The organism is Stenotrophomonas maltophilia group sp. Smal12 (genome assembly GCF_037079935.1).
GTDB classification, from domain to species: domain Bacteria; phylum Pseudomonadota; class Gammaproteobacteria; order Xanthomonadales; family Xanthomonadaceae; genus Stenotrophomonas; species Stenotrophomonas sepilia.
The window spans coordinates 1-56,543 of the sequence record NZ_JBAWUK010000005.1 but is presented as its reverse complement, the minus strand read 5'-3'; the positions used below and the strand labels follow the sequence as shown (position 1 = coordinate 56,543).

Here is a 56,543-nt window from a genome sequence, read left to right as displayed (position 1 = left end):
GCCGTCGCGGCCGCGATGCCCACGGTGGCCGAAGCACTCAGCGGCCTGCGCCTGTATGCGCTGGCCTTCGGTGGCACACTGGCCACCAGCGTGATCGGCATGACCCTGGCCGGACGCTGGGCCGACCGCCAGGGCCCGGCACGGCCGCTGTGGTACGGCCTGGCCTGCTTCGTGCTGGGCCTGCTGCTGGCCGGCTTCGCCGTGCGCATGGGCATGCTGGTGGCCGGGCGCCTGCTGCAGGGCCTGGGTGCGGGCGCGATTTCGGTCTCGCTGTACGTGATGGTCGGCCGCAGCTACCCCGAGCACCTGCGGCCGAAGGTGTTCGCGGCATTCTCGGCGGGTGGTGCCCTCGATGGTCGGCCCGGCGCTGAGCGGCCTGATCGTCCAGCATCTCGGCTGGCGCTGGGTGTTCCTGGCGGTGCCGCTGCTGGCAGTCCCTGCTGCCCTGTTGCTGCGGCCTGCGCTGGCGCGCATGCAACCCTCCGCCGACAGCAACGACGACGAGGGGCGCGGCAACGTCGTACGTTGGGCCAGTGGTGCATCGCTGGCGGCGCTGCTGCTGTACTTCGGCGGCCAGCAGCACGGTCCGACCGCCCTGCTCTGCATCAGCGTGGCGATGCTGGCGCAGCTGCTATGCGTGCATCGCCTGCTGCCGGCCGGAACGCTGATCCTGCGCAGGGGCCTGCCCAGCGTGATCGCACTGCGCGGCATCGCCGCCGCCGCATTCTTCGCCTGCGAAGCCTACCTGCCGCTGCTGCTTCAGCGCGAACGCGGGCTCCCGCCCAGCTGGGCCGGCGCGGTGCTCAGCCTCGGCGCACTCGGTTGGTTCGCTGGCTCCTGGCTGCAGGGTCACCAGCAGCGCGGCTGGTCACGCCAGCAGCTGCTGCGCGTCGGCACGGCGATGATGACGGTCGGCATCGCCGCAACGCTTGCGGTGTTGTTCAATGCAGTGCCATTGCCGGTGGCCCTGGTGGGCTGGACGGTCACCGGTTTCGGCATGGGCATGATCTACGCCAGCCTCTCGGTACTCACGCTTTCGCTGTCAGCAGCGCATGAGCAGGGTGCCAACACGTCGGCCCTGCAGCTGAGCGAGGCCCTGTCGGTGACCACCGCGCTGGCGGTCTCCGGTGCGTTGTTCGCGCTGTTCGTGGAAAGCGCGCCGCACACCGGCTACCTGCTGTGCCTGGCGATCACCTTCGGCCTGGCGGTGCTGGCCGCGGTGATCGCGCGGCGGGTGTAGCGTCGCCCGGTTTCGGCAGTGTCGGCCGCTGGCCGGCACCATCACGGGATTCCCGCGTGCGCGGAGAGTGCCGGCCAGCGGCCGGCACTACCGGGTCCCCGTCCCCACGTCATCGATATCCCGGTGCAGGATGCGCCGCACTTCCAGCACCGCTTGCGGGGTCTCCTGCACGCTGTGGCCGGAAATGATCACCTTCTCCGACTGTGCACCCGGCAGGTGCGCACTCCAGTACGGCACCAGTCCGTCATCGGACTTGTCCACCGGCAGCTCCGGCTTGCGCTGGGCGATGATCGAGTGGTACTTCAGTCCCGCTTCGATCGGCAGCTGCGCTGCGGCCTTGACGAACGGATCGCTGGCCTTGAGGTTGTCGATGCTGTTGGGAATCTTCGGCTTGGCCGTGCCATCGACCTGCTGCTCGGCCTGCGCCAGCGCCATGAACACGTCCTCGAACTTGCCGAGAATGGTCAGCGGCAGGCGCACCAGCCGGCCCAGCAGGCGCCCGACCTTGTTGCCGGCGATGTCCGTGCCCTGGTGGGGAGCGGCGATGAAGATCGCACGCTCCACGTTCGGCTGTGCCTTGAAATGCAGCAACGGCCCCAGCTTGTTCTGCACGCGCTTCAGACGCTCGCCCTTCAGGTCATAGTTGGCCAGCAGGTCGTTCCACAGCACGTCACCGGAATCGCTCACCAGCAGCCGCGCGAGCACGCCGCCCATGCTGTGGCCGATGTAGACCATGTCCTTCGATGCACGAGTGCTGCCATTGGGATCGAAGTGCTTCAGCGTGTCGTTGAACGCGTTGGCGATCTCGTAGCGGTTCAGCGCGATCGGTGCGTTGGTCGGGTAATAGACCTGCCACACCTGGAACTGCTGGCGCAGTTCGGGGTCGCCCATGATCTCGTTGGCCAGGTTCACCCAGGCTTCCGGGCTGCTGGCCAGGCCGTGCAGCATGAAGATGATGCGGCGGTTCGGGTCCCACGGTTGCATCAGGTAGATGTGTGGCTCGCCGATGCCCTCGCTCATGCCGAACAGGGTGCGCAGTGACTGCCGGGCGAAGCCGCTCTGGGCAAGCCACAGGCCGTAGGCTGCGGTGAAATTGCCGGCCAGCGGCACCTGCTCGCCGTGCAGGGTGATGCGCTCGGTGGCTTCCGGCGAATAGGCATCCAGTTCAACCCGGCGCGTCCGCATCACATCGTCCAGGCTGCTGCCTTCGAAACGCAGCAACGCGGTGACGTTGATCGAGGACATCTCGCTGAACTCGGGCACCGAATCGTCATGCCGGTGGCGACGGCCACGGCGTGCGCCCTCTTCGTCATCCTGCGGTGTCTCGGCCTTCGGGCCCTCAGGCGCGATCACCGGTGCGACCAGCTTCGGCGGGTCCATCACCATCACCAGCTCGGCACCGAAGCCATCACGGCGATAAGTACTGCGCAGCCCGACGAAGCTGACCGTGCCGGCCGGCACCAGCTGTGCGGGAATGCTCTTCAGGTTCAGCTGCTGGTAGTTGGAGGCCAGCGACCAGCTGCCAACCGCGATCGGCTTCGTGTAGTCCTCGCCAGCCAACGCAGCGGTGCGCGCGCGGACGAACAGCACCACCGCTGCCTTCTCGGCGGCGTAGTTGTAGTAGTCGCGCACCTGTGTCTGCCGGTCCTCGAAGGCACGGTCGGACGGCGATCGGCCGCTGTAGAACAGGTAGGCATAGGCGTAGCGCGCGGCTTCCAGCCAGGCGTCCAGCGCTGCGTCGCTCATCGGCGGATCACCGGCTGCGGTCTTCTTCGGCGTCAGCGCCAGCGCGGCCTTCACCCACAGTTCGGACAGCGCCGACAGCCGCTGCTCGACATTGAGATCGTCGGTCATCAGCAGCGTGCTGCGGCAGACCAGGAAGTCCTTCTCGCACTGCGATTCGTCCAGGCCTGCCGCGCTGAGCGTCTCGCGCGCGGCGGGGCTGAGCTTGCCGGTATTGAGCACGTCGGCACGCTTGTTGACCAGCGAATCGCTGGATTTGACCTGCTTGACGGTGACCATCGCGCAACCGCTGCTGCCCAGCAGCAGGAAGGCGGCGAACAACACCGGCAGCGCACGCTGCCAGCGGATCAGGAGGAGTCGAGTCATTACTGCGGGTCCTGCTCGGTGCCAGGCACGCCCTGGCGGATCACGGTGGAGAAGTGTTCGCCGCTGCCCAGGTCCAACGCACGCTGGGTGATGCGGCCCTTGTCGTGCAGCTCGGCGTACGGCACACCCGGGGTCAACGCACCCACTTCCTGTGCGTACTCGGCCAGGTACCCGGACAGCAGCAGGCGGTAGTCCAGCGGCAGGCGCGGCGCGATATGGCGGGCCAGGTCGAAGACGATGGTGGTGCAGTTGCTGGTGAGCGTGTTGTAGAAGCCCGGCTTGGCATCCAGTTCGCGTGCCTGTGCGATGTACGCGGCAAACAGCTCCTTCAACTGCGCGCGGTCCATGCCATGCAGGCGGTACAGGTAGACGTCCTCACCGCGCGCATTGGTGCGGGTGCGGATGATGTCGGTTTCCTCCGCGGCCACCAGGGTCATCTCGAACCTGCGGAAGAAGCCGCCCAGTGCCGAGAACGATTCGCCGCGCTCCTTGCGGATCTCCAGCGAGAACACCACGTGGCGCCCATCCTCGAAGCCAAACGAGATGAGGGTGTGGGCGATCGCCGGGCCCATCCAGTACGACAGCACCAGGTCGGCCGAGCGCAGCTGGTCAAGATCGTACGCGCGGCGCACCCAGTGCGCGTCGTAGTCGGTTTCGCTGCGCCAGGTGAAATCACGCACGCTGTCGAACACCACGTGGCGCCCGTCGAAGGACACCACATGCAGGCGCTGGGCCACGTCGTCGGCCCATACGCGGTCCTGGCGCGGGGTCAGCAGCAGCCACCAGAGGCCAGCCAGCGCCAGCGAAGCGCCGAACGCCAGGCCCAGGCGACGGCTGCTGCGGCCACGCGCGACCCGCCACGAGGCCCACAGCGCAGCCAGCAGCCACAGCACGGCAATACCGTTCGCCAGCCAGCCCGGCCCGGGCATCTGGTAAGCCAGCAGCCCGGTCACCCACAACGCTGCCAGCGCCATGGCACTTCCTGTCATCCAACGTCCTGCGGCTCTCACTGGCATCCTGTCGCGGTCCCGAAGCCGCATAGTTAGCCACAAGCGGGTTCACCGTGGCATCTACGGCCCGTTCAGGCACGCCGGCGCACCGTCTGCGGCGGCCCCGCGGCCAGATGAATCACACAGGAGCAACGATGGGCATCACTTCCGTGGCCGGCGTTCCGGTCCAACCCCGGCACCGCGCAACCTGTCACTGCGGCACGGTCGAGCTGCTGCTGGACCTGCCGGACGGGATCGTCGATCCCCGCCGCTGCGACTGCTCGATGTGCCGCCGCCGTGGCGCCATCGCCGCCAGCGTCCCCCGTCAGGGCCTGCAGGTGGTGCGCGGGCAGCATCACCTGCAGAAGTACCAGTTCAACACCCATGTGGCGGAGCACTACTTCTGCGGCGTGTGCGGCATCTACACCCATCACCGGCGCCGCTCCAACCCGGACGAGTACGGCTACAACGTGGCCTGCCTGGAAGGCATCGACCCGTTCGCGCTGGGGGTCATTCCGGTCAGCGACGGGATCAATCACCCGTCAGACCGCAGCGACTAGTGGCGCGTGCGCCGCGGCGGCGTGGCGATCTTCTGCCAGGGCGCCATGCCGCTGCGCCCCGCCCGCGCGGGTCGTTTCAGCCAAGGCCGGCGTGGCGGCGCCTGCGGCGCATCCGCGACTGGGGGAGGAAGCGGTCGACGGCTGGGCCAGAGATGGTCGAGCAGCCACATGGCGGGTCTCCGTGGGGGACGGGGACGATCGACATTAGACCTGGGTGGGCATGGGCGGTGTGAGCGGAAGACGACAACGGGATGACGGCGGAGGGGGCGATGAGCCTGCTACGCCGTATGCTCGGCCAACATGCCTTTGCGTTTCCGCAGCAACAGGTGCAACAACACAGCACACACAGCCGTCAGCAGCGCCAGTACACGCAGCAGTGTTGCCAGCGCCTTGGCGCTGACCTGCTGCAGCTGCTCAGCGCTCATCGCCGGCAGCAGTGCCGCCGCCTGGTCGCGGGACCCGCTCGCCAGATAGGCACCGGCACGCGCCAACGACGCGGGCGATGCCCCATGCAGCTGCTGGTCGACCACCATCGCCAGCAGCGCCGTCACTGCGGCCAGGGCGATACCTTCGCCTGCTACCCGCACGGTTCCGAAGATGCCGGCGGCCATGCCCGCACGCTGTACAGGCACCACGCTCACCGACAGCCCATCCATCAGCCCCCACGGCAAGGCCGTGCCTGCACCGACCCACATCAGCAACGGCACCCACTGCGAGGGCGACGGATGCGTCGCATGGCGCGACAGCAGGTACAGGCCAGAGGCGCACACCAGCAGCCCCAGCGTGCACAGCCGTGCGCTTCCAACGCGCTCCGCCCAACGCGCGGCCAGCATCGGCAGCATCAGCATCGGCGCGGACAGCGCCAGCATCTGCAGTCCCACCAGCGTCGTGCTCTGGCCATGCACGCCCAGCAGTTGCAGAGGCAACACGACCAGCAGCACCACGTAGCCCAGGCAGGTCGCCACCGGCAGCAGCTGGACGCCGAGAAACGCCGGTTGCCAGAACAGTGAGAGGTCCAGCAACGGGGAAGGATGCAGCCGTTCGGTACAGACGAACGCGCCGCCCAACAGCAGCGTCGTCAACAGCGCCAGCTGCACGCGACCGGCGTGCAGGCCGTACTCTCCCAGCCACAGCAGGGCCAGGGTCAATGCCGCCAGCATCAGGCTGAAGCCCAGCATGCCGGCGATGTCCAGCCGTCCGCGCTCGCCCCGGCTTTCGGGCAACGCGCGCGCGGCCAGTGCGAACGCCGCCAACGTCAGCACACCGCCCGCAGCGAACACGCTGCGCCAGCCCAGCGCCTGCAGCAGCAGGCCCGCGAGCAGCGGCCCCAGCGCCAGGCCCGCACCGAATGTCGTGCCCAGCAGGGCGAAGACACGGGCACGCCTCGGTCCCTGCCAGCCCTGCGCCAGCGCAGCGGTGCCCGAGGCCAGCGCTGCGGCGGCGGCAACGCCCTGCAGGCCGCGCGCCAGATCCAGCCACAGCAGCGTAGGCGACAGGCATACAGCGGCCGCCGCGACGGTGAAGCCGGCCGTGCCCAGCAGGAACATCCGCCGTCGGCCATGGCGATCAGCCAGGCCACCGGCAGCGAGCAGCAGGCTGCCGAAGGTGAGCATGAAGGCGTTGGTCACCCAGGCCAGCGCAGTGGGCGATGCCACTGCGGAGCGGGCCAGCACCGGCACCGCGACGGCGCCGGCGGTGAAGGACAACGGCAGCGCCAGCGCGGCCAGGCAAACCGCAAGCAGCGTCCAGCGTTGCGGCGTCTGGGCAGGTACAGGGAGCATCGAAACCGGGGCCATGCGGGCCTCCATCCATCAGGGGCATTGATGATGAGCGGGCCGTTATTCCTGAAAAACAGGCTCTATGGACGTTGATTGCGGCCATATGTTCCGCAATCATGTCGGTCATGGACTCCATCTCTGCTCTGCTCGCCTTCGTCCGAACCGCAGAGGCGGGCAGCATCGTCGGCGCCGCCCGCGTACTCGGCCTGTCCGCCTCGGCGGTAGGCAAGCGCATCGCCCGCCTTGAACAGAACCTGGGCACCCGTTTGTTCCAGCGCACCACCCGCCGCGTGCACCTCACCGACGAAGGCGAACTGCTGCTGCAGCGCTGCCGCCGCGCACTGGATGAACTTTCCGAAGCGCAGGCGGACCTGGCGCAACGACAGCACGCTCCCAGTGGGCTGCTGCGCATCGGCCTGCCCACCATCGGCTACCGCTTCCTGCTGCCGGTGTTGCCCGGCTTCCAGCAACGCTATCCGCAGGTGCAATTGGAACTGGAGTTCAATGACCGCATCGTCGATGTGGTCAGCGAAGGGCTGGACGCGGTGATACGCAGCGGCGAGCTGGCCGATTCCAGCCTGACCGCACGGCGACTGGGCGACTTTCGTTTCATCCTCTGTGCGGCACCGGGGTATCTGAAGGCGCACGGCATTCCCGGCGATGTAGGCGACCTGCGCCTGCACACCGCGCTGCGCTTCCGTTACCCCACCACCGGAAAACTGCATCCGTGGCAGCTGCCGGGCATCGAAGGCGACGCCGGGGCGCGCCTTTCCACGGCGATGACCTGCAACAACATGGAAGCCGTGCTGGCCGCTGCGATCGGTTGCATGGGCCTGGCCTGGATGCCCGACTTCCTCGCCGCCGACGCGCTGGCCGATGGCCGCCTGCAACAGGTGTTGCCCACACTACCTACGCGCCAGGGGCAGTTCTCGCTGCTATGGCCCGGTGGGCGCCATCCCAGTGCACGCCTGCGGGTGTTCATCGACTATGCCGTCGCGAACCTGTTCCAGAACGCCTCATAGAAAGGGGACGGAGGGGATTAAGTCGTAATCGGCCCTGCTGTGCCCGAAACGACTTAATCCCCTCCGTCGCCTTTTTCCCTGGGCGCTGGCGCTGCGTTGAGCTGGTAATGCGCGACCAGCGCATCCACCACCGCGCGCACGCCCGGCAACTGTCCACGACGATGCGGCAGCAGCACGCTGGTGGTCACTTCGCCGGCATGCCACGCCGGCAGGACCTGCTGCAGGCGGCCGGCCGCAATCGCTGCGGCACACAGGCTGTGCGGCAACACCGTGATGCCAAGGCCCGCTTCGGCCGCCGCGACCAGAAGCTGCGACTCATTGCCGACCAGCGCCACCTGCGGCTCCACCTGCACGGTGCGGGCGTCGGTGCCGTGCAGTGTCCAGCGCGTTGCGTGGCGCGCCGTCAGCAGGCCGGCATGCGCGCTTAGCTGCTGGGGCGTATCCACTGCTGGCGCGGCTGCCAGATAGCCAGGCGACGCCACCAGCACGATGCGTTCTCTACTCAGCGAGCGCTGCACCAGACCGGAATCCGGCAGCGGACCGAAGTGGCTGCGCAAGGCAATGTCGATGCCTTCCTGCGCCAGGTCGACGAAACGATCACTCACTTCAACTTCGATGCGCAGCCGCGGATAGCGGCGGGCCAACGGGGGCAGGCACACGGCGAGCTCGCCCTGCACCACCGGAATCGAAGCGCTGATGCGCACGGTGCCACTCGGTTCGGCCTGGCGGTCACGGACGATGGCCTCGGCGGACTCCACCTCGGACAACGCCGCGCGTGCGCGATCAAAGAACGCCTGGCCGACTTCGGTCAGCGCGAAGCGGCGCGAACTGCGTTGCAGCAGCCGTACCTCGAGGTGTTCTTCCAGCAGCGCCACGCGCTTGCTCAACGTCGAGCGCGGCAGGCCCAGATGGCGTCCGCCTGCTGCAAAACCGCCCTGCTCCACTGCGGCCACGAACAGGGCCAGATCGTTGAGGTTGAGCATGCGCAACGTCCACAGGTATGGACTTCAGGATGCCATTCGAACCGCTTCCGGGGCAATGTCCACGCAGGCACGCTTTCCTCACCCGCCGCATCGCGGCTTGAACCGGAAACCAGCCATGACCCCGATCCTCTTCTACGGCGTGCCCTCGGGCTGCTCGTTCGGCTCCATCGTCGCGCTGGAATGGTTGCGCCAGCCGTATCACCTGTGCCGTATCGACATGCCCGGCCAGGTGCAGGGCGAAGACTATCGCCGCCTCAATCCACTGGGCGAAACCCCCACTCTGCGCACCGCGCAGGGCGAACTGCTCAGCGAGAGCCTGGCCATCCTCAACCACCTGGCCGCCAAGGGCGTCGCGCAGGGGCTGGGCTTCGCACAGGGCACCTCCGGCTTCGACCGCCTCAACCACCGGCTGGCCTATCTCAACACCAGCTTCTTCGGTGCCTACGCCCCGCTCTGGCACGCGCTGGAACACGCCGAGGGCGATGACGGCAAGGCGCTGCGTGCCTATGGCACCACCAAGGTGCGCCAAGCCCACCAGGCGCTGGAGCAGATGCTCAGCACAGGCCCGTGGCTGCTGGGCGAGCAGCGCAGCTTCGCCGACGCCTACTTCGCCGGCATCGCCCGCTGGAACGATTACCACCAGGTGGTCGACCGCCGCGAGTTCCCCAGGGTGCAGCAGCTGTTCGAGCGCCTGCAGGACGACGCCGGCGTGCAGTTCGCCCACGCCGTCGAAGCACAGCGGCCGGCTACCAGCAGCGGTGGCTTCCTCGGCGAGGTGCGGCTGGAAGACGTGCTTGAGGCCGCGGCGGCCTGAGTCCTGCCCTGCCTGTGCGGCAGCGGCGCGCAATGCCTCTTGCGCGCCGCGCTACAGTGGTATGTCCCCTGCTGCAGGAATCCGCGCATGTCCACGTTCTCCGATCCGCAGGCGGTGGCCCGCTATGCCGAAGCACCGCTGCGCCAGGTGCCCGGTTTCCTCGCCCTGCAGCAGATGAGCCGCCTGCTGCTGGCCGAACGCGTTCCCGCGCAGGGCCGCGTGCTGGTACTCGGTGCCGGAGGTGGGCTGGAGCTGAAGGCCTTTGCCGAGGCGCAACCGGGCTGGCAGCTGCTGGGCGTGGATCCGGCCGCGCCGATGCTCGCGCTGGCCGAGCAGACACTGGGCCCGTTGAACGCACGCGTTGAGCTGCTGGAAGGCTACATCGACGATGCCCCGGACGTGCGCTTCGATGGTGCCAGCTGCCTGCTGACCCTGCACTTCCTCGATGCCGCGCAGCGCCTGCACACGCTGCGCGAGCTGCACAGGCGCCTGCAGCCCGGCGCACCGCTGGTGGTGGCCCACCACAGCGTGCCGCAGGATCCGGACGGCAAGCTGCGCTGGTTGCAGCGCTACGCCGCGTTCGCCGAAGCCTCGGGTGTTGCCCACGCCGATGCACAGCGCGCGATCGACGCCATTGCCGAGCGACTGCCACTGCTGGCGCCCGAACAGGAAGTGGCGCTGCTGCAGGAGGCCGGCTTCGACGGCGTGGAGCTGTTCTATGCAGGCTTCAGCTTCAGGGGCTGGGTGGCGTACGCCGGGTGAAGCCTACGGCACCACGGTGATGCCGATGCGCTGCATCAACAGCGCCACCTGCTGCAGATCCAGCGTGGCGCCACGCAGGTTGGTGCTGCGCAGGTCCAGCTCACCCAGCTCCGAGTGGTCAGGTCACAGCCGGTGAAGTTGGCGCTGTTCCAGTCGATGCCCTCGAACTGGCCGCCGGACAGGTCCGAGCCGGCGAAGCTGGCGCCGCTGACGTTCGCACCATCCCAGCGGTTTTCCCACAGTTCGCATTTCTCCAGCGTCACCCGCGAGAAATTGGCATAGCGCAGGTTCGACTTCTTGATGAAGGCGCTGCAGAACCCGCTGCGCGGGGTGATCTGGTTCATGAAGCTGGCGCCGCTGAAATCCGCGCCCTGCGCGCGGCACTCGCTGATTTCCAGGCCCAATGCCTTGACGAAATTGAAGTGGCACATGCTGATGTCGCAGCTGCGGAAGCTGGCTTCCTTCAGCGTGGCGCCATTGAAGCGGCAGCCGGTACGGCTGTCGGCATCGTAGAAACTGCAGTTGATGAACTCGGTGCCGGTCAGGTCCACGCCGGAAAAATCGCACTCGTGGAACTGCTGATCGACCACTTTCTGGCCGGTGTACTGGTCCGCGCCGATGCGCAGCTTGCGGTGAACGGTGTAGGACATCAGGGATTCCATGCCAGGAGTCCCGCCATCATGCCGCGCCGCGAGGGCGATCCATAGACGTGGGCGCGGGCGGATTCACCGGCAGTCCAGCCGCCCCGTGCCCCCCAATACCGGATGCACGGTGTTGCACGTTACTGCACGAACGTGCAGACTTATGGCATGAGCTCAGACCCCAGCCCCCTCCCCGCCCAGCGCACCCGGCAGATCCTTGAGGAGCTGCGCCAGCAGGGGCGCGTGGTCGCTGCCGAACTGGCGCGCCGCTATGCCGTCTCCGAAGATTCGATCCGCCGCGACCTGCGCGAGCTGGCCGCACAGGGCCTGTGCCAGCGTGTCTACGGCGGCGCCGTGCTGCCGCCGCCCAAGGAACGCCCGCTGCGCGAGCGCCTGACCCGCGACCGCGGCGACAAGGCCGAGCTGGCCGCACGCGTGTGCGCGTTGCTGCAACCCAATCAGGTTGTACTGCTCGATGCCGGTTCAACCAACCTGGCGATCGCCCAGCAGCTGCCGCCCGCTCTCGGGCTGACGGTGATCACCAATGCCCCGCAGATCGCCACCGCCGCCAGCGCGCTTGAAGGCACCCTGGTGCAGCTGATCGGCGGCCGCTTGGCCAGCGGCGGCGGTGCGGTCGGCGCAGAAGCACTGGGCCAGGTGCAGCGCCTGCGCGCCGACGTGTACCTGCCCGGCCCCTGCGCGGTGGACGGCGATACTGGTGTATGGGCAATGGATGCAGAAGAGGCCACGCTGAAGCGCGCGATGGTCGCGTGCAGCAGCCGCGTCATCGTCGCCGCCACTACTGAAAAGCTCGGTGCCCGCGGCCACTGGCAGATCGCCAGCCTCGACGAGATCGACGACCTGGTGCTGACCACCACCGCACCGCCCGCATTGGCGGCACGCTTCCGCGCCGCCGGCATCGCGGTACACCCCACTCCGCCCTGACCGTACCGCTCATGTCCGTTGCCAACCGCGCGCGTGCCGAACAGCACGCGACCCGCGCTGCGTTCTTCATTCCCGGCTTCGCCAACGCGCTGTGGGCCACCCTGGTGCCGTTCGCCAAGGCACGCACCGGGATCAACGACGCCACGCTGGGGCTGGCGCTGCTGTGCCTGGGTGCTGGTTCGCTGCTGGCGATGCCGTTGTCCGGCGTGCTCGCCGCGCGCCTCGGTTGCCGGCGGGTGATGGTGGCCAGCAGCCTGCTGATCTGCCTGACCGTGCCCGGCCTGGCCCTGGCCGGCTCGGCCTGGAAACTGGGGCTGGTGCTGTTCGTGTTCGGCGCCGCCGTGGGCGCGATGGACTGCACGATAAACGTACAGGCCGTCATCGTCGAGCGCGAAGCACGGCGCGTAATGATGTCCGGCTTCCATGCCTTCTTCAGCATCGGCGGCTTCCTCGGCGCGGCCACCATGACCGTGCTGCTGTCCGCACAGCTGCCGCCCTTGGCATCGGTGCTGGTCGGCGTTGGTGCCATGCTGCTGCTGATGCTGCTGTCAGCGGCGTACTGGCACAGCGAACGCATGCCGCATGACACGCCCATGCTGGTCCTGCCGCACGGCATCGTGCTGTTCATCGGCGTGCTGGCGTTCGTCGCCTTCCTCGGCGAAGGTGCGATGCTCGACTGGAGCGCGGTGTTTCTCAGCGACGTGCGCCGCGTCGATGCCAGCCTCGCCGGCATCGGCTATGTGACCTTCACCCTGACGATGACCGTCGCGCGCCTGTTCGGCGATGCACTGGTGGCACGCGTGGGCCGCCAGCGCGCGATCGTGTTCGGCGCGTTGCTCGCCGCCGCGGGCGTACTGGTGCTGACCCTGGTCACGCCGTGGCAGGCGTCGCTGGCGGGCTATGTGCTGGTCGGCCTCGGTTGCGCCAACATCGCCCCCGCACTGTTCTCGCTGGCCGGCCACCAGACCCGCATGCCCGGCGCACTGGCAATCACTGCCGTGTCCACGCTCGGCTTTGCCGGCATCCTTGCCGGGCCGGCGCTGATCGGCTTCGCCGCAGATCATTTCGGACTGATCGCCGCGTTCATCGGCGTGGCCACGGCCTTGTTGCTGGTGGCCGTGTCCACGCGTTGGCTGCAGGTGTAGCGCGGCGCATCAACGCCGCCTGCGGCGCAGCTTCATCCGCACGCGCCGGTAGCCGATCACCGTCGCCGTGGCGCACAGCGCGGTGCCAGCAGCGCTCAGCAGCAGCAACACCGCCAACCGGACACCTTCCTGGCGCAGCATCGCAGGCAGATCCCAGCTGTGCAGGAAGTAGAACAACCAGCGCCCCACCCGCTCGCGATGACCCATCGTCAGCAACGGATCGCCCGTAGCCAGGTCGAGATAGACGCGCGTCGCCTCGGCATCACCGAAGTCCACCACGGCCACCGGGAAGCGGCGTACCGCTGCACCATTCATGGCCTCGGGCGCACGCGGATAGAAGTACGCATCCGCTGCATGCTGCACCACGAAGACCTGCATCGGTGCATCGGACAACGCACGCACCTTCTGCTGCAGCCAAGCTGCCGGCAGCAACCGCGTAACCTGCAGATGCCCATTGCTGCCGGACACGATGCGAGTTTCACCCCGGCCGTCCAGCAGTACCGCGAACAGTTCACCACTGATCCGTCGCCACTGAATCTCCACCGGCTGGAAGCGCGCGGCTTCGGCCACTGCCAGAAGCGTGTCAGGATCACCCAGCGCACCGTCCACCGCCACCGCGCCGCCACGGTAGTGCTCAACATCGATCGCCCCCCGCGTGCTGCTGAAGACGCCCAATGGATTCATCGACATCAGGCCGCTGAAGATCCAGGTGAACACGAAGGCCGCAGCACACAATCCGATCAGATGGTGCCAGCGCATCCACGACTCCACGTACGGCGTCTTCGCACCGGAACGATAGTGCCCACGGAAACGCCAGCGCCACACTCCCACCACGATGCCGCTGATCACCGCCACCGTGCACATTGCGGACAGCACGATCACCACCCACGTCCACACCGGGTCGACCGACTGCATGCGCAGGAAGTACAGCCAGTGCAGCCAGGCGCCCACATAGTTCCAGCGCTGCTGCACATGCGGGGCGTCCAGCAGCACTTCGCCGGTACGCGACGACACATACAGGTCGCCCGGTTGCTCACCGCCCACCTCCACCCGGTACAGCGGCCGATGCGCATCCAGAGCGCGCGAATGCGTCCAGCGGTCCTCGTCCACGCGCATCGCTCCCACGAAGGCCGGGCCTACGGCGAACTGTGCAGCGGATGCTTCGGCGCGCTGTGCCGACACCGGCAGCAGCGCCTGACCGGTGTATGCAGACCAGGCCCCCACGTGGCGGCCACCACGCACCACATAGGCGGGCTCGCCACGCAGCGTGGTCAGCGCCACGGCCTCCGGCTCGGCCTGCAGAGCAGCCGGCAGTACAGACAGCCCCTGCAGGTCGCGGGCCTCGCCCAGCACTGGCAATGCCGCCAGCCGCTCACCGGGTGTCAGCTTCGGGTAACCAATGAACAGCATCACCATGCCGCTGACGAACCACAGCAGCATCAGCAGGCATCCGCCGATGCCCAGCCAACGATGCACCAGGTAGGTCCAGCGCTTGGCGGTGGATCGCAGCGACATCGCCAGCGCCCTCAGAAGCGATGGTCGACGGTGAATTCGACGCGCCGGTCCGCCCCCAGCAGCCACTGGGTGCTGGTGTAGTACGCGGTGGCGTAGTACGCCTTGTCGAACACGTTGAACAGCCGGGCGGACAGCCGCGTGCGCGGTGCCGCCTGCCAGGTCAACGCCAGGTCGGTGGTACTGTAGCCGGGCAGCTCCAGCGTGTTGGCGTTATCGGCGTAGCGCTTGCCGACGTAGCGCACGCCACCCGCCGCACTCCAGTCCGGTGCGAATTGCCAGCTGAGCCACGCACTGGCCAGGCGCTCGGCTACGTTCGGCGGCACGTTGCCATCACGCGAGACCAGCATCGGCGGCGAACCCGTGGTTTCCAGGAATTCCTCGAACTCGGCCTTCAGCACCGTCGCATTGGCATCGAGCGACCACCGCGGCGCGAACGCCCAGTTCAACGATGCCTCGATGCCGCGTGACGTCTGCGCGCCCACCTGCACCCGGCGATCCGGCACCAGCGGATCACGGCTGAGCAGCCCGGTCTTGCGGATGCGGTACGCCGCCAGCGTCCACTCGCCACCGTCGAAGGCCTGCTTCAGGCCCACCTCGATCTGCCGCCCCTTGGCCAGATCGAACGCTCCATTGGCCGGGCTGATCATCAGCAGCCCGCTGACCGGATCTGCCGCCTGCGAGTACTGCGCATACAGGCTCAGCGTCGGCTGCAGCGCAAATACCGTGCCGGCGCGCCAGCCGGTGCTGCTGTAGGTTTTCGAGAACGCGTTCTGGCCACTGATCAGATCGGTGCGATCGATGCGCGCGCGATCGTGGCGCAGGCCAGCCAGCACCGACCAGCGCTCGCTCAGCGCCAACCGGTCTTCCACGAACAGCGCGTACTGCTCGGCACGGTTGCGATAGCGCGGCAGGTTCGGCGCATCGCTGGCGAACTGCCCCGGGACAGGATCGAACGGATCGACCGGGCCCGAGCTGCCGGCATAGGTGTTATTGGTGTGCTTGAAGTGCGCGCGGTTGGCGTCCAGGCCCACCGCGAAGCTGTTCGCCCAAGCGCCCACATTGCCCTGCGCGCGCAGCGTCGAGGTCAGCCCCGTCTGGTCCTGGTTGTGGGTGATCTGGGTGTTACCCGAGCGGTCGACCAACCCGGTTCGCGGGTTGTAGACATAGGCCTCGGCGTTGCGCCAATCGCGCTGGCTGTCGATCTGGTAGAGGCGCGTGCGCCAGTCAACGTTCGCGTTCGGCGTCCACTGCGCATCGAGCTGCGTCCAGCGGTCGCGGAAGCGGATTTCGCTGTCGTCCACGTTGTAGTTGCGGTGGCGCAGCGCCTCCAGCTGGCGGCCCTCGACCAGCGGCGTGCCGAAGTAGCGCATCGGTTGCTGGTAGCCCTGCGCATGGGTGAGCGTCAGCTGCAGGTCCGGGCGAGCCTGCCACAGCAACGCACCGGAGAACGTCGCATCGTTGTTGCGGCCACGGTCGACCCAGCCACCGCTGTAGTTGCCACTCACATCCAGCCGGCAGGCCAGCCCGGACGCCAGCGCGCCACCACTGCCGAAGCCCAGCCGCGCGGTGTCCTCGCTGCCCACGGTCACGCTGATCTCGTTCTCGATGGCACCGCGCGAGGGCTTCTTCGGCACGATGTTGATCACCCCGCCGATCGCACCATCGCCATGGATCACCGAGGCCGGTCCGCGCAGCACTTCGATGCGCTCGATCGACCAGGTATCGAACGGGAAGGTGATGCCCACGCCGCCGTACTGGCGCAGCCCGTCGTACAGCCGCATCACCGAAGCACCGTCGGTGAAGCCACGGCTGGAAAGCGCGCTCAAGCCGTTGCCCGGGTGCGGCATGGCACTGATCGCACCCGCCCGGCTGATCGCATCGTTGAGGTTGCTGTCGCCGCGCTGCTCCAGTTGTTCGCGCGAAATCACCGTCAGGCTGGCAGGTGTCTGCAGCACGCTCAGGCCCAATGCAGAGCCGGCGCTGGCGGTGGAGGACAGCTCGCCTCTGCGGGTATCGATCACGCGTACGGCATCCAGCGTGGTCGGGGGTGCCACGTCGGCAGCAAGGGCAGAAGCGGAGTGCAGCAGCAGCGCGCAAGCGACAGGCAGCGTCGCCCGGCGCAGGCGCGCGGAGTTGGGGTTCGTTTTCATTTGTTCACGGCATGCAAGGCCACCCCGCAATGGCAGGGCAGCAATCAGAAAGGGACAAACACGCGCGTGCGGGCACCGGCCGTGGCCGGCAACCTCATGGAAGAACGTTCAATGCAGCGCGCGTGCGGCTCAGGCAGCCATCAGTGCCGGCGGCCCACGCGCGCCCAATGTGCCGCTGATCCGTTGCGGCAACGCCTGCACGGCACCGCGCAACGCGCGGCACACCGGTGACATCGGCGCCAACAGCAGCACGGCCGCCACCAGCAGGGCGATCAGCCGTGCAGCGATCAGGCAGTAATCGCAGTCCACGCCCATCTCATGATCGGCATGCGGATCGGCGGGCGGCTTCTTTGCGGTCTCGCCGTGCGACATCGCCATCGCGTGATGGTCGTGATGGCCTTCCATCGCGTGCTGCGCATGCTCTGCGTGCATTGCGTGGTCCATGGCTGCCACCGGTGCCGCGGCAGCCACGTGACCATGCGCCAGCCAGCGGCTCACCAGCGGGGCGAGCAGCACCAGCAGCATGGCAAGCCAAGCCAGGGCCTGGAACCGGCGGTGGAGGACAGAATGACGCACGCCGCCATTCTACGGGGCCACGGTCAACCTTGGACCGCGTTCAGGGTTTGCCCCCTGCGACACGGTGACGCAGGGGCTCGCCTCGCGCGGCGACATGTGAATGGACCGCACCGCGGTCTCTGCGCTTGCGGGCTCTGCCTCGCCAACGTTAGGGTTCAATTGGCCACGGCAAGGAGCCAGAGGAATCCGCATGACCACCCGCATCAAGCACCGGCAGCGCATCTGCCTGCTCGGCCTGACCGCGCTGCTTGCCGCCTGCGCCGACAACGGGCCGCCCCCACCGCCAGAGCCGCTGGAACTCTCACAACCCATCGCCGTGGACGCGCCTGGCCAGCAGGTGCAGTTCGAGTTCGAAACCACGGCGCGCAATTTTGCCAGCTACCGTACATATGCGGTGGAGCTGGATCTGCAGCACGTCTCCCCGTCGCCAGATGCTGCTTCTCCGCGCGACCTGCACATTCCTTTACGCGTTGGACTTCAGCAATGGTCCGGCGGCACGTGGCAGTCGCTGGCAAGCCCCGACGCCTACCAGATCGCACAGTCGCAATCTGGCCAGCCACTGCCAGACTGGCACCGCGATGCGGGACTGAACTACGCTCAGACCCAACGAGGCAGCGACGGGGCCTATCGACTCCATGTCGCGTTGCTGCCGTTGCAGGCGCGTAGCCGCTATCGGGTCCAGATCAGCACGGTTGAAGACATCGCACCGCTTCGTGGCGCAAGCGCCAGGATACTGATTCACGAATCGCGTCCGCTCGCCAAGTAGCGCGGCGCCTTCGTACACCTTCCAGGAGGATCACACGCACATGGACAAGCCACGCTACATCGTCGATATCGTCATTGCGGCGCCGGGAACACCGCTTCTCGACCCGGTAACGCAGCAGCCGCTGCGTAATCCGGATGGTTCCCCGCAGACATCCGGGCCGGGACACATGTTCTACGTCCTGCGAGCACCGGGAAAAGATCCGGCGAGCTACGGCTTTGCACCGATCGAGCACGGCAGCATGAACGGACCGGGCGACATCGTGGACAGCGATGCAAAGACCTACAAGAACCCGCATTACACGCGCTCTCTGGAAATCACCGAAGCCCAGTACAACAAGCTCAAGGCGTTCGGCGACGATCCAGTGGCGCACGGCTTCAGCAAGCACTATGCCGACGTGCGCCACAACTGTGTGGACTTCGCCTGGGGCGCATTGAATCATGCCGGCATCCAGCGCAAGCACAGCCTGGACGTGAACAGCATCGGCGGCCCTGTTGGCCAATTGCTGCCAGACGTCCGCATTCCGCTGGGCGTCCAGTCACAGGGCAAGGACGGCTATCGTCCGCTGCGCAACATCCATGGCGTGGACAGCATTGAGCCGCCTTTCCCCAACAGCGAACTCAACCGCACCACCACTCATCCCCTGCCCGAGCGCAGCTTGAAGCAGCGTCTGCTCAGCGAAACCGATGGCATTGATGGCCCCTTGGACGAGCGTCTGGCTGCGGACGCGCGCGCACCGGGGCACAGCCTTCATGCCTTGGACCAGAAAGTGCGTACCGCACTCGCCCAGGCCAGCGAACAGCAGGGACTGCCCCCCGGACAGGAGCACGAACGACTGGCCGGCCATCTGACCCACGCGGCGGTGCAGGCCGGCTTCAGCGAAAAGGACACGCTGCAGGTGGCATTCAGTTCAAACAGCACCGCCGAGGCACCCGGCTACGTATTCCTGCATCGCAGCGGCGACACCGCCTCGCCGGACCCAGCCGCCAATCGCCAGCGCCTGTCCCTGCTCGATACGCAGCAGGGCGACGCGGATACGCTGTATCAGCAGGCCAATGTGCAGCAGCAATCCCGCGACGCAAGTCGGCTGGCGCAGGACGAGCAACAGGCACAACAGCAGGCGTCGCCGCGCATGGCCTGACCCAGCCGCATCAGGCGCTGACACCGTTCCCGCATCAACTCACGTACTGCGCCTGACCGTTCCCGAACGACCAGTTCTCCTTCTTCACTTCCACCAGATTGATGAACACATCCTCGCGGCGGATGCCCACCGCCGCATACAGTCCATCGGCGATGCCGGCGTACAACGCCTTTTTCTGCTCGAGCGTGCGCCCTTCGTTCCAGGTGATCTGGATGCAGATGAAGTCGTCGGTGCGATCCACGCCCAAGTAGCCGGGGTCGTAGATCAGCGTGCCGGGCGCGTGTTCCTGGAAGATCTGGAAGCGGTCGTTTTCCGGAACGCCCACCGCGCGCATGGCCTGGTAGATGGTTTCGCCGACGCGTTGCAGGTAGTCGGCGGATTTACCTTTGCGGAGATCGATGCGGGCAAGCGGCATGGTGGCACTCCAGAGTGGATGGGTACGACGACAGGCTGAGACTACGCCTGCCCGGGGCCGCGGGACAGCGCAGGGATGGAACCCTCTGGCTCCATGCGTGGCATGTTCCCGCCTCCGCCGCGCGGGGTGACGCGATTGCCATGGCGGCGCCGCTCTGGAGTCGTCTTGTGCACGGTCGGTAGGGGCGGCGATGCGCGCCATCAGTGATGGGCCGCACTACTCGCGCGTGTCGAACGACACACATCGGAGAACGTCTGGCCTGCCTAGGGACAGTTGAGAATTTTCCTTACAGACCGATGTGATTGCCCGGCTTGAAGATCCCCGCGCCGAGGCAAGACGCCTTGGCCGGGATTGGCGTCTCGAATAAACGAATGAACACCCATCGCTGCGGTTTACGTCGCAGCAGAGAGAATGCACCGATTGCCTTCAATGGCGGCCGGTGCGTGGGGATCGACAGATCCGCCAGGCCTTCTTCTCGATGGGAGTTCGTTTGCCTTGGTACGCCAACCCGCACCGTCCGCCACCTTCACTCGGGAAGGTGGCTTTGCGCCAGTGAGGGTTTCACCATGACCAACCGCACCGCCGTCCATCCCCGCCTGCACGCGCTTATCGGCGACGTCGCAGCCGACGTGCCCGGGGACCTCGCACGCGAGATCGAGTGCGCCCTGAACGAACAGAACCTGCCGACGCAGTCGGCCACGTTCTTCGCCCGACTCAATGCGATCAACCAGGCCGACGGTGATGACGGACAGCCGTGCATCAGCCTCACCCTCGGCGCCAGCAATCACGCTTCATTGCGCCGCTCACTGTCTGGGCTCGGCGCATTGCTCGACCTGCTGCAGGCCGCCGACCATGCGCGCAACGAAGGTGGCCCGGACGAACAGTTGGGCGCCTTCCATATCGACGGACTGATCGTGGCCGCCCGACAACTGGTGCGCGAGGCACATCATTGCCTCTCCGGCGGCGACGCCTGACCGGCCCGGATACGCTCCCGCTACAATCGCGCAGTGAGCGCAGGAGACCGCAATGGACGCCGAACACCTGGAATACTTCAAGGCCGCACTGGAAGGCCGCGCAACCGTGGGCTGGAACGTCTGGTTCGCCGCCAACCAGCACGCGCTGGCACAACAGCTGAGCCGCCCTGCACTGCTGCGCTTGAAGTTCAGCACACTGGATGAAGCCGAACGCCTGCTGGCCGAAGCCGGCATCGTGCCCCGCAGCACAGCGGGCAAGCGCTACGAAATGTACTGCGCGCAGTTCTCGCCGGACGTGGTGGACGCGAACGGTCGCCCGCTACCGGCCCTCTGGCGCGCGGCGCACGGCGGTGCCATCGGCCTGCTGGCCGACGGTGAGCAGGAGGCCGGCCAGGCGAAGCTGCTCGCGGAGTTCCGCCGCGTCCGCAAGCGCGGGCTGCAGCAGGCCCATGAATGGTTGGCCGATCTGTGCTTTGAGGGCGAGATGGAACTGACCAGCGGCAATGCCGAGGTGGGCCGTAGCCTATTGGCGGTGGTGGTGCAGGCGGGTAGCGGCCATGACCTGCTGGATGCCACGGCGATGATCGCGCGCGAGCTGCTGGAGCGGCACGGCTGAAAGGGCGTGTGCTTCCAGCTGATCCTGCTGGATCGCTGGTAACAAAAAAGCCCCCATTTCTGGAGGCTTCTTTCGTTCTGCAACATGGTGGGCGGTACAGGGATCGAACCTGTGACCCTTGCCGTGTGAAGGCAATGCTCTACCGCTGAGCTAACCGCCCGGTGTGTTGCTGAGCCGCTCATTATAGGGGCTTTTCAGAGGCCGTCAACACTTTTTCACATTCGTGTTCACGGGTGTCTCGGGATGTGCAGCCGAGCATGGCTCGGCTCTACAGAACAGCGGGGTACGCGTGTTTCGGTGGTTCCGCCGAGCATGGCCCGGCGCTACCGGAATCACATCGTATGGGTCGGCTTGTCCGAGCCGGTAAGCCCGGCCAGCAGGGTCTCGATCTTGTGGCGCACGCCCTCGCCTTCGGCACCATCGGCCAGCTGCACGCCGATGCCGGCGGTGCGGTTGCCCTGCGCGCCTGCCGGGGTCACCCAGATCACCTTGCCGGCCACCGGCAGGCGCTCGCTGGAATCGGGCAGGGTCAGCAGCAGGAACACCTCGTCGCCCAGGAAGTAGCGCTTGGGCGTGGGCACGAAGATGCCGCCATTCTTCACGAACGGCATGTACGCGCTGTACAGCGCGGCTTTGTCCTTCACGGCCAGGGACAGGATGCCCTGGCGGGCGTTGCTGGCACTCATCGATTTCCCCTTGCGGCAGGCCGCTCGTTCACCTTGTTCCAGGCCAGCAGCAACTCGACCACCGCAAGGTCTGCACGCACCGTGGTGCGCAGCAGGTCGCGGGTGCGGTTGGCCGCATCGAACCAGGCTGCAAGCTTGTGCAATCGCTCCGGCGTGGTCAAGGCATCGGTGCTGACCTGGGCCAGTGCCAGGTCGGCGGCAAAGCGCAGGCGCAGCGCCGCGTTGTCGTCACCGCACCACTTCTGCGCCAGCTCCACCGCGCCGGTCTTGCCGGTGACCAGCTGTTCCAGATCTCGACCGACTTCGCGGCGCAGGCTCAGGCCGTCTTCGCGCAGCCAGTTGTCGGCCTGGCCGGGATGGCCGCGGGCGGCGTCCAGCGCTTCGCGCGCCGATGCCTCGCTATGGCCCTGCTGCTGCAGCCAGGCCAGTGCTTCGTGCGGCGGCGGCAACTTGAATTCCAGGCGCTGGCAGCGGCTGCGGATGGTCTGCGGCAAGCGTGCCGGGTCGCTGCTGATCAGCCACAGGTAGCGGCCGGGCTGCGGCTCTTCCAGCGTCTTCAGCAGTGCGTTGGCCGCCGAGCGGTTGATCGCATCGGCCGGGTCGACGATCACCACCTGCGCCACGCCGTACTGTGGGGTCAGCGCCAGCTTGTCGGTGATCTCGCGCACCTGCTCGATCACGATCTCGGTGCGCAGCTTGTCGCCGCTCTTGTTCGGAATGAAGCTGACCAGCTGCAGGTCCGGGTGTGTACCCGCTGCGATCAGCTGGCGCGTGCGCGTGGCGTGGGCTGCATCGCCCTGCGCCAGCACGTGGTCGGCCAACGCCAGCGCCACCTCATGCTTGCCCAGCCCGGCCGGACCGCAGATCAGCAGGCCATGACCGAGGCGACCGGCGTCGAGCGCGGCCACCGTCTGCTCGAACGCGCGCTGCTGCCACGGTGAAAAGGTACTCATGCGCCCTCCCCGCCCTGCAGCCAGCGCTCGACACGCGCGACCACGTCGGCGGCCACGCGTTCCTGCACCTGGCCGGCGTCGATCAACGCAAAGCGCTGCGGGTCCTGCTGTGCGCGGCTGCGGAACACTTCGCGCACGCGCTGGAAGAAATCGTCCTGCTCGCTCTCGATGCGGTCCGGCCACAGGTCACGGCCGTTGGCGCGCGCGCGGCCTATGGCCACGTCCACGTCCAGCAGCAGGGTCAGCCCCGGCAACAGGCCGACCGCGCGACGCTCCAGATCGGCAATCCACTGCGGATCCAGGCCACGGCCACCGCCCTGGTAGGCATAGCTGGAATCGGTGAAACGATCGCTCAGCACATAGGCGCCGCGCTGCAGTGCTGGCTGGATCACCTGGCGCACGTGCTGCGCGCGCGCGGCGAATACCAGCAGCAGCTCGGCTTCGGCGCTGAGCGGTTCGGCGGCGATCTCGGCATCGGGTTTCAGCACCAGGCCGCGGATGCGCTCGGCCAGTGGCGTGCCGCCGGGTTCACGGGTCAGCACCACCTCGTGGCCGTGGCCGCGCAGGCACTCACGGATGGCATTGATGGCGGTGGTCTTGCCCGCGCCCTCGCCGCCTTCCAGGCTGACGAAACGCGGGTGGCGAAGCAGCGCGGGACTCATTGCGCCGGGGTCTCCTGGGTACGTTGCTGGCGCAGCTGCTGCAGGTAGCGCGCCACGGCGGCGTTGTGCTGGTCCAGGCTGGGCGAGAACACGTGCGCGCCGCTGCCATCGCCCACGGCGACGAAGTACAGCGCGTCGCCCGGCGCCGGCTGTGCGGCCGCCATCAGCGCGTCACGGCTGGGCATGGCGATCGGGGTCGGGGTCAGGCCGGCACGGGTGTAGGTGTTGTAAGGGGTGTCGGTGGTCAGGTCGCGACGGCGGATGTTGCCGTCATACGCAGCACCGAGGCCGTAGATCACGGTCGGGTCGGTCTGCAGGCGCATGCCGATCTTCAGGCGGCGCATGAACACCCCGGCAATCTGCGGGCGCTCGCTGGCCAGCGCGGTTTCCTTTTCGATGATCGAGGCCAGCGTCAGCAGTTCGTAGGGCGTGTTGATCGGCAGGTCCGGCGCGCGGCTTTCCCAGGCCTCGTCCAGCGCCTTTGCCATTGCGGCGTGGGCGCGCTTGAGCACGTCCAGATCGCTGTCGCCGCGCTGGTAGACGTAGGTCTCCGGCAGGAAGCGGCCTTCCGGATGCTGGCCACCGAAGCCGAGGCGCTGCATCAACGCGGCGTCATCAAGCGTGTCGGTGGTGTGCAGCAGCGGTTCGGCGCGCTTGAGTGCGGCACGCAGCTGGCGGATGTTCCAGCCCTCGACAATCGTGACGCGGTGCTGCAGCACCTTGCCGGCGCGCATGCGCAGCAGCAGTTCGCGCGGGGTCAGGTCATCACTCAGCGCGTACTCGCCCACCTTCAGCTTGCCGGCGGCATCGAGCTGGCGCGCCAGCAGCTGCCACTGGGTGTCCTGGCCCTCGTCCACGCCGGCTTCGCGCAGCTTGCGCAGCACGCTGTTCATGCCATCGCCGCTGGCGATGACCACGCTCTCGGCGGCCGGGGTGATCGGGGCATCGGCGAAGCGGGTCTGCTGGTAGAAGAACCACGCGCCCGCGCCGGCCACGACGGCGGCCAGCACCACCACCAGCGTTACCACGAACAGACACCCGCGCTTGGCTCCCGCCATGGACTACCTCTGAACTCGATTCCGTCGTGCAGGATACCGTGCCGGTGGATTGGGGTCATGACCGGGGTGGCGCAGGCACCCTGTAGTGCCGGCCGCTGGCCGGCAATCGCGCGGATCGTGGACGAATGAGGTTGCCGGCCAGCGCCCGGCACTACCCCTGCTGGCCGAGCGCGCGCAGCAGGCCGCGGGCCTTCGCGCGGGTCTCGTCCAGTTCCTTGTCCGGGTCCGAATCAACCACGATGCCGGCACCGGTGCGGAAGCTCACCTCGTGGCCATCCACTTCGGCGGTACGGATCAGGATGTTCAGGTCCAGGTCGCCATCGCGGTTCAGCCAGCCGAACGCGCCGGTGTAGGCACCGCGCGGCACCTGCTCCAGCTCGCTGATGATCTGCATGCAGCGCACCTTGGGGCAGCCGGTGATGGTGCCGCCCGGGAACGTTGCGGCGATCACCTCGCCGGGCGTGACCTCCGGGCGCAGGTGGCCGCTGACGTTGCTGACGATGTGGTGCACATGCGCGTAGCTCTCCACGGTCATCAGCTCATCGACAACCACGGTGCCGGGCAGACAGATACGGCCCAGGTCGTTGCGCTCCAGGTCGATCAGCATCACGTGCTCGGCACGCTCCTTCGGGTGGCCGACCAGCTCCTGGATGCGCGCGGCATCATCGTCGCCCTCGAAGCGCGGACGCGTGCCGGCAATCGGACGCGTCTGCGCGTGGCCGGCATGCACCGACACCAGCCGCTCCGGCGAGGAGCTGACCACGTGGCGGCCGTGCGCGCTGAACAAGCCGGCGAACGGTGCCGGGTTGGCACGGCGCAGCTGCGCGTACAGCGCCTGCGGGCTGACCGGCGCAGCGAACTGCGCGCTCCAGCGCCGCGACAGGTTCACCTGGAACACATCGCCGGCACGCAGGTAGTCGATCACCCGGCGCACGCCGTCGGTGAAGCGCTGCGGCGCATCCTCGCCCACCGACTGCGGCGGCTGCCAGCCCTGCCCGGCCTCCGGCAGCGCCTGCGACGCCAAGGTCACCAGCGCCTCCAGCAGGGCCTGCTCACCGGCTTCGGCGATGATGAAACTGGCGTCGTTGTGATGGTCATGCAGCACGGCGGCCGGGCAGCGCAGCGCCAGCGCGGTCGAGCGGCCGTCCTCGCGCGCGCGCGCCGGCAGCACCGGTTCGATCTGGCTGGCCACTTCGTAGTCCAGCATCAACGCCCAGCCGCCGCGGAACGGCAGGCTGTGGCTGCCGTCGTGCGGCAGGCGTTCGTGCTGCCAGGCGCGATCCAGCGCCTGCAGGAACGTGCCGGGCTGCACGGCACCCTGCAGGTCGCGCACCTGGCCATCGGCATCCAGCCGCAGGCAATCGCCCTGCGCGGCCAGCAGCAGGCTCCAGCGGCCCTGGGCGGTGCCCGAGGCGGTGGATTCCATCAGCAGCGGGAAGCGTGCCGGGTCGTGCTGCTGCAGGGCCAGCAGATCGATCGGGTGCGGCAGCGGGTGGATCAGCGGTGCGTGGGTCATGATGGCCAGTTCAGGGATTCAGATGCACGGAAGCCGCCTTGCGGCGGCCTCCTCGTGCGTAATGCACGTTCAGTCGAGCATGGCCCGACGCTACAACCCGGTCAGACGCGCTTGAAGATCAGCGTGCCGTTGGTGCCGCCGAAGCCGAAGCCATTGGACATCACCACGTCAACCTTGGCCTGGCGTGCTTCGTTGGGCACGTAGTCCAGGTCGCAGCCTTCGCCCGGCTGCTGCAGGTTGATGGTCGGCGGAATGACGTTGTCCTGCAGCGCCATCACCGAGAAGATCGCTTCCACGCCGCCGGCCGCGCCCAGCAGGTGGCCGGTCATCGACTTGGTGGAGCTGACCATCATCTTGTAGGCGTGGTCGCCGAAAGCGGTCTTCATCGCCATGGTCTCGCCCAGGTCACCCAGCGGCGTGGACGTGCCATGCGCGTTGAGGTAACCCACCTGTTCGGGGGTCACGCCGGCGTCCTTCATCGCCATGACCATGCAGCGCGCGGCACCTTCGCCGTTCTCGCTCGGCGCAGTCATGTGGTACGCGTCGGAGCTGGCGCCGAAGCCGGCCAGTTCGCAGTAGATCTTCGCGCCACGGGCCTTGGCGTGCTCGTACTCTTCCAGGATCAGGATGCCGGCGCCGTCGCCCAGCACGAAGCCGTCACGGTCCTTGTCCCACGGGCGCGAGGCCTGTTCCGGGGCGTCGTTGCGGGTGCTCATCGCCTTCATCGCGCAGAAGCCCCCCACGGCGGTCGGCGACGAGCCACGTTCGGCACCACCCACCACCATCACGTCGGCGTCGCCGTACTGGATCATACGCATCGCGGTGCCGATCGAATGGTTCGAGGTCGCGCACGCCGACACCGCCGAGAACGACGGCCCCTTCAGGCCGGCGATGATGCTCAGCTGGCCCGGCAGCATGTTGATGATGGTCTTGGGCACGTAGAAGGGCGAGATCTTCTTGCCCTCATGGAACTCGATGGTCTGCTCTTCGATACCGAGCAGGCCGCCGATGCCGGCGCCGACAATGGCGCCGATGCGCTCGGCATTGGCGTCGGTGATCTCCAGGCCCGAGTCGTGCAGGGCCATGAACGAGGCACCGAGGCCGTAATGGATGAACGGGTCCATCTTCTTGGCATCCTTGCCGCTGACCCGGTACTTGCCGAACAGTTCGTTGTCGGCGGTGATGTCAAAGCCCTTGACCTCACCTGCAATCTTGGTGGTGAACCGGTCCAGGTAGGCATCAGAAATGTTGGTCAGCGGACCGATGCCCGAACGACCCTGGGTGATGCCTTCCCAGCTGCTGGCCAGATCATTGCCCAACGGCGAGACGATACCCAGGCCGGTTACGACGACGCGACGCTTCATTGCTGATTCTCCTGACCCGAAGGTTCAATCGGGTAACACGGTTTGCTTCGGTGTGATGCTCAAACACACGGGGCCGCAACTGCGGCCCCATGGGGTGCGGTGCGCGGCGAGCGGAGACCCGCGCGCACTGCCGTCTGACATCAGGCCTTGACGTGGGCCGTGATGTAGTCGATGGCGGCCTGCACGGTGCTGATCTTCTCGGCTTCTTCGTCCGGGATCTCGCACTCGAATTCTTCTTCCAGGGCCATCACCAGCTCGACGGTGTCCAGCGAGTCAGCGCCCAGGTCATCGACGAACGATGCGCTGTTGGTGACTTCATCTTCCTTGACGCCAAGCTGTTCGACGACGATTTTCTTGACGCGTTCTTCGATGGTGCTCATGGGATCTCGCTCCAGATGGAGTTGTGGTTCAAAAGTGGTCGCCATCAAGGGCGATGGCCGTGGGATAGTGTAGTGGAAACCGGCGCGGCCTTGCATTGCAGCAAAAACCTCCGCAGATCAACCACTTGCGGCGCAATCCCTGCGCCCCTTGCTTACGGCATGTACATGCCGCCGTTCACATGGAGGGTTTCGCCGGTGATGTAACCGGCAGCCGGGCTGGCCAGGAACGCCACCGCATGGGCGATGTCCTCCGGCGAACCCAGGCGTTCGAGGGCGATGTCGTTGATCAGCGCGGTACGCGCTTCTTCCGGCAACGCCTTGGTCATGTCGGTGTCGATGAAGCCGGGTGCGACAACATTGACGGTGACGCCGCGCGAGCCGATTTCCTTGGCCAGCGACTTGCTGAAGCCGATGATGCCGGCCTTGGCGGCCGCGTAGTTGGCCTGGCCGGCATTGCCGGTCACGCCCACCACCGATGCGATGTTGATGATGCGGCCCTTGCGCGCCTTCATCATGCCGCGCATCACCGCCTTGCTGGTACGGAACACGCTGGTCAGGTTGGTGTCGATGATCGACGCCCAGTCCTCGTCCTTCATGCGCATCAGCAGGTTGTCGCGGGTGATGCCGGCATTGTTGACCAGGATCGAGATCGGGCCGAATTCCTTGGCGATGCCATCGAGCACGCTGTCCAGCGCGGCGGCGTCGGTGACGTTCAGCGCGCGGCCGTGACCGCCGTGGGCGGCCAGGCGCTCACCGATCGCGGCGGCGCCGGATTCGGTGGTGGCGGTGCCGATGACGGTGGCGCCCTGGGCGGCCAGCAGATCGGCGATGGCGGCGCCAATGCCACGGCTGGCACCGGTGACCAGTGCGATTTCACCCTGCAGGGGCTTGCTCATGATGTTTTCCTCAGACGGGAGCGGCCGCCGCACCGTGCCGCTTGCAGCGGCCACCGGTACGGTCGGCAGGAACAGGGAAGGTCAGGCCGACCATGCCTCGCGGGCGGCTTCGAAGTCGCCCGGCGTGGCCAACGGACGGCCGTCGATGGCCTTGTCGATGCGCTTGACCAGGCCGGTCAGCACCTTGCCTGGGCCGCACTCGGCGATCTGGGTGATGCCGCGGGCGGCCAACGCCTGCACGCAACCGGTCCACTGCACCGGCTGGTACAGCTGCTGGACCAGCGCAGTGCGGATGGCGTCCACGCCGTCGTGCACCTGGGCATCGACGTTCTGCACCACCGGCAGCTGCGGCGCCTGCCAGGACAGGCCGGCCATCACTTCGGCCAGGCGGTTGGCGGCTTCGCGCATCAACGGGGTGTGCGAGGGCACGCTGACGGCCAGCTTGACCGCCTTGCGCACGCCCTTCTCGGCCAGCAATGCCAGCGCACGGTCGACCGCATCGGCGTCGCCACCGATCACGATCTGGCCCGGCGAATTGAAGTTGGCCGGCACCACTACCTGGCTGCCTGCGGCTTCGGCGCAGACATCCAGCACCAGCTGGTCTTCGGCACCGAGCACGGCGGCCATGGCGCCGACACCGGCCGGCGCCGCTTCCTGCATCAGCTGGCCACGCAGGCGCACCAGGTGCGCACCGTCATGCAGGCTCAGCGCGCCGGCGGCAACCAGGGCGGTGTACTCGCCCAGGCTGTGGCCGGACAGCACCGACGGGCGCGGACCGCCCACGGCGTTCCAGGCACGCCACACGCCGATACTCGCGGCCAGCAGGGCCGGCTGCGTGTATTCGGTACGGTTGAGCATTTCCTCCGGGCCGCCCTGGGACAGCGCCCACAGGTCGACGCCGGCACCATCGGATGCCTCGGTGAAGGCTTCACGCACCTGCGGGTGCAGTTCGGCCAGCTCGGCCACCATGCCCACAGACTGCGAGCCCTGGCCGGGGAAGACAAAAGCGAGGGTGGATACGGTCACGCGGTCATCCGCTTGTTGCAATCGAAGCGGGCCATGATAAGGGGGAATCCGCTGTGTCGTCTGTACGTGCGCGTATGCAGGCGTATGGAGCAATGACAGGGTCAGATCCCTTTTCCACGGGAAATGGGATCTGAGCCCGGCCAACGATCAGCAGAACAGCTGCAGCACGTCCAGATCGCCGTCGGCGAGGAAATCCACGCACAGGCCCACCAGCATCAGCACGCCAGCAGTGCTGGCACCGTGGGTGATGAAGATCGAATGGGCCAGCGCGCGCGCTGAGCGGCCCAGCTTCATGCAGACCCTGGCCAGGCTGCGCAGGCGGCCACTGACCGCATGCACGTGCTCGCGCACCGGCGCCTGGGCCTCGCCCATCGCCTCGGCCATCATCGCCTGCAGATGTTCGGGGCGATCAGCGTAGTACTTGGCCACGCCATAGCCGAACATCAGCCAGTCGCGGGCCTGCGCTTCGGACAGGTCCATCACTTCCAGCGGATCTTCCTCGAAATCGATGAAGCCGACCTGCTGCCCATCCCAGGTGAGATTGCGCGGCAGCGGCTGGCCAAAATAGGCGCCGCGCGCATGCGCTTGGGCAATGGCCTGCATCGCCGCCATCACCAGCCGATCACGACCTGCTTCGTCGGCTTCGCGCAGGCAGGTATTGAACGAGCTGCCGTTGTCGCCGATTACCAGCGCGGCATGGCCGGTGCCCAGCACGTTCGGCACGTTCACGCCTTGGGCCTGCAGCTCTGCAAGGCGGCGGGCCTCGGTTTCGCGCGCGGCGTCGCCGCCACGGTGCGGAGGAGGACGAAGGGCGTCGAGATGGAAACGACGGGCAACAAAATTGAGCAGGCCCAGGGCCAGCGCCCGGCTTCCCTTGCCGTACTGCTTCAGCCAGGCACGTTGCCCTTCGATGACGATGGGCTCAACCATGACAGGTCCTCCTTAAACGCGTTACGGCCCCGAAGGGCCGTAACGACAAGACTTCACATTGTCGTAACTTGCACTATCAATAGCGCAGCAGGGCCGAACCCCAGGTGAAGCCGCCACCAAAGGCTTCCAGCAGCAGCAGCTGGCCGCGCTCGACCCTGCCCGAACGCACGGCGGCGTCCAGCGCCAGCGGCACCGAACCGGACGAGGTGTTGCCGTGCTTGTCGACGGTCACCACGACCTGGTCCATCGACATGTCCAGGCGCTTGGCGGTGGCTTCGATGATGCGCAGGTTGGCCTGGTGCGGGATCAGCCAATCCAGGTCGGACTTGTCCAGGCCGTTGGCGGCCAGGGTCTCGTCCACGACCGAGTCCAGCGCCTTGACGGCGTACTTGAACACGTCGTTGCCCTTCATGTTGATGGTGCCGCCACCATTGGCGCCATCCTTGAAGCCGGTCGAAACGCCGACCGGGTTCCACAGCAGTTCCTTCTTGCTGCCATCGGCATGCAGGTGGGTGCTGAGGATGCCGGTCTCTTCGTCGGCCTTGAGCACGACGGCGCCGGCGCCATCACCGAACAGCACGCAGGTGGTGCGATCGTTCCAGTCGACCATGCGGGTCAACGTTTCGGTGCCGATCACCAGCACGTGCTTGCAGTCGCCGGAGCGGATGAATTTGTCGGCCACGCCCAGCGCGAACACGAATCCGGAACAGGCTGCGTTGACGTCGAAGGCGGGGCACCCGGCCACACCGAGCTTGGCCTGGATCAGGCACGCGGTGGACGGGAAAATAAGGTCAGGCGTGGTCGTGCCGACCACGATCATGTCGAGCTGCGAGGCATCGATGCCTGCGGCTTCAAGCGCGCGCAGGGCGGCGTTGTAGCCAAGGTCGCTGGTGGTCTCGCCTTCGGCCGCGATGTGCCGTTCACGAATTCCGGTGCGCGACTGGATCCACTCATCCGAGGTTTCGACCATTTTTTCCAGGTCGGCGTTGGTCAGGACTTTCTCCGGCAAATAGCTACCGGTGCCCGCGATCCTCGAATAGATCCGCTTGCTCATCATGTTTCCTGTTGCGCGGGCCGCCGATCACCGGCACGCCCGGGAAAGAAGGCAAAGGCCGCTGCCCGGAGGCAGCGGCCTTCCCGGCACATCAATCTTCTTCGACGGCCGAGGTCTTGGTCTGGATGACCTTCTTGCCGCGGTAGAAACCGTCAGCAGTGATGTGGTGACGCAGGTGCACTTCGCCGGTGGTCGGGTCGGTCGACAGCTGCTTGGCGCTCAGGGCGTCATGCGAACGGCGCTGGCCGCGGCGGGACGGGGTAACACGGGATTTCTGGACAGCCATGGGATTGCTCCAAACTCGGTTCGTTTTGCTTCGTCGTTTCGTCGCACAGGACGCCAGCGCCCAGCACACTTTTCGCTTTCGCCGCAGCCGCCGACGACAACCGGCTGCTATTGTTTCTTCAATGCCGCCAACGCCGCAAACGGGTTGGCCTTCTTTGTTTCTTCTTCGCTCGGTGCCCAGTCCTTGTCGACTGCTTCACCGTCGGGCGACAGCGGCACCACAGGCACCGCCAGCACCAGCTCGTCCTCGACCAGGTCCAGCGGACGCAGCTGGCCGTCTTCCGGCACCAGCAACGCCTCGTATTCCTCCGGCAGGGACGATTCCTCGTCCTCGTCGCGGATCAGACCAAGCCTCTGGGTCACCTTCACCGGCAACAGGAATCGCTGCATGCTGCGCTGACAGGTCAGCGGCAACGCGGTGTCGATGGTCAGTTCCACATAGGATACCCGCAAGACGTCGTCGCGACCGAATTCAAGCGAGTAGACACACTCGCCGTCGGTATCTGCGACCAACCCCTGCAGGCGGGTCAATTCAGCCAGGGAGACCTGACCGTCGAAGCGCCTTCGCGCTACAACCATCCGCCAGGCATCCAGCGTTTCGGGCACGTTCGCGGACATAAGCCGCTGAATACTAAGGATCGCACCGCCCGCTGTCAAATGCCCGCCATACAGGACTTGCTGCTGGCGTTGCCGGCGGGCCAGACTGCCGCACCCTGCCCCGGTATTCTCGCATGTCACTGGTCCTGGCCTCCACCTCCCGCTACCGTCGCGAACTGCTGCAACGGCTGGGCCTGCCCTTCGACTGCGCACGCCCGGAGGTGGATGAAACGCCGTTGAACGGCGAGGGGCCGCTGGCCCTGGCCACGCGCCTGGCCGCCGCCAAGGCGGCCGATGTCGCCACGCGCCATCCGGGTGCCTGGGTGATCGGCTCGGACCAGGTCGCCGACCTGAACGGCCAGCCGCTGGGCAAGCCGGGCACGGTCGAGGCGGCCTGTGCGCAGCTGGTGGCGATGTCCGGGCAGACGGTACGCTTTCACACGGCAATCAGTCTCAGGCGGGATGGAGAATCCCTCGCCGCCCTGGATCTGACCGAAGTGCACTTCCGCGCGCTGGACTCGCGGGAGATCGCCCGCTACGTCGCCACCGAGCAACCCCTGGACTGCGCCGGCAGCTTCAAGTGCGAGGGCCTGGGCATCAGCCTGTTTGAGGCGATCGACAACCGCGACCCGACCGCGCTGGTCGGCCTGCCACTGATCGCGCTGTGCGGCCTGCTGCGCAGAGCCGGATTCGCGGTGCCCTGAACGGTAGAGCCGAGCCCATGCCCGGCTGCCTTTTTCGAGGCTGCCTGCCATCTGATTCGGAAGCAGCCAAGCATCGGCTCCGCTCCACAGGACCAGAGGACCTCAACGAACCTCGAACGGTTGCTCCTGCCACGCCTCCACGCTGCCATCGCGCCCGTGCAGGCGCAGGCCGAGCCAGTGCCGGCCCGGCGCCAGCGTGGTGGTGTCCAGCGACGCGTCGAAGCCCACCGCCGGATGCTGCGGATCGGTACTGTCCGGCCAGGCGGGGCGAACGTCGAACACGCGCCCGTAACGCGCGTCACCGATCGAGCGGCCATCAACCAGCACTTCAACCCGCGCCAGCCCGACCCCATCCTTGAATGCCCAGCCCTTGATGGCGAGCGTTCCGGAGACCTTCTCACCGTTGGACGGCGCATCCAGCCAGGCCATCGCGGGTGTTACGCAGGGCCCCTGTGCACGCTTGGCCGGCAGCCGGAACAGCAGGAACCGCTGGAAACCATGATCGCTGCTGACCACCCGCGGCGCAGGCAGCGGCCCCACCTGCTCGCAGATGGTGTGATAGCGCGCCAGCAGGTCGCGGTAGCGCTGGTCACTGGGTGAAAGCACCAGCAGCATCGGCACACTGCGCGGGCTTTCGTGCAGCAGGTCCCACTGCGCCAGCTGTGCGGTGCGCCCATGCTTGTCGTTGAGCGGATGTGGCAGCACCTCGATATCGCCATTGCCCAGCTGGAAGCCCAGTTCGGCACCGACCTTGAAGTTGCCCGCCAGGACACGCGTACCCGGTGGCATCTGCCGCAGTTCGTCACGCACCGCCACGGCCAGTGGCTGCCAGCCGGCAAAGTTGCGCGGGTAGTACTTGCTGCCGGCCATCTGCTCGCGCAGTGCCGGCGTGGACGCCATCAGGTAGTAGCCGAACGCCAGCACGGTACCTGCAGCGGCCAGCCACCAGCCGGTACGGCGCAACCAGCGCGGCCAACCGTTGAGGACCACCGGCACGGCCACCAGCAACGCCAGGTAGCCTGGCAAGGGCCAGTGGAAACTGATCCGCTCGACATCGGTGAAGAAGCCCAGCAGGAAGATGCCCAGCGTCGACACCCCGCCCACCAGGCCGAAATAGCGCCACTGCACCCGCGCCCCACCGCCACTGCGGGTACCCGCCAGGGCGACCTTCCACATCGCGATGCACAGGATCGGCGTCACCAGCATCGGCTGGATCACCAGGAACCACAGCCCCTCCCACTCGAACGCCCACGGGTGGCGCTCGACCACCTGGAACTTCAGGCCGGCATCGTGGTTGTCGGCATTCCACGCCAGCAACGGCAGCCAGGCCAGCACGCCCACCGCCAGCGCCACCCATACGCGCGGATCGGCCAGCATGCGACGGCCCTGCGGCAACGCCAGCAGCGCAATGAAGCCGACACCGATGACACCAATGAAACGGTAGTGGCTGAGCGCACCGATCAGCAGGCCCAGCGCCAGCTTCATCGCCGAGGACGCATCCACGCTGTGCAGCAGGCGCGCGCCGGCGTGCAGGCAGATCACCGCCGCCAGCGCCATCGGTACGTCCGGCACGGCCAGCAGGCCCAGCGTGGCCGACAACGGCATCAGCAGGGTCAGGCTGCCCGCCTGCCACCCGGCCACGTTGCCAAACCAGCGCGTGGCGATGCGCACCACCAGCATCGGCAGCAGCGCGCCGATGGCCAGGAACGGCAGGCGCAATGCGAGTACGTGATGGCCACCGATCTCCACGCCCAGGCGTGCAAGCCAGGCGGTCAGCCCCGGCAGGTCGGAATAGGCAGCGGCCAGGTGCTGGCCTTCCTGCCAATAGAACGCCTCATCGACGAACAGCGGCAGGCGCGCGGCCACCACCAGCTTGGCCGCTGTGATCAGCGTCCACAACCAGAGAAAAATCGCCCGCGCGCGCTGTTCGCCTTGCATTGCTCTATGGATAATCGAATGGATTCCAGACCTGAGACGATCATGCCAGCCTCGTCCCCCAATCCCAGCATGCTAACCGATCAACTGCGCCAGGCCCTGCGGGAGGCACAGGATCAGGTGAACGCACTGGTGCTGGGCAAGGTGCCGGAAGTCAGGCTGGCCTTTGTCGCCCTGCTTTCTGGCGGCCACCTGCTCATCGAGGATCTGCCCGGGCTGGGCAAGACCACGTTGGCGCACGCATTGGCCAGCAGCCTCGGTCTCAGCTTCCAGCGCGTGCAGTTCACCTCCGACCTGTTGCCGGCGGACGTACTTGGCGTTTCGGTGTACGAGGCCGGCAGCCGCCAGTTCCAGTTCCATCCCGGCCCGGTGTTCACCCACGTGCTGCTGGCCGATGAGATCAACCGTGCACCGCCGCGGACACAGAGTGCGCTGCTGGAAGCGATGGCCGAGCAGCAGGTCACACTGGATGGACAGACACATCCACTGCCCGACCCGTTCTTCGTGATCGCCACGCAGAACCCGGTCGACCTGTCCGGCACCTTCCCGTTGCCGGATTCGCAGCTGGATCGTTTCCTGCTGCGGCTGGCGATGGGCTACCCCAGCGCGCAGGCCGAGCGCGAGCTGCTGCGCGGCAGTGATCGCCGCGACCTGATCGCACGCGCGGTGCCAAAGCTGGACGACACCCAGGTGCGTGCATTGCGTGAAGCGGTTGGCCAGGTGCATGCCAGCGACGCGCTGATCGACTATGTGCAGGCGCTGCTGACCCGCAGCCGACACCATGCCGGCGTGCGCGTAGGCCTGTCACCGCGCGCGGGACTGGCCCTGCTGCGTGCCGCCAGGGCACATGCGCTGCTGCTTGGCCGCGGGCATGTGGTGCCCGAAGACGTGCAGACCCTGTTCGTGGCGGTGGCCGGCCATCGCCTGGTGGCCGAAGCCGAATCCAGCTCCGGGCCGGCGCTGGCGCGGGCGATCCTGCAGACCGTCGCGGTGGACTGAAGGTGGCCACACGCTGGGCACGCATGCAGCTGCTGGCGCGCCCCCGCAGGCCCGAAGCCCTGCCGCAGCGACTGGACCGCCATCGCATCTACGTGCTACCGACACGCTTCGGCCTGTTCGTCGCCACCCTGCTGTCGGCGATGCTGCTGGGCGCATTGAACTACAACAACAACCCGGCCCTGCTGCTGGCGCTGCTGCTGGCCGCGGCAGCGATCGCCAGCGCCATCGCCGCGCACCTGCAACTGTCCGGCATACAGATCGATGCAATCTCCGCCGAACCAGTACCGGCCGGGCATCCCCTGCGCCTGCGCGTGGACCTTTCGTTGCGCGACCCGCGCGCGCGCCACGGGCTGCACCTGCAGCTGGGCGCAAGCGAGGCCTGGGTCGCACTGCCTGCACACGGTCGCGGCGAAGTGGAGCTGGATGTTCCCAGCGAGCGCCGCGGCTGGCTGGAACTGCCCCGCATCCGCCTGTCGAGCACGCAGCCGCTGGGACTGGTGCGGGCATGGTCGTGGGTGTGGCCGGAGCAACCGCTGCTGGTCTACCCGCTGGCCGAGGCCCAGGCACCGCCCCTCCCTGAAAGTGGCAGCGATCCCCTGCACACCCGCGCCCACGCCACGGGCGAAGAGCTGCATCAGCTGCGCCCCTATCGTGCCGGCGATGCTCCGCGCAGCATTGCCTGGAAACACTCGGCGCGCCGCGACAGCCTGCTGGTACGCGAGTACGAGAAGCCGATCGGCATCGAAGTGGTGCTGGATTGGCGCACGCTGGCAGCGCTGGGCCATGAAGCGCGCATCGCACGCCTGGCACGCTGGGTCGACATGGCCGAACGCGAAGGCCGTCGCTATACGCTGCTGCTTCCGGCCCATCCGCCGTTGGGGCCCGGCCAGGGTGCCAGCCACCACCACCTGTGCCTGCGCGCACTGGCATTGATGCCCCATGACTGAGCCTGCCGTCCTGCTCGACCGCAACGCCCGCAGCTGGACCCTGGCCAGCGCAGCGCTGGCGCTGCTGCCACTGCTGCTGCAGCTGCCGCCGGTGCTGGCCAGCGTGATCGCGATCGCCGCCGTGCTGACCGCTGCGCTTTCATGGCGGCGGCTGCTGCCGATGCCGGTCCGCCTGTTGCTGGTGCTGGCCATGCTTGCCGCCATCGTCTGGCAGATGGGCATGGTGCGGCCGGGCCGCGATACCGGCTGCGCATTGCTGGCAGCGATGCTGGCGATCAAGTCCAGCGAGCTGCGCAACCTGCGCGATGCGCGCAGCCTGCTGGGCTTCGCGTTGTTCTCGCCGTTCGCGGCCTTCCTGCTCGACCAGGGGCCGCTGACCACCGGGCTGGCAGCGCTGGCCGCAGTTGCCGCACTGCTGGCCCTGCAACGCCTGGCCCTGGACGAGGGCCACAGCCCTCGCCTGCCGCTGCGCGGACAACTGCGTGGCGTCGGCCGCCTGCTGGGGATCGGCCTGCCACTCGCGCTGGCCTGCTTCTGGCTGTTCCCGCGCTTGTCCACGCCGCTGTGGGGCGTACCCGAGCGAGCGGTGGGCACACCGGGCCTGGCTGACAGCATGGCGCCGGACCAGTGGCTGGACCTGATGGCCGACGACACCCCGGCGTTGCGCGTGCAGTTTTTCGGCGCGGTGCCCGAGCCTGCGCAGCGCTATTGGCGCGGCCCGGTGCTGACGTCGTTCGACGGCCACCGCTGGAGCCGCGATCGCGCGACGGCCGGGCGCCCCGCACCGGTAGTCGAAACCGCCGCACAGGGTTGGGACTACCAGATCGACTACGAGCCCACCGACCGTCGCCTGCTGGTGGCACTGGACCTGCCCAGCCGCGCACCGGAGGGCAGCAGCTTCGATGCCGACATGAGCCTGCGCAGCGACCGCACGCTGTCCGCGCTCAGCCGCTGGCGGTTGCATTCGGCGCCGCCGCAACGGTTCGACACCGATCTGTCGCCCTACCTGCGCCGCGCGGCGCTGCAGCTTCCGCCGGGCTTCAATCCGCGCACCGCCCAGCTCGCGCGGCAATGGCGGCAGGAGGCCGGCAGCGATGACGAGGCCATCGTCCGCCGTGCGCTGCAATGGATCACCCGCGACTTCTCCTACACGCTGGATACACCGGTGGCGGGGCGCGATCCGGTCGACGATTTCCTGTTCAACTACAAGGCCGGCTTCTGCCAGCACTTCAGTTCGGCCTTCGTAGTGCTGATGCGCAATGCCGGCATTCCGGCCCGGGTGGTGACCGGCTTCGCAGGCGGTACCCGCAACCGCATCGGCGACTACTGGGTGGTGCGTCGCATGGATGCCCACGCCTGGGCCGAAGTCTGGCTGCCGCAACGCGGCTGGGTGCGGGTCGACCCGACTGCCGCCGTGGCACCCGAACGCATCCTGGACACCCTGGACGACCGCCTGCAGGCCGGCACCGATACCCCACTGCAACAGCGCTGGCTGCAGCTGGGGAAGATGGGTGACTGGCTGCGCCGCGGCTGGAACGACCTGGTGCTGTCCTTCGATGCACGCCGCCAGCAGCAACTGCTCAAGCCGTTCGGGCTGGATGACCTCGGGCCGGCGCAGCTGGTGACCGGATTCGTGGTCGCCGCCCTGCTGGCACTGGCGTGGATGGCCTGGCTGCTGGCCCGCGGCGAGCGCGAGCGCGACCCGCTGCTGCGCGCCTGGCACCGGCTCGGGCGGCGGTATGCGCGCCTTGGCCTGGCCCGCGAACCGCACGAAACCGCACAGGACTGGGCACAGCGGGTTCACCGGCAGCGACCCGACCCGACCCTGCTCGCGCTCAGCCAGCGTTTCGCCGACGCGCGCTACGCTGGAACTTGCACCGACCTCGCTTCATTATTGCGGGACCTGCGCAGGCATCGCCCGACTTCCGGAGCCTCCCCATGAACACCAAGTTCCTCCTCACCGCTGTGGCCACGCTGGCCCTGTCGGCCTGCGCCACGGCCCCCAAGCCGCTGCAGGGACAGTTCAGCCTGGTTTCCCCGCGCGACTCGGTCGCCACCCAGCAGGTCGGCACGCCGGTCCGATGGGGCGGCCGCATCATCGAGACCAAGCCCGGCCAGGGCGAGACCTGCTTCCAGATGATCTCGCGCCCGCTCAACGCCAGTGGCCGCCCGAACACCACCTCGTCCGACGCCAGCGACGGCCGCTTCATTGCCTGCCGCGCCGGTTTCTACGACCCGGCCGTGTTTGAAGCCGGGCGTGACGTGACCTTCATCGGCAAGATCGACGGCTACCAGAACACCCGCATCGGGGACTACGACTACCGCCTGCCGAAGCTGTCGGCCGATGTGATCTACCTGTGGCCGGAACAGCGCCAGGTCGATGTGGTGCCCTACCCCTATGGTCCGTGGGGTCCGGGTCCGTGGGGCCCGTACTGGGGTGGCTACGGCCGTTGGGGCTGGTGGTGATCGCCCCCCAGCCCGCATGATCGGAAAAGGCCGCCTTCGGGCGGCCTTTTTCATCCACGCATGCGTGGACAGGGCTTCAGCGCCCCGGCGTACCGAAATGCCCCAGCGGCGCGCCGGCCAGCAGGTGCATGTGGATGTGGAACACGGTCTGCCCGGCATGTTCGCGGCAGTTCATCACAATGCGGTAGCCGTCCTGCGCGAAACCCTCGCGGCGCGCGTATTCGGCAGCGGCCAGGGCCAGCTTGCCGACCAGGTGCGCCTGCGACGGCTGCAGGTCGTCCAGGGTCGGGATGATCTCGTTCTTCGGAATGAACAGTACGTGCACCGGCGCCTGCGGTGCGATGTCCTTGAAGCCCAGCACCTCGTCATCCTCATAGACGATGGTGGCCGGGATCTCGCGACGGATGATCTTGCTGAAGAGGGTATCGTTGCTCATGGTCGGCCTCGGCGGGAGTGTCTTCCGCATTGTAGGCCGGCCGCGCCGGGTGATGCCCGGGTGGTACTCAATCGCGGAATTCGCTGCGCGTCCCGAACGCGTGCGACAGCGTGCCGCGGTCAACGTATTCAAGCTCGCCGCCAAGCGGCAGGCCCTGTGCCAGCCGGCTGGGCTGCACCTTGCGCGCGCGCGCCAGCTGCGCAAGGTAATGCGCGGTGGCTTCGCCTTCGACGGTGGCACTGGTGGCGATGATCAGCTCCTGTACCTCACCTTCGGCCAGCCGCTGCTCCAGCTGCTCCAGGCCCAGCTCGCGCGGGCCGACGCCATCGAGCGGCGACAGCCGGCCCTGCAGCACGAAGTAGACACCGCGAAAACCCGTCGCGTTCTCGATCGCGAGACGATCGGCCGGCGATTCGACCACGCACAGCTGGCTGCGCTCGCGGCTGCTGTTGGCACAGGTCGGGCACAGCTCGGTTTCGCTGAAGTCGCGGCACTGCGCGCAGTGGCCGATACGCTCCACCGCCAAGGCCAGCGTTTCGGCCAGGCGCTGGCCGCCTTCGCGCTCGCGCTCGAGCAGGTGGTAGGCCATGCGCTGCGCCGTCTTCTGGCCTACGCCAGGCAGCACCCGCAGTGCGTCGATCAGTTGTTCAAGCAGGGGTGCGGACACGGCGGCATGCTTTGATGGCGCCGAGCGAGCTCGACGGCTACAGATTCTGTGGCACCCGCTTGCACGGATGCCACGCTGGCAATCAGAACGGCAGCTTCATGCCCGGCGGCAGCTGCATGCCGGCGGTGGCCGAACCCATCTTCGACTTCGACTCGGCATCGATCTTGTTCGAGGCATCATTGAAGGCGGCGGCGATCAGGTCTTCCAGCATCTCCGGGTCGCTGGTCAGCGACGGGTCGATGCGCACCTTGCGGCATTCCTTGGCGCCGGTCAGGGTCACGCTGACCATGCCGCCGCCGGCACTGCCGGTCACTTCGATCCTGGCGATTTCTTCCTGGGCCTTCTGCAGGTTTTCCTGCATCTTCTGGGCCTGCTGCATCAGTTGGGCGATATTGCCGCGCATAGTGTCTTACTCGTCAAAAGAACGGATGGAATCGGAAACAACCCGGGCACCGTGCTGTTGGATCAGCACCTGCACTTCCGGGTCGTCCATGAAAACGGCCTCTGCCACCTGCTGCCGCTCGCCACGCTGGCGGTCGGCACGCTGATGCAGGGTCTCGGCCGGAACGTGTTCGGTTTCCACGGTCTCGACCACGATCTTCGGCGCCTGGCCAAGGGCCTTCTCCAGCATCTCGCCCAGGGCAGCCAGCGCGCGCTCCGAGCGCAGGTACTCAAATCCGGGCGAAAGGCCCAGTTTCAAGGTCCCGTGCTGGCAGCTGATGAAGGCGGCGTTGGCAGCCAGCTGCCGCGAGGGGCCGCTGAGACCGCTGTTGGCGACCAGGTCCAGCCAGTCTTCGGCAGTGGCCAGCTCGCTGACACCTTCCTGCGGTGCGGCCTCACGCGCCGGAGCCGGTTCGGCCGGCGCAATGGCAATACCTTCGGCGCGGAACGAACGCTCCGGCGGCGCAGGCTCGCCTGGATCCGCGGCGGGAGCCGGCGGTTCATGCCAGGGCGCGACCATGGCGGCATCCGGGCCGGCCATCTCGGCCGCCAGAGCCCCATCCCGCGCCTCGGCTTCGTCGGTGGCCCACGGCGGCAGGTCATCGCTTGCCTCTGCAGCGATGGCAGGCGCCAGCGCCTCGGCCTTCACCGGCGGCGGTGACACGGGTTCTTCCACCGGAACCGGCTCGGGTTCAGGCGTCGGATCCGGCTCCGGTTGCGGGGCCGGCTCGGGTTCGGGTTCAGGTTCGCGCGGTGCAGCCGCCGGAGCGGCCACCTGCGCCGCCACGGCCGGGCTGGCCGAAGCGACGGCAGCAGCCGGCGTCGCTTCATGGCTTCCGGCATGGGCGCCACCACCGGCAGCGTTGCCACCCGGCGTGCCTCCCACCGCACCGTCGACGGCCTTCGGCACCGGCGGTACCGCTGCGGCCGGGCGGAACGCCAGCATGCGCAGCACCGCCATTTCAAAGCCGGCGCGCGGGCTCGGTGCCAGTGGCAGGTCGCGACGGCCATTCAAGGCCATCTGGTACCAGAGCTGCACCACTTCCGGGCGCAGGCGCTCGGCGAATGCCGCCACATCCAGGCCTTCCGCCACGGCGGCGCCCGGCACCAGCTGCTGCACCTGGATGCGATGCAGGCCTTCGGCCAGCGCTTCCAGCACGCCACTCCAGTCCGGCGAGAATTCGGCCAACGCGGCCACCACCTGCAGCAGGCGCGGGCCATCGCCCTCGGCCAGCGCATCGAGCATCGCCGCCACCTGGGTGCGATCCACAGTGCCCAGCATGGTGCGCACCACATCCTCGCGCAGCGCGCCGCCGGCATAGGCGATCGCCTGGTCCAGCAGTGACAGGCCGTCACGCAGGCTGCCGTCAGCGGCCTTGGCCAGCTGCACGATGGCGCTGCCGTCGGCCTCGATCTCTTCCGCCGCCAGGATGCGGGTCATCTGGCCCTGGATCTGGTCTTCATCCAGGCGCTTGAGATTGAACTGCAGGCAGCGGCTGAGCACGGTGACCGGCAGCTTCTGCGGGTCGGTGGTGGCCAGCAGGAACTTCACGTGCTCCGGCGGCTCTTCCAGCGTCTTCAGCAGTGCGTTGAACGCCGCCTTGGACAGCATGTGCACTTCGTCGATCAGGTAGACCTTGTACTTGCCGCGCGAAGGCATGTACTGCGCGTTCTCGATCACCTCGCGCACGTCGTCCACGCCGGTGTTGGACGCGGCGTCGATTTCCAGCAGGTCGATGTAGCGACCGGCGTCGATGTCCAGGCAGGCGGCGCACTGGCCGCACGGGTCGGCACTGGTGCCCTGCTCGCAGTTGAGCGACTTGGCGAAGATGCGCGCGATGGTGGTCTTGCCCACGCCACGGGTACCGGTGAACAGGAACGCGTGGTGGACCCGGCCGCTGTCCAGCGCATTGCTGAGCGCGCGGACCACATGCTCCTGGCCCACCAGCTCGGCAAAACGCTTCGGACGCCACTTGCGGGCAAGGACGAGATAGGACATCAGGCCACCGTTTTCCATCGGATGTTCCATTGTGCCATGCCTGTCCAGCCCCTTCGCCAACAATGCCCCCGGATGCGTCCCTGATCTGGGCGCTTGTGTCCGGCCGCGCCGCCCGCTAGAATCTGCGCCCCTGCTGAGGCGTTTGCCGATGGCAGGATCCGGAGAGGTGTCCGAGTGGTTGAAGGAGCACGCCTGGAAAGTGTGTAAGCGTCTAAACCGCGCTTCGGGGGTTCGAATCCCCCTCTCTCCGCCAGTTAATTGAACTAAGCCCCTGATTTCTAGGGGCTTTTTTCTTTTCTACTCGCTCCAGTATGCCATCCAGTATGCCACAGCGCATTGGCTACGGTTGGGGCCCCTTGTGAGGTGTTGTGCAGCACCGGCCAGCGGAGCTGGGGGGAGGCAGTACGGCACCACCTCGTGCAGACGGGGCTTCACCCAAAGGGGTGTTGGCAATCCTCCCCCGCCACTGATCTGCCGCGCAGCCTTCGGCTGAATTTCCGTCGCGGTTTTTCGACGACTCCGGGGAAATCCGCTCCTTATTCAACGTCTCCGCATCTGCTCAGCATGCCTTCTCAGGACCGCCATTCCGGCAAGTCCAATGGAGGAGAAGCACATGCCACCCAGCAACGTTAACGAAATGGCCGCGCAGTTCATCGCGGCGTACCAGACCCTTAAAGACAAGAAGGACATCGAGCGTCTCCTGGCGCTCATCAAACCGCAGATCCTTTCCGCCAAGGCGGATGGCATCAGCGACAAGGAATTGATCGAACTGATCAATTCCTTGGGCCTACGTGAGAAGTTCTATCCGGCGAAGCTCAAGGAGCTGCGGGGGCGTCTGGCCAAGTCCGAAGTAGATGCTTCGGCCAACGAGAGCGATGACCCGGTAACGAACGAAGACCCCCACCCACTGGCAGCCGCGCTTAGCGGTCACCGCGATGGGGCGGCAGCATGAACATGCTCGCCCCATTCCACACATTTCGAGCTCAGGACCCCAATTTCAGCATGCTCCCGCCGCTGGCCGAAGCTGCCGCGCGCGCCGTGTGCGCCAAGGTCCAGGAGGCCTGCCCGAGCATGGTGCGGACGCACCTGCTGTCGATCCTGTCCTCGGCAGTGGCGCCCCTCTACACGGTGATCCCGCCCAACTGGACGCCCATCCCGATTGGCGTGAGCACCCTGTGCGTCGCTGATGTCGGTGGGAGCAAGAGTCCGGTGCATGAGCTCCTGATCCGGCCGCTCAAGGACCATGCCAAGGAAAGCTTCGCGCGGTACGAGGCCGCAACGATCGAAGCGAACGCGGCTTCGGACGAAACAAAATTCCACGTCAAGCTGCTGAAGGCGGAGATCGCGCGCTGCCTGCGGAAAAACGATTCGGCGCAAGAATTCCTCGCCACGCTGGCCGAGCTGAACCGGACGCCTTCGGTGAACCCAAAACATCGTCCACGCCTGGCTAGCAACCTTGACCTGGAAAGCCTGCTCCACCAGCTGGACGGCGAGTACGAAGCCGTTGACTTCATCACCGATGAAGGCGACAAGCTGCTTAGCTCCAGTCTGATGCGTCACGTATCTGACATGGTCGATCTGATTGACGGCAAGGCATTGGAGTACCGACGCGAGAAGAAGAAGCATCTTTACGCCAGCCATCCGCGGGGAACGTTTGGTCTGCTGGCGCAGTCCGCAGCAATCACCCCGTTCCGTCCTCGGTGCAAGCGCAACGAATATAACGAACATAAAGCCGTCAAACTCGGCTTCTTTTCGCGCCTCCTCGTCTGCGTTGCGCAACCGTTGCCAATGGGCAACCAGTATGCTCGCGCCAATGGGGACGACGAGGCGCTCTCGGACCTCCACGAGGCGCTCAAGGAGCTTTACGACCTACATCGGGACAACCAGGAAATCGGTGGCATCGCACCCATCGAACTCGTGTTCGCACCTGACGCCCTGGGCTACTGGGACGAACTGTGCCGCATCACCAACAATCTCAAGTTCGGGCAGCTCGCGCATATCGCAGACTTCGTCTCGAAGATGCTCAATCTGACCGCCCGCCTGGCTGCAGTGCTGCATGTCTGGGAAAGCGAAACCCACTATGTCTCGCTCTCTTGCCTCCAGCGCGCCTGGGCGCTTGTCTCCTGGCATGCCACTCAGTACGAGCTCGTGTTCGTCCCGCCGCCGCCTTTGCCTCAGCAGGAGGCAGACGTGGCGGCCGTTATCGAGCACCTGAAGATCTTCCGCTTTGAAACCGACTACAAGGAGGTTCCTACGGAGCCCATCGGCTTGTTGCTGGGCATTCCTAGCAACCGCCTTCGCGCGGCCCTCCTACGCATGGAGCAACGGGAACTGATCGAGCTTTGCGGCGGCAAAACCACGTTCATTAACTGCATGAAGATGTTCTCGAGGTCGCGAAACATTACTTGGCGGTAAGTGCGGACCAGCGACTAGAAATGCCCGGCAGCCGCCGGGCATTTCTGTTAACCGCTTACCGTGGGTCACTCGGCCATGGCCTTCAACAGCGCGTCGCGGGCGTCGGAGTAGAACTGGATGTCGATCTTGGTCGCCATGTCGTCGGACAAGTCGACCAACTGGCGCCGACAAGCTACCGGCATCAGCAGCGACGTCGCGCCTTTCTCAACGGCGATCTCGGCAATCGTGACTGCGTTGTGGACGGGCTCGATCGAGCCCCCGAGGTTGATCTCTCCGACGATGATCAAGCCACCACGCACGCTTCGCTTTAACAACGATGTGCACAGGGCCACCAAAGAGGCCACACCAAGCTTGGCACCAGACTTTGCTGCGTCAAACGCTCGGAGCTGCACCGTGAACTCATGCTGCCGAGGGTCTTTGTCGCCAACCAACTGCAATGACCTGGCGTACAGGTTCTGCTCGGCGAAGCCGATGCTCTCGCGGAACGCGGGAGGAATGGGCTTGTTGAGCACTTTCAAACCCGATCCGGGACCTTCATTGACCTCGATGCGGTAGAGGCCCGAGTTTTCTTCGCCGCCACCGGGGCTGATGGTCCAAACCTGACCTGGCTCCAGCGGGTCACCACCAATGCTGTTGTCACTTTGCAGCTCAGGCGTCGAGACAAACTTTTCCACACCGTCGGCGCCCATGATGTAGCTGAAGTGAGTGTTCCGAAACTCTGCGGCCCCGACTCGCTTCTGTTGCTCTTTGACTCGCCGCCGAACCTCCATGGCGATGCGAACGGCCCATTCCAGCTCTTCGTCGGGGACCGGCACATCCGCGCTTGGGTACAGCAGCTTCAGCAAGCCGCTGACCGTCTTGTTGACCGCGTTCGTGTCCCGGCCAGACAGGGCGCCGCCAAAGAAGACGCGGTTCTGCAACTCGCTCACCCGGCTCTGGTTCCGAAGCTGGCTCCAGCACTCGGACAGGAAGTCGCTCACCAGCCCGAAGTGATTGGTGACCAGGTCCTTGTTGATCTTGGGCACGTCCCAACCAGGCAAGAACGCATGGATGCGGTCCATGAAGGCGGTGTCGTCACGCATCTCCGGCGGCATGGGCCCAAACAAGTGCCCCACGCGTTGCTGGTGTTCCACATCGACGTCGAAGTTGCCGACCAAGACGATGCTGCCGTCCGCGCGGATGCTCTCCTTGCCGCGACTGAATTCGCCGGACTCCATGTAGCCCTTCATGATGTTCACGCCGTCCTTCTGGTCGAAGGAAATGCCTGACACCTCGTCGAAGCAGACCACGTCGTACTGACACACCAAGCCCCGGCGGCCCTTGGCTGTGTTCTCCACGAACATCTTGGCTACAGTGGCTTTGCCACCTGAGATGAGGTGGGCGTAAGGCGAAACCTGCTGGAACAGATGGCTCTTGCCCGTGCCGCGCGGACCGAGCTCCACCAGGTTGTAGTTGCGGTCCACGAAGGGCACCATGCGCAGGAGCAGGGCGTTTCGCTGGCGGTCGCTCAGCCCGCCTGACTCAATGCCGATGGATCGGAGCAAAAAGCACTTCCATTCCTCGGTGGTGAACGCCTGACGGGCCTTGGTCAGGGTGTCCAACACGTCGCGCTTGGACAGCTGAATCTCCCGGAGCGACGTGATCCCAAACGGACGCCCTTTGGCCTCCTGGGCGATGGCCACATCGAACGTCACACCCAGTTCGGCATAGAAGCCACCGGTCAACATGCGTTCGTGCTGGTTGACCAGCTCGCTGCTGATCCGCACATCCGTCAACCGGAGGCTTGGCAGGCTGGCGACGTACTCGCCCTTGTTGTCCACTCGCGCCGTCACCAGGTCGATGATCTTCACCTCGCCGGTTTCCAGAGCCTTGGCCTTGAACAGCTCCTCCTCGCCGGCGCGCACCGTGCGGGACTTGAGCTGGCGCTGCACGATCTCGAGCCCCTCGTCGATCTCCTCTTGATCGGTGCTGGCGCAATAGCGCCCGAGCATGAACTCGACAACGTAGGTGGGGACCGGAAACTGGCGACTGAAGGTGCGGACCAAGTCTTTCCGGACCAGGTAACCGTCCAGTACCGAGGCGGCTTTCTTGTCTATCTGATCCAGTTCAATCATGCGTCATCCTCCGCCGATCACGGTGTTTGCTTCGGCCACCAGCTCGCCGGTCGCACTGAGCAGGACCAGAAACGCCGCACGGCCTTGCAGTTCTTCGTTTTCAACAACCGCCGATGCGGTGCCGTTGTCCTTGAGCGGCTTCACGCTCACGACCACGCTGGAAGCCGGATCGCCCGCCTGGGTGCGAATGTCCAGGGACAGATTCGCGTACTGGCCGTCCACGGCCACCGTGCAGCGCAAACCCTTCCAGGCGATGTCGGTGACCTCGGCCACCTGTTTGGCCGAAGCGCCCCCGCTCCGAGTCACCACCAGATCCAAGGTCAGGCACTCTTGCAGGCTCAACCCGCCGTGGTTGTAGTCAACGGACTTGCCATAGCAGCTCACGCCGTCGGCCAGTGCAAACTGCTGATGGGGGTTCCAGAACCAGGGGTACAAGCGCTCACCGGTGGAAGCGCCGGGCTTGATCGAGGCGCAGCGCCCCCATTTGTTGTCGGTGAGGTCCTTGGACATCTGAATCGTGGGTAACTTGCCTGGCATGAGGAGCCAGCCGTGGTCGGTCACGACCCTAACGCTGGTCCAACCGGCAGTCAGCAAGGCGCCGATACGTTCCACAATTTCTGCGAGAAGTGCGTCGATGTGCTTGGCGAGCTTCCAGCCACGCTCATGCCCCTCGCTGTCGATGTCACCGAATTCGCACCACGCGTTCCCCTGACCATTGCCGCTCTCGGTACGGTCCAGCACCGTCCAGTGGTTGTCGTTCAACAGCTTCCGCAGGTGGTAGCCACCTTTTAAGGATTGGCCGGTTGCTGCGACGCGAGGTTCGAAGTCATCGCAATCGTCGGAACCGCCGATCAAGTTCCGAACAGGAGAAACTGCCGCCTTCCCAGTAGCCGTCACGCTGGGCAAGGCCGTCCAGTTCATGGCCTCCGCTACCTGGTAGCCGCGTGCCTCCAACGCTGCCGATAGGCGGCGAGCGGTATCAAAGCGCAAGCCGTCAACAAACAGCACGCATTGCCCGCCGACTTTATAAAAGGCTGGCGCTTCTGCTATTCGTCCACCTGGGTATGCGGAACCGTCGACTAGCTTTTGTAGATAGCGTGCAGACTCTTCCAGCCAGGGCAGATAGATTGTCCGTATCGCTACTGTCGCTGCATCCACGTCCGCCGCCCTGTCCACGCACGCTAAGGTAGCCAGCACTGCGTCATCGGCACGCCATCCTTCTGTCGCATACCCTGCTTGCAAGTCGGCGACCGAGCCGGCCACCAGCGCTGTCTTGGTGACCTCCGCCACTACGGCCAGATGCTTGGCGGCTAGCGCCAGGGGCGCCTCACCCATCTCGGCCCACACCAACTCACGACGGGGGGCATGCGCCTTCTCCAACTCCAGCAACCGCTTCCTGGCTTCGTGCGCAGGTAGATCTCTTAGGCCCATCAGATCACGCCGGAGCCTTTGCTCCTGCTCCTCGTTCCATTGGGGCCAGCCGCCAGCAAAATCTGCGGTGACAAAAAGATCGAAGGTGGGCGGCTTGCACTGGCGGATTCGGTTCGGGATGTTGGGGTAACGCTTCGGTGCTTCGCTGTACCGCTCCCACACTGAATGCCAGGGTCCCTCGCGCGTCGCCAACTTGCTGGCACCCGCCAGAACGCCATCGGCCTGGGGGTTGAACGCCAGCTGTGACTTGCAGACCTCCACAAAGGCCTTCCACTCGTTGGCGCCGCGCGTGGTCTGGAACGCGTCACCCAGATCCAGCCACTGCAGCAGGTCGCGCACCGGGTCACCGCCGGTCAGCAGGGTGTTGAAGTAGTCCTTGTCCAGCCGCTTGCCCTTCAAAAGCTCGAGCTCTTCGTCCAGCAGCCGGTACAGCGCCAGTTGCATGGCGTTCTTGGCGTCGTTGTCCTGGGCCACGTCCAGACCCATGCCGCCTTGGTCGGACTTCAAGAAGGCCATGATGGTCCAGTCCTTGGCGTTCGCCTGCGACCAGATCACGCCCCGGTACTGCAGCTCGGCCAAGGGCTTCAAGAGGTCCGGGCAGTCTTCGATCGCCCGCAGGTCCTGGCGGCTGACGCCAGGCAGGTAGAACACCGGCACGCGGTCGGCTGGCAAAGTGACATCGGGCGCCTTGCCCGCAATCACGCAGCGCAGCCAAATGGACGGCCCCATGCGGTTCTCGGGCGCGTAGTCGCCCAGCACCAGCAGTTCCGCCAGCTCGCTCTGCAGGCGCGGGATCACCGCCTCCCACTGGCGGTCCTTGTCGGGCCACAAGATGCACGAAGGCGCAACTTGAACCTCGGGGTTGAAGATCGCCGAGTCGCACAGGGTCTTGACCAGATGTTCGATCACGCGCATGGCTGGCCCTCCGTCATGGCGAAGAGCCCCATCACCTGGCCCACCAGCTTGGTCGTCCTCGCATCGATCTGCGCCACGCTCCAGGCCTCAGCCGTTGCCAATTCAGCGTTGAGCTTGAGCCCGTTCTTGTAGCCCACCTCACGGCCCTTGCTGTCGGTGCGGTCGCGCTTCTCTTGGAAGCTCTTGTTGCCCAGCGCGCTGTTAAAGCCGGAGATCGTCAGGTTGCCCAGCTTGTGGACATGCGTTTCCTGAATGGCTTTGGCCTTCTTCTCGTCGCCGCCCGCAATCATCGTCACCCACGACGCGGGAATGTTGTCGCCCTGCGGGAAGATGTGCTCGATGGTCCACACGAAGAGCTTGCCTTCGTATTTCCACAGATCGACCCAGGTCTCTTTGGTCATGCTTTGCTCGGCCAAGGCGCAAAGCACAAACCGGGTGACCCCGGCGTTCTCCTCGTAGATGACGCCTTCCAGCTTGCTGCGGAAAGTCTCGTCGCTGGCCGACACCGCCAGCAGCTCATCGCGAATTGTCGTCACCACGGCGGCACCCGATAGCTCTGCCACCTTGTCGATGGTGGCCATGAACAGGCGCGTCAGGTCGCGGGTGGGCGGTGTGTCAGTGAGGTTGCGTCGAACGAAGAAACAGACCAGCAGTCGCGCGATCTCTTCCAGCTGCGCCACGTCTATGCCCAGCGCCTCACGCCGAACCAGCAGGTACAGCATCAACAGGTAAGACGGGGCGCCCTGAATGCGGTCCAGGTCCTTCAGCGGCTTGTCCAGCGGCGCCCAGGCCTCGTCGGTGTTCCGGGCCAGCATCAGTGCATAAAGCTGGCCGGCGGAACGGATGGCCTGTAGGTGTTGCTTGGCGTCCTGATTGATCAGCTTTTCGTAGATCTGGATCAGGTTGGACCTCGTGGCCACCGGGCCGAGGGGGTCCTTCTTCTTGTCCTCGTCCTTGCGGAACGGTACGTTCAGCGGGTCTTTGAACGCGTTGTAGTAGTGCCGGAAGAAGCGCTCCTGGACGCTGTAGTCGTCGCCCAGATACCCCAGCAGCTTGTTCCACACGTCGAAGTAGTGGTCCACCTTGCCGGGCTCGGTGGTCTCCAGCCGTGCCAGCAGCTTGTTCTTGATCAGGTCGATGGCCGTGAGCGGCATGCCCCGGTTGTTGAGCGACTCGAACAGCGTGTAGGCATCGGCGTGGCTGGCCACCTCGATCTTCACCAGGCAGGCCTGGCTCACCTTGTCGAGGAAGGCCATGATCGACGCCAGGCGATCGTTCTCGCCCTGCACCATCTCTTCGATGCGACCCTGGAAGTACCGGAACGCGCGGAAGATCTTTCGGTTGCCCGCGTAGGCTGGCGTATCGAACGTGCTGATCACGCCCACGTCGGACAAGACGGCGCGGTAGTCGTTCTGGTTGTTGTTCTGAATCTGTGGGATGACGCGCAGCTGGTCGTCCCCCTTCTTCAGCACCAGCTTGCGCTTGAGGTTGATCAGCTCCACGCGCTGATCGACATCCAGGTCCTTTTCGTGTCGCTTCAGCGACTGGTACAGCGCCGCGAAGAGCAGCGACAGCGTCGTCAGCCGCTGCTGGCCGTCCACCACCTCCAGCCGCTGCACCGCCAAGGTGTCGGTGGTCTGGTTGATGCAGATGATCGAACCCAGGAAGTACCCGGGGTCGTTCTCCTCGACGTCATCGAAGAGCGACTCCCACTGATCCATCTTCCACGTGTATTCGCGCTGGTAGCGCGGGATCGCATAGACGACACCTGCTTCGATGTCGAAGAGCTGCGAGACCGGGTAGTTGTTGACCGACTTGATCATTTAGCCTTCTCCCGCGCCTTGCGCTTGTCGGCCAAGCTCAAGTGGTGGTCGTTGATGCGGTCGCCCACCTTGCCGCCATACTGCAGGCCCAGCTCGTACCAAGGTGCGGACGGCACATCACTGCCACGGTCCTTTTCCCAATGCAGGCTTTTCGGTTTGTCGCGCAGCACACCTGCGCCGCGCTTGCCTACGTCCGGCACCGAAAGGAAGGGACGGATGTTCATCCGTACCCCGTCGTTCAGATCGGGGTTCCAGCCGATGGGCTGCTCTTGGATTGGCTTCCAGCGTACGAAAATGTCGTAGGGCACTTCGCCTGCCAAGATCAGCTCCAAGCGCTTCTTCAGCGCCTCCGCAGCGGCCAGCCTTTCCTGGGCGCCGTCCACTCTCCCATCGACGTCTCGCCTCTGGCGACTAATCCAATCGCCCAGGTAGGTGTAGATCAAGGCCTCAAGGGTCTTGTAGTCGAGCCTGTGATAGTTCACGAGAGCGGCGAAGCCGTCGCGAAGGCCATCCCAGACATGCCAAACAAACGGACGGCTTTCGAACAGCTTGCAGTGCTGAACGAAGAACTTATCCCGAAGCCAAGTCTCCAGCGACTTACCGGCATGATCGGCAGCACTGAGCAATTGCGCCAAAGTGTCGTTACTCCACTCGTCCCCATAGGCGTCGGCGAGGAGGTTGAGCAAACGATCGCTCGCGGAGGCCTCTCGGCCAACTGGTGGAATGCAGACTATGCCGTCCTTGTCCGCATGCCGCGTCAATGCTTCGCTCTTGGAAAGCCACTGGTGCGCCTCGGTCGAAAGGTCAAAGCATTCACCGGACTCGGCGGGCCACATATACCCGACTAATCTGGCAACCGCGACCTGTAATGGCGCCGTAGAGGGCTGTGGGTGACCGTGAAATATCCACTGGGTTGGATCGTTTGAGAACTGTCGAGGTATTCCGTCAGGAAAGGTCTCCCTCGCATTCTGCGACCAGTACTCGTAATCAAAATCCGCCGAAAGCAACGTCTTTGGTGAGCCTACCTTAAGCGATGTATCGAATGATCGTATGGCCGCCCCCAGTTCACCGCTAAGGGCGTAGGCCGCGATTGCGTCGAGATGCTTGCTGTCTTTCGGTACGATCGCGCAACAATTGATGTCGTAGATTTCGCCGGTATAAAGCGTGCACGGGAGATCGCCCATTAAGCTAATCACGATCCCACGCTTCCCCCAGTTTGGCTTCCCTCTTCTCCAGTTCTGCGCGGCGTGATTCAAGTGCTTAACGCTTTCCGCAAGCAGAAACATAGCTCCTTGCTCTTGCTCCCACAGAACTATCCTGGACCGGCCCGCGTAGTTTGATGTTGACGAAACTGAACTTTGCAGGAAATTCCAGGCGGTTCCATACTCCGACACTTCCCAGTAGTTGCGCTCAAATCGCTCGGAATCACCGGCCGACATCCCCGTTCTAGCCTCGGCGAAGTCGCTCAGTGTGGTGACTTTATCGCCACTGCTTAGGCCAATTCGCGCGTCTGGCGCATCAATCCAAAGAGTCTGCCTGCAGAGGGCTAGCGAGGAATTCCGCAACTCATGTTGCTTCTCTTCGATCGCCTTTCCCTTGACCTCAAGGTACGTTGTTTCACTTTGGCTCGTGGGACTTCTATTGAGCTGTGAAATGATTAATACGGGCTGCGCCCGAATACCGGACTGAAATGCACCCCAGCCAAGTTTGCATATGCTATTCAGAGTGGACGTCCGCAGCAGATGATCTCTGAAGTGACGGTGCGGCCGAAGGAATGTCCACTCACCGGGAGTGACGACAGCCACCGCGCCGTTGGGTTCCAGCAGGCTTCGCGATCTCAATAGAAAAGAGACGGCCAGTTCTCTGTAGCCTTCTGGATAGGTATCCTTCAGGTATTCGCGTAGCTCCGTTGTCTGCTTCTCAATTCCGAGGAACGGAAAATTTGTAGTGATCAATGCGAATCGTGAAGTCAAGATGGCTGCTGCGGATAGCAAGCCCCGAGCACTTATTGCCGAGTCCCAAGAGCTTTCTGCGCCGACTTCGCTGCCCTCAGAGCGCTCTGCGTTGAGGGCCAACTCCAGAAGGCCGGTGAGCTTGTCGTAACCGGCAGAGAAGAGGTCGTTCTTCTGGAGCTCTCTTGGGCTTAGCAAACTCCCTAGAAGCGGCGCCTGCAGGAAAGTGGCGTGCAATTGCCGAAGACCTGCCTTCAGTGATTGCTGCTCTTCGTGATTCTTCGGAACTAGGTACTCCCAGTCCGCCGGTCTTGCGGCGACTTGGAGACCGCTGCAGGCAATCTTCGGTAGGGGGATCCTGCGGACGTCGAGCGGCTTACCTGATGCGTCCGGATAGCGCCAAGCCTCTAATGCCACCGCAAAGACGGCGATCTCGACGCAGCGCGGGTCCAGCTCGAGGCCGTGTATGTTCTCGGCCAGCACTCGATCAACAGCCTCCTTCGCGCTCAGGCCCTCTGCCGCCATGCGCATCGGCAGCAGCATCAGGAAAGCGGCTACCAGGAAGTGGCCCGAACCGCAGCACGGGTCGAGCAGCTTGAAGTCGGCCAGCGAGTCAGGCCAGCCCTCGAACTTGCCTGCGGCCGGGCTACCGTCTTCCAGGGTGCGGAAGTAGTCGAGGGTAACCGGGCATGGCTTACCCGGATGCCGGGTGGTCCACCAGGCACCGAGCGAGTTGTGCAGCAAGAAGGCCACCATGTACGGCTCGGTGAAGAGCTGGGTGACGGCGGGCAGCTCGTCAGCACCGATCTTCACCTCCGACTTGTTGATGCGCTCCTTGTTGTCGGCCTGCCAGAACTGGTACACCCAGCCCAAGCTATCGCTGGCTTTGAACACCGCATCAGGCAGGTCCTTGAGCAAGCGTTCCAACTCGCTCTGGTGCTCGGGCGCAAAGGTCAGCTCGAACACCGGCGAGCCAGGCTTGAACACCTGCGGCAGCATGCGGGCGGCCAGCTTGCCGGCCAGCTCCCAGCCGCTCTTGGCGCCTTCGTCGGGTGCCAACTCATCGCACTCTTCGATGGAGACGGCCACGCCGTCGTACATCAGCAGGTTGTTGTCGGCCAAGAAGCGCGCGAACAGCATGCGGTGCCAGTGCTGGTAGGCCACCTCTTGCACCAGGTGCTGCACCTCTTGCTTGCCGTAGGTCGGGTTGGTGCTCTTGGAGTCACGGGCGTCACCGAGCTGCTTGCCGTGGGTGCGCAGGCGATTGCGCAGCGCCTTCTCGGCATCGCTCAAGAACGCATCGGGCTTGTCGTGGCCAACGCCCAGTTGGTCTACCGCCGCGTGCGCAGCGGCCTCAGCGACCGTGCGGGCCGCTCTGACGGTCTTCTCCAGCGTGCCGCGCAGGTCTTTTTCGAGTGCTTGCATCATGGGAGATTCCTCAGTGAAGGATGACTGGGCCTTTTTTCAGGGCCTGTGCGATGGTCTGCTTGGCATCCTGCAGCCAGGCCTCGATGTCTTCGTCGGACTTGATGGTTCGGTTGGGCAGCTTGACGAACTGCGCCTTGGGCTCCATCAACTCGGCGGCGGCCACCAGCACGGCGTCGAAGCGTGAGTCGATGGCGGCCACGCGGTCGGCGAACGACCCCAGCGACAAACGATCGACCGTGGCCAGCACCTCGTCGGTGTTGGCCACTTGCACCTTGGGTGCGTCAGTGAGGGTGAGCTTCTGGGCGGCCAGCAGGCTGTTGCGCTGCTCGGGCTCCAACTGCTTCCAGTTGGTGTCGGCCTCCAGGCGCGCCATACCGTTCTTGTGGCGGGTCTGGTAGTCGGTGTGCAGCCGGTTCAGTTCGTCGCGCAGCAACTGCGTCAGGCTGGCCACCAGAGGCGTGACGGGATCGGGCTCCTCCAACAACTGGCGCTGCTGTTCCAGGTGCGTGACCTGCGCCACCAAGACCTCGGCGCCCGACAGCCCATTGGCCTGGGCCAGCAGGCGCTTGAGCGTGTTCCAGGCAGGCAGGCGCTTGTCGATTCGCTCGGCCAGATCCGTCCAGGTGTCGATGGCGGCGCTGAGCTCGTCGCGCTGGTTGTACAGCGCCAGCAGTTGCTCGTTGCCGGCGGTCAGGCGGATGTCTTCCAGTGTGGTGGTCGCGGGGCGTGCCGGTCGTGGGGCGTCGCCCCCGGCGCGGTTGGCCAGCTCCTGCGCACTGACCAGGAACTGCGGCACGTGGGCCAGCTCTTCACCCTGTTTGGCGGTGAGGCCAACCTTCTGCAGCACCTTGCGGATCTGGATGCGCTGCGCCGCTGACACCGTGGCCGACTCGACCTTGAACATGGTCTTGCCGATGACCTTTCGCTCCAGGTCCTTCGGGTCGATGGTCTGGCCCTTGTCGTCCTGGGCGCGGATCAGCCCGGCCACCAGCAGCACCTGCAGGCCACCATCCACCGCGTCACCCGACCAGCCGTAGGTGGCGCCTTCGAAGTTCTTGCGGATGTCGATGCCCTTCTTGCCGCCGGCAATGAAGGCCAGGATGGCTTTGCAGACCGGGTTTTTGGCGGGCTCGCCGTCGTCGCCCACGCTCCTGAGTGCATCCGGCGCGCCCTTCTGCGCCTTCTCGTAGACCTTGGGCTGTTGGCGCGCACTTAAAACTGACCCAGGCTGCGCGTTGAACTTTGACCCACCCGGTGTACGGGGCTGAGGGTATCAGTTGGTGGTCTGGGTGGTGGCCTCCTTTGCCCTGATTCTGGCTTTGGTCT

At 65.9% G+C, this 56,543-nt stretch carries 48 protein-coding genes, 2 tRNA genes and 2 pseudogenes (1 of these 52 running past the window's edge); 19 read left to right on the top strand and 33 right to left on the bottom strand.

The annotated features are described in order from the left end of the window. Positions 1–1,240: pseudogene (locus tag WDC87_RS03515) on the top strand (MFS transporter) (it extends 177 nt beyond the left edge of the window). Positions 1,241–1,327: 87 nt separating this feature from the next. Here the strand turns inward: WDC87_RS03515 and WDC87_RS03510 are convergent. Together WDC87_RS03510 and WDC87_RS03505 are read right to left on the bottom strand one after the other, a co-directional pair. Then, positions 1,328–3,349, bottom strand: a complete 2,022-nt coding sequence (locus WDC87_RS03510; protein ID WP_252744681.1) for an alpha/beta hydrolase — start codon at positions 3,347–3,349, stop codon at positions 1,328–1,330. Then, complete coding sequence (locus WDC87_RS03505; RefSeq protein WP_252744683.1) at positions 3,349–4,323, bottom strand: DUF4105 domain-containing protein; 975 nt, start codon at positions 4,321–4,323, stop codon at positions 3,349–3,351. The genes WDC87_RS03510 and WDC87_RS03505 overlap by 1 nt, the downstream gene beginning before the upstream one ends. 170 nt (positions 4,324–4,493) lie before the next feature. Here WDC87_RS03505 and WDC87_RS03500 point away from each other — a divergent pair, with 170 nt between their 5' ends. After that, entirely contained in the window at positions 4,494–4,898 is a 405-nt protein-coding gene (locus WDC87_RS03500) for a GFA family protein (RefSeq protein WP_072168213.1), read from the top strand. Between the two features lie 278 nt (positions 4,899–5,176). On the opposite strand, the gene WDC87_RS03495 is transcribed toward WDC87_RS03500, so the two are convergent. Next, positions 5,177–6,694 carry an MFS transporter gene (locus WDC87_RS03495; protein ID WP_252744682.1) on the bottom strand — a complete coding sequence of 506 codons (1,518 nt, stop codon included), beginning with the start codon at positions 6,692–6,694 and terminating at the stop codon, positions 5,177–5,179. Positions 6,695–6,801: 107 nt separating this feature from the next. Between WDC87_RS03495 and WDC87_RS03490 the strand changes: the two genes are divergently transcribed. Beyond that, on the top strand, positions 6,802–7,698 hold the full coding sequence (locus WDC87_RS03490) for a LysR family transcriptional regulator (protein ID WP_072168215.1): 897 nt from the start codon (positions 6,802–6,804) through the stop codon (positions 7,696–7,698). A 53-nt stretch (positions 7,699–7,751) separates the two neighbouring features. On the opposite strand, the gene WDC87_RS03485 is transcribed toward WDC87_RS03490, so the two are convergent. Beyond that, positions 7,752–8,681 (bottom strand): LysR substrate-binding domain-containing protein, encoded by a 930-nt coding sequence (locus tag WDC87_RS03485; protein ID WP_227836590.1) that lies wholly within the window; start codon positions 8,679–8,681, stop codon positions 7,752–7,754. 115 nt (positions 8,682–8,796) lie between these two features. Between WDC87_RS03485 and WDC87_RS03480 the strand changes: the two genes are divergently transcribed. Together WDC87_RS03480 and WDC87_RS03475 are read left to right on the top strand one after the other, a co-directional pair. Beyond that, positions 8,797–9,495 (top strand): glutathione S-transferase family protein, encoded by a 699-nt coding sequence (locus WDC87_RS03480; protein WP_134970591.1) that lies wholly within the window; start codon positions 8,797–8,799, stop codon positions 9,493–9,495. Between the two features lie 87 nt (positions 9,496–9,582). Continuing rightward, a complete protein-coding gene (locus WDC87_RS03475) occupies positions 9,583–10,257 on the top strand; it encodes a class I SAM-dependent methyltransferase (RefSeq protein ID WP_111202075.1) in 675 nt (224 codons plus the stop codon). Positions 10,258–10,260: 3 nt separating this feature from the next. On the opposite strand, the pseudogene smqnr reads toward WDC87_RS03475, so the two are convergent. Further along, positions 10,261–10,907: pseudogene (smqnr, locus tag WDC87_RS03470) on the bottom strand (SmQnr family pentapeptide repeat protein). 159 nt (positions 10,908–11,066) lie between these two features. On the opposite strand from smqnr, the gene WDC87_RS03465 reads away from it, so the two are divergent. Then, positions 11,067–11,843, top strand: a complete 777-nt coding sequence (locus WDC87_RS03465; protein ID WP_336331281.1) for a DeoR/GlpR family DNA-binding transcription regulator — start codon at positions 11,067–11,069, stop codon at positions 11,841–11,843. 11 nt (positions 11,844–11,854) lie between these two features. Further along, positions 11,855–12,988, top strand: coding sequence for an MFS transporter (locus WDC87_RS03460; protein ID WP_252744376.1), 1,134 nt, complete (start codon positions 11,855–11,857; stop codon positions 12,986–12,988). A gap of 9 nt (positions 12,989–12,997) precedes the next feature. On the opposite strand, the gene WDC87_RS03455 is transcribed toward WDC87_RS03460, so the two are convergent. The 3 genes from WDC87_RS03455 to WDC87_RS03445 all read right to left on the bottom strand — a co-directional run bounded on the left by WDC87_RS03455 (position 12,998) and on the right by WDC87_RS03445 (position 17,178). Next, positions 12,998–14,503 (bottom strand): PepSY-associated TM helix domain-containing protein, encoded by a 1,506-nt coding sequence (locus WDC87_RS03455; protein ID WP_252744375.1) that lies wholly within the window; start codon positions 14,501–14,503, stop codon positions 12,998–13,000. Between the two features lie 11 nt (positions 14,504–14,514). After that, positions 14,515–16,653, bottom strand: coding sequence for a TonB-dependent receptor (locus WDC87_RS03450; protein WP_252744374.1), 2,139 nt, complete (start codon positions 16,651–16,653; stop codon positions 14,515–14,517). Between the two features lie 129 nt (positions 16,654–16,782). Next, positions 16,783–17,178, bottom strand: a complete 396-nt coding sequence (locus WDC87_RS03445) for a DUF2946 family protein (protein ID WP_252744379.1) — start codon at positions 17,176–17,178, stop codon at positions 16,783–16,785. A 241-nt stretch (positions 17,179–17,419) separates the two neighbouring features. Here WDC87_RS03445 and WDC87_RS03440 point away from each other — a divergent pair, with 241 nt between their 5' ends. Then, on the top strand, positions 17,420–17,995 hold the full coding sequence (locus WDC87_RS03440; protein WP_252744373.1) for a hypothetical protein: 576 nt from the start codon (positions 17,420–17,422) through the stop codon (positions 17,993–17,995). A gap of 40 nt (positions 17,996–18,035) precedes the next feature. Then, a complete protein-coding gene (locus tag WDC87_RS03435) occupies positions 18,036–19,133 on the top strand; it encodes an XVIPCD domain-containing protein (protein WP_252744372.1) in 1,098 nt (365 codons plus the stop codon). A gap of 34 nt (positions 19,134–19,167) precedes the next feature. Here the strand turns inward: WDC87_RS03435 and WDC87_RS03430 are convergent, their stop codons facing one another. Further along, complete coding sequence (locus WDC87_RS03430) at positions 19,168–19,548, bottom strand: tautomerase family protein (RefSeq protein ID WP_088497806.1); 381 nt, start codon at positions 19,546–19,548, stop codon at positions 19,168–19,170. Positions 19,549–20,114: 566 nt separating this feature from the next. Between WDC87_RS03430 and WDC87_RS03425 the strand changes: the two genes are divergently transcribed. After that, positions 20,115–20,522 (top strand): hypothetical protein, encoded by a 408-nt coding sequence (locus WDC87_RS03425; RefSeq protein ID WP_072168227.1) that lies wholly within the window; start codon positions 20,115–20,117, stop codon positions 20,520–20,522. A gap of 52 nt (positions 20,523–20,574) precedes the next feature. Next, positions 20,575–21,138: a hypothetical protein gene (locus WDC87_RS03420; RefSeq protein ID WP_005415515.1), complete on the top strand. Its 564-nt coding sequence runs from the start codon at positions 20,575–20,577 to the stop codon at positions 21,136–21,138. 85 nt (positions 21,139–21,223) lie between these two features. On the opposite strand, the gene WDC87_RS03415 is transcribed toward WDC87_RS03420, so the two are convergent. The 14 genes from WDC87_RS03415 to WDC87_RS03350 form a co-directional block, all read right to left on the bottom strand. Next, positions 21,224–21,298: transfer RNA gene (locus tag WDC87_RS03415), tRNA-Val, on the bottom strand. A 172-nt stretch (positions 21,299–21,470) separates the two neighbouring features. Beyond that, positions 21,471–21,824: a PilZ domain-containing protein gene (locus WDC87_RS03410; RefSeq protein ID WP_005412452.1), complete on the bottom strand. Its 354-nt coding sequence runs from the start codon at positions 21,822–21,824 to the stop codon at positions 21,471–21,473. Beyond that, complete coding sequence (locus WDC87_RS03405; protein ID WP_252744371.1) at positions 21,821–22,777, bottom strand: DNA polymerase III subunit delta'; 957 nt, start codon at positions 22,775–22,777, stop codon at positions 21,821–21,823. Before WDC87_RS03405 ends, WDC87_RS03410 begins: the two co-directional genes overlap by 4 nt. Beyond that, entirely contained in the window at positions 22,774–23,439 is a 666-nt protein-coding gene (tmk, locus tag WDC87_RS03400) for a dTMP kinase (protein ID WP_072168229.1), read from the bottom strand. The genes WDC87_RS03405 and tmk overlap by 4 nt, the downstream gene beginning before the upstream one ends. Beyond that, positions 23,436–24,497: an endolytic transglycosylase MltG gene (gene mltG / locus WDC87_RS03395; protein WP_252744370.1), complete on the bottom strand. Its 1,062-nt coding sequence runs from the start codon at positions 24,495–24,497 to the stop codon at positions 23,436–23,438. Before mltG ends, tmk begins: the two co-directional genes overlap by 4 nt. A gap of 151 nt (positions 24,498–24,648) precedes the next feature. Beyond that, positions 24,649–26,013, bottom strand: coding sequence for an aminodeoxychorismate synthase component I (locus WDC87_RS03390; protein ID WP_072168231.1), 1,365 nt, complete (start codon positions 26,011–26,013; stop codon positions 24,649–24,651). A gap of 101 nt (positions 26,014–26,114) precedes the next feature. Next, entirely contained in the window at positions 26,115–27,377 is a 1,263-nt protein-coding gene (fabF, locus tag WDC87_RS03385) for a beta-ketoacyl-ACP synthase II (RefSeq protein ID WP_252744369.1), read from the bottom strand. Between the two features lie 140 nt (positions 27,378–27,517). Beyond that, positions 27,518–27,757 carry an acyl carrier protein gene (gene acpP, locus WDC87_RS03380; protein ID WP_061480516.1) on the bottom strand — a complete coding sequence of 80 codons (240 nt, stop codon included), beginning with the start codon at positions 27,755–27,757 and terminating at the stop codon, positions 27,518–27,520. Between the two features lie 152 nt (positions 27,758–27,909). Further along, positions 27,910–28,653 (bottom strand): 3-oxoacyl-ACP reductase FabG, encoded by a 744-nt coding sequence (gene fabG / locus WDC87_RS03375; RefSeq protein WP_005408312.1) that lies wholly within the window; start codon positions 28,651–28,653, stop codon positions 27,910–27,912. 81 nt (positions 28,654–28,734) lie between these two features. Continuing rightward, positions 28,735–29,679 (bottom strand): ACP S-malonyltransferase, encoded by a 945-nt coding sequence (gene fabD, locus WDC87_RS03370; RefSeq protein ID WP_005415507.1) that lies wholly within the window; start codon positions 29,677–29,679, stop codon positions 28,735–28,737. A gap of 147 nt (positions 29,680–29,826) precedes the next feature. Next, positions 29,827–30,609, bottom strand: a complete 783-nt coding sequence (locus tag WDC87_RS03365) for a serine/threonine protein phosphatase (RefSeq protein ID WP_072168233.1) — start codon at positions 30,607–30,609, stop codon at positions 29,827–29,829. Positions 30,610–30,685: 76 nt separating this feature from the next. After that, on the bottom strand, positions 30,686–31,663 hold the full coding sequence (locus WDC87_RS03360) for a beta-ketoacyl-ACP synthase III (RefSeq protein ID WP_005415505.1): 978 nt from the start codon (positions 31,661–31,663) through the stop codon (positions 30,686–30,688). A 91-nt stretch (positions 31,664–31,754) separates the two neighbouring features. Beyond that, complete coding sequence (rpmF, locus tag WDC87_RS03355) at positions 31,755–31,949, bottom strand: 50S ribosomal protein L32 (RefSeq protein WP_005408308.1); 195 nt, start codon at positions 31,947–31,949, stop codon at positions 31,755–31,757. A 107-nt stretch (positions 31,950–32,056) separates the two neighbouring features. Further along, entirely contained in the window at positions 32,057–32,566 is a 510-nt protein-coding gene (locus WDC87_RS03350; protein ID WP_049404889.1) for a YceD family protein, read from the bottom strand. 113 nt (positions 32,567–32,679) lie between these two features. Here WDC87_RS03350 and WDC87_RS03345 point away from each other — a divergent pair, with 113 nt between their 5' ends. Beyond that, entirely contained in the window at positions 32,680–33,249 is a 570-nt protein-coding gene (locus tag WDC87_RS03345) for a Maf family nucleotide pyrophosphatase (RefSeq protein ID WP_088497812.1), read from the top strand. A gap of 102 nt (positions 33,250–33,351) precedes the next feature. Here WDC87_RS03345 and WDC87_RS03340 read toward each other — a convergent pair whose 3' ends face one another. Then, complete coding sequence (locus tag WDC87_RS03340; RefSeq protein ID WP_088497813.1) at positions 33,352–35,187, bottom strand: glycosyltransferase family 39 protein; 1,836 nt, start codon at positions 35,185–35,187, stop codon at positions 33,352–33,354. A gap of 42 nt (positions 35,188–35,229) precedes the next feature. On the opposite strand from WDC87_RS03340, the gene WDC87_RS03335 reads away from it, so the two are divergent. From WDC87_RS03335 to WDC87_RS03320, 4 genes are read left to right on the top strand one after another with little or no spacing between them, the layout of a single operon-like run. Continuing rightward, positions 35,230–36,183: an AAA family ATPase gene (locus WDC87_RS03335; protein WP_049417066.1), complete on the top strand. Its 954-nt coding sequence runs from the start codon at positions 35,230–35,232 to the stop codon at positions 36,181–36,183. 23 nt (positions 36,184–36,206) lie between these two features. Next, entirely contained in the window at positions 36,207–37,130 is a 924-nt protein-coding gene (locus WDC87_RS03330) for a DUF58 domain-containing protein (RefSeq protein WP_061480523.1), read from the top strand. Then, positions 37,123–39,072 carry a DUF3488 and transglutaminase-like domain-containing protein gene (locus WDC87_RS03325; RefSeq protein WP_252744368.1) on the top strand — a complete coding sequence of 650 codons (1,950 nt, stop codon included), beginning with the start codon at positions 37,123–37,125 and terminating at the stop codon, positions 39,070–39,072. Before WDC87_RS03330 ends, WDC87_RS03325 begins: the two co-directional genes overlap by 8 nt. Continuing rightward, entirely contained in the window at positions 39,069–39,596 is a 528-nt protein-coding gene (locus WDC87_RS03320; protein ID WP_005415498.1) for a Slp family lipoprotein, read from the top strand. The genes WDC87_RS03325 and WDC87_RS03320 overlap by 4 nt, the downstream gene beginning before the upstream one ends. 76 nt (positions 39,597–39,672) lie before the next feature. Here WDC87_RS03320 and WDC87_RS03315 read toward each other — a convergent pair whose 3' ends face one another. The 4 genes from WDC87_RS03315 to dnaX form a co-directional block, all read right to left on the bottom strand. Further along, on the bottom strand, positions 39,673–40,032 hold the full coding sequence (locus WDC87_RS03315) for a histidine triad nucleotide-binding protein (RefSeq protein WP_088497817.1): 360 nt from the start codon (positions 40,030–40,032) through the stop codon (positions 39,673–39,675). Positions 40,033–40,099: 67 nt separating this feature from the next. Next, the gene (gene recR / locus WDC87_RS03310; RefSeq protein WP_005415496.1) at positions 40,100–40,699 is read right to left on the bottom strand and encodes a recombination mediator RecR; all 600 of its coding nucleotides are present in this window, start codon (positions 40,697–40,699) and stop codon (positions 40,100–40,102) included. 82 nt (positions 40,700–40,781) lie between these two features. Continuing rightward, entirely contained in the window at positions 40,782–41,102 is a 321-nt protein-coding gene (locus WDC87_RS03305) for a YbaB/EbfC family nucleoid-associated protein (protein ID WP_019659509.1), read from the bottom strand. A gap of 6 nt (positions 41,103–41,108) precedes the next feature. After that, positions 41,109–43,157, bottom strand: a complete 2,049-nt coding sequence (dnaX, locus tag WDC87_RS03300) for a DNA polymerase III subunit gamma/tau (protein ID WP_252744378.1) — start codon at positions 43,155–43,157, stop codon at positions 41,109–41,111. A gap of 142 nt (positions 43,158–43,299) precedes the next feature. Between dnaX and WDC87_RS03295 the strand changes: the two genes are divergently transcribed. The 3 genes from WDC87_RS03295 to WDC87_RS03285 all read left to right on the top strand — a co-directional run bounded on the left by WDC87_RS03295 (position 43,300) and on the right by WDC87_RS03285 (position 45,554). Continuing rightward, positions 43,300–43,392: transfer RNA gene (locus WDC87_RS03295), tRNA-Ser, on the top strand. Between the two features lie 360 nt (positions 43,393–43,752). After that, positions 43,753–44,091, top strand: a complete 339-nt coding sequence (locus tag WDC87_RS03290) for a hypothetical protein (protein WP_252744367.1) — start codon at positions 43,753–43,755, stop codon at positions 44,089–44,091. Then, complete coding sequence (locus tag WDC87_RS03285; protein ID WP_252744366.1) at positions 44,088–45,554, top strand: YfjI family protein; 1,467 nt, start codon at positions 44,088–44,090, stop codon at positions 45,552–45,554. The genes WDC87_RS03290 and WDC87_RS03285 overlap by 4 nt, the downstream gene beginning before the upstream one ends. Before the next feature lie 65 nt (positions 45,555–45,619). Here the strand turns inward: WDC87_RS03285 and brxL are convergent, their stop codons facing one another. Genes brxL through WDC87_RS03260 form a run of 5 tightly spaced genes read right to left on the bottom strand, consistent with a single transcriptional unit; the run spans position 45,620 to position 56,364 of the window. Next, positions 45,620–47,668 carry a BREX system Lon protease-like protein BrxL gene (gene brxL, locus WDC87_RS03280; protein ID WP_252744365.1) on the bottom strand — a complete coding sequence of 683 codons (2,049 nt, stop codon included), beginning with the start codon at positions 47,666–47,668 and terminating at the stop codon, positions 45,620–45,622. A 3-nt stretch (positions 47,669–47,671) separates the two neighbouring features. Next, a complete protein-coding gene (gene pglZ, locus WDC87_RS03275) occupies positions 47,672–50,014 on the bottom strand; it encodes a BREX-1 system phosphatase PglZ type B (protein ID WP_301655211.1) in 2,343 nt (780 codons plus the stop codon). Beyond that, positions 50,005–51,837 (bottom strand): DUF262 domain-containing protein, encoded by a 1,833-nt coding sequence (locus WDC87_RS03270; RefSeq protein ID WP_252745278.1) that lies wholly within the window; start codon positions 51,835–51,837, stop codon positions 50,005–50,007. Before WDC87_RS03270 ends, pglZ begins: the two co-directional genes overlap by 10 nt. Beyond that, positions 51,834–55,217, bottom strand: coding sequence for a DNA methyltransferase (locus WDC87_RS03265; protein ID WP_301655210.1), 3,384 nt, complete (start codon positions 55,215–55,217; stop codon positions 51,834–51,836). The genes WDC87_RS03270 and WDC87_RS03265 overlap by 4 nt, the downstream gene beginning before the upstream one ends. Before the next feature lie 10 nt (positions 55,218–55,227). After that, positions 55,228–56,364 carry a hypothetical protein gene (locus WDC87_RS03260; RefSeq protein WP_336331280.1) on the bottom strand — a complete coding sequence of 379 codons (1,137 nt, stop codon included), beginning with the start codon at positions 56,362–56,364 and terminating at the stop codon, positions 55,228–55,230. Between the last annotated feature and the right edge of the window lie 179 nt (positions 56,365–56,543).

Bases quoted from the DNA above. Each gene is read 5' to 3' on its own strand.
- mltG (WP_252744370.1), bottom strand. From the start codon at position 24,497: ATGGCGGGAGCCAAGCGCGGGTGTCTGTTCGTGGTAACGCTGGTGGTG.
- WDC87_RS03345 (WP_088497812.1), top strand. From the start codon at position 32,680: ATGTCACTGGTCCTGGCCTCCACCTCCCGCTACCGTCGCGAACTGCTG.
- WDC87_RS03440 (WP_252744373.1), top strand. From the start codon at position 17,420: ATGACCACCCGCATCAAGCACCGGCAGCGCATCTGCCTGCTCGGCCTG.
- WDC87_RS03450 (WP_252744374.1), bottom strand. From the start codon at position 16,653: ATGAAAACGAACCCCAACTCCGCGCGCCTGCGCCGGGCGACGCTGCCT.
- WDC87_RS03445 (WP_252744379.1), bottom strand. From the start codon at position 17,178: ATGCTGCTGGTGCTGCTCGCCCCGCTGGTGAGCCGCTGGCTGGCGCAT.
- WDC87_RS03465 (WP_336331281.1), top strand. From the start codon at position 11,067: ATGAGCTCAGACCCCAGCCCCCTCCCCGCCCAGCGCACCCGGCAGATC.
- WDC87_RS03390 (WP_072168231.1), bottom strand. From the start codon at position 26,013: ATGACCCACGCACCGCTGATCCACCCGCTGCCGCACCCGATCGATCTG.
- WDC87_RS03430 (WP_088497806.1), bottom strand. From the start codon at position 19,548: ATGCCGCTTGCCCGCATCGATCTCCGCAAAGGTAAATCCGCCGACTAC.
- WDC87_RS03325 (WP_252744368.1), top strand. From the start codon at position 37,123: ATGACTGAGCCTGCCGTCCTGCTCGACCGCAACGCCCGCAGCTGGACC.
- WDC87_RS03320 (WP_005415498.1), top strand. From the start codon at position 39,069: ATGAACACCAAGTTCCTCCTCACCGCTGTGGCCACGCTGGCCCTGTCG.
- WDC87_RS03315 (WP_088497817.1), bottom strand. From the start codon at position 40,032: ATGAGCAACGATACCCTCTTCAGCAAGATCATCCGTCGCGAGATCCCG.
- WDC87_RS03405 (WP_252744371.1), bottom strand. From the start codon at position 22,777: ATGAGTACCTTTTCACCGTGGCAGCAGCGCGCGTTCGAGCAGACGGTG.
- WDC87_RS03305 (WP_019659509.1), bottom strand. From the start codon at position 41,102: ATGCGCGGCAATATCGCCCAACTGATGCAGCAGGCCCAGAAGATGCAG.
- dnaX (WP_252744378.1), bottom strand. From the start codon at position 43,157: ATGGAAAACGGTGGCCTGATGTCCTATCTCGTCCTTGCCCGCAAGTGG.
- rpmF (WP_005408308.1), bottom strand. From the start codon at position 31,949: ATGGCTGTCCAGAAATCCCGTGTTACCCCGTCCCGCCGCGGCCAGCGC.
- fabG (WP_005408312.1), bottom strand. From the start codon at position 28,653: ATGAGCAAGCCCCTGCAGGGTGAAATCGCACTGGTCACCGGTGCCAGC.
- WDC87_RS03365 (WP_072168233.1), bottom strand. From the start codon at position 30,609: ATGGTTGAGCCCATCGTCATCGAAGGGCAACGTGCCTGGCTGAAGCAG.
- WDC87_RS03500 (WP_072168213.1), top strand. From the start codon at position 4,494: ATGGGCATCACTTCCGTGGCCGGCGTTCCGGTCCAACCCCGGCACCGC.
- WDC87_RS03285 (WP_252744366.1), top strand. From the start codon at position 44,088: ATGAACATGCTCGCCCCATTCCACACATTTCGAGCTCAGGACCCCAAT.
- WDC87_RS03360 (WP_005415505.1), bottom strand. From the start codon at position 31,663: ATGAGCAAGCGGATCTATTCGAGGATCGCGGGCACCGGTAGCTATTTG.
- WDC87_RS03495 (WP_252744682.1), bottom strand. From the start codon at position 6,694: ATGGCCCCGGTTTCGATGCTCCCTGTACCTGCCCAGACGCCGCAACGC.
- fabF (WP_252744369.1), bottom strand. From the start codon at position 27,377: ATGAAGCGTCGCGTCGTCGTAACCGGCCTGGGTATCGTCTCGCCGTTG.
- WDC87_RS03410 (WP_005412452.1), bottom strand. From the start codon at position 21,824: ATGAGTGCCAGCAACGCCCGCCAGGGCATCCTGTCCCTGGCCGTGAAG.
- WDC87_RS03330 (WP_061480523.1), top strand. From the start codon at position 36,207: ATGCAGCTGCTGGCGCGCCCCCGCAGGCCCGAAGCCCTGCCGCAGCGA.
- WDC87_RS03485 (WP_227836590.1), bottom strand. From the start codon at position 8,681: ATGCTCAACCTCAACGATCTGGCCCTGTTCGTGGCCGCAGTGGAGCAG.
- pglZ (WP_301655211.1), bottom strand. From the start codon at position 50,014: ATGCGCGTGATCGAACATCTGGTCAAGACCCTGTGCGACTCGGCGATC.
- WDC87_RS03455 (WP_252744375.1), bottom strand. From the start codon at position 14,503: ATGTCGCTGCGATCCACCGCCAAGCGCTGGACCTACCTGGTGCATCGT.
- WDC87_RS03460 (WP_252744376.1), top strand. From the start codon at position 11,855: ATGTCCGTTGCCAACCGCGCGCGTGCCGAACAGCACGCGACCCGCGCT.
- WDC87_RS03475 (WP_111202075.1), top strand. From the start codon at position 9,583: ATGTCCACGTTCTCCGATCCGCAGGCGGTGGCCCGCTATGCCGAAGCA.
- acpP (WP_061480516.1), bottom strand. From the start codon at position 27,757: ATGAGCACCATCGAAGAACGCGTCAAGAAAATCGTCGTCGAACAGCTT.
- brxL (WP_252744365.1), bottom strand. From the start codon at position 47,668: ATGATTGAACTGGATCAGATAGACAAGAAAGCCGCCTCGGTACTGGAC.
- WDC87_RS03505 (WP_252744683.1), bottom strand. From the start codon at position 4,323: ATGGCGCTGGCAGCGTTGTGGGTGACCGGGCTGCTGGCTTACCAGATG.
- WDC87_RS03335 (WP_049417066.1), top strand. From the start codon at position 35,230: ATGCCAGCCTCGTCCCCCAATCCCAGCATGCTAACCGATCAACTGCGC.
- WDC87_RS03490 (WP_072168215.1), top strand. From the start codon at position 6,802: ATGGACTCCATCTCTGCTCTGCTCGCCTTCGTCCGAACCGCAGAGGCG.
- WDC87_RS03480 (WP_134970591.1), top strand. From the start codon at position 8,797: ATGACCCCGATCCTCTTCTACGGCGTGCCCTCGGGCTGCTCGTTCGGC.
- WDC87_RS03350 (WP_049404889.1), bottom strand. From the start codon at position 32,566: ATGTCCGCGAACGTGCCCGAAACGCTGGATGCCTGGCGGATGGTTGTA.
- tmk (WP_072168229.1), bottom strand. From the start codon at position 23,439: ATGAGTCCCGCGCTGCTTCGCCACCCGCGTTTCGTCAGCCTGGAAGGC.
- WDC87_RS03435 (WP_252744372.1), top strand. From the start codon at position 18,036: ATGGACAAGCCACGCTACATCGTCGATATCGTCATTGCGGCGCCGGGA.
- WDC87_RS03420 (WP_005415515.1), top strand. From the start codon at position 20,575: ATGGACGCCGAACACCTGGAATACTTCAAGGCCGCACTGGAAGGCCGC.
- WDC87_RS03340 (WP_088497813.1), bottom strand. From the start codon at position 35,187: ATGCAAGGCGAACAGCGCGCGCGGGCGATTTTTCTCTGGTTGTGGACG.
- WDC87_RS03425 (WP_072168227.1), top strand. From the start codon at position 20,115: ATGACCAACCGCACCGCCGTCCATCCCCGCCTGCACGCGCTTATCGGC.
- WDC87_RS03270 (WP_252745278.1), bottom strand. From the start codon at position 51,837: ATGATCAAGTCGGTCAACAACTACCCGGTCTCGCAGCTCTTCGACATC.
- WDC87_RS03290 (WP_252744367.1), top strand. From the start codon at position 43,753: ATGCCACCCAGCAACGTTAACGAAATGGCCGCGCAGTTCATCGCGGCG.
- WDC87_RS03265 (WP_301655210.1), bottom strand. From the start codon at position 55,217: ATGATGCAAGCACTCGAAAAAGACCTGCGCGGCACGCTGGAGAAGACC.
- WDC87_RS03510 (WP_252744681.1), bottom strand. From the start codon at position 3,349: ATGACTCGACTCCTCCTGATCCGCTGGCAGCGTGCGCTGCCGGTGTTG.